Below are 56971 nucleotides of genomic sequence, written 5' to 3'. Positions count from 1 at the left end.
GGCTTCACCTCCTCGATGGCCTGCACCAGCGAAACGGGCAGGTGCTCGAATTCGTAGGTAACCAGGGCGACCTTGGCCAGGAAGGCGTCGAGGTGCTTGCGATCGGTGTCGATCATCACCTCGCCGATACCCGCACTGGGGTGGCCTGTGGTGTCGAGGAAGGTGAAGCGGTTGGCCAGCGGGTAGCCGGCCAGCGCCAGCATGCGGCCGAGCTGGCCGGCACCGAGCACGCCGATATTCATGTCAGGCACCTCATTCGTCGCTCAATCAGGACTGGGGACGGGGGTCGGGGTTGTCGAGCACGGCTTGCGTCTGCTCGGCGCGGAAGGCCTCGACGGCGGCACGCACCTTGTCGTCCTGTAGGCCGACGATCTGCGCCGCCAGCAGGCCGGCGTTGGTGGCGCCGGCCTTGCCGATGGCAAGCGTCCCCACGGCGATGCCGCCCGGCATCTGCACGATCGAGAGCAGCGAGTCGAGCCCCTTGAGCGCCTTGGACTCCACCGGTACGCCGAGTACCGGCAGCGCCGTCTGGGACGCCACCATGCCCGGCAGGTGGGCGGCACCGCCGGCACCGGCGACGATCACTTGCAGGCCGCGCCCGGCGGCGGACCTGGCGTAGTCGAACAGCAGGTCCGGCGTGCGGTGGGCCGACACCACGCGCGTCTCGTAAGACACCCCCAAACGTTCGAGCATTGCTACTGCATGCTCCATGACCGGCCAGTCGGATTTCGATCCCATGATCACGCCGACGCGCGGCTGCTGGTTGGAGGACTGCATGTACGGCTCCCGTAGTGACGCTGAAAGGCGGCGCGACAGACACGACGCGAAATCGAAGGGCAAGTATTCTAACGGCGCCCGCAGGCGCCGTCATCTTGACCAACCGGACAGCCAGCCACACCCCAAGTGGCCGACCCTCGGCTCAGGCCGGGCCGGTACCGGTGGCGCCGACCTCGCGCCGGCTGGCCAGCCAGTTGCCGCCGATGGCCACGATCATCACGACCACGCCGGCCGCCTCCACCATCAGGTTGGGATAGAACACCGCCACGATGGCGGCGGAAATGGCGATGCGCGGCAACCACGACATGCGCGTGAACAGGTAGCCTTCCAGCGCTGCGGCGAAGGCGCACAGCGCCAGGATTGCGATGACCGCGTTCCAGGCCACGACCAGCACCGGGCCGCCCATGATGATCTCGGGGTTGTAGACCATGAATACGGGAATCAGGTAGAGCCCCTTGGCGAACTTCCACGCCTGTATGCCCGTTTCCATCGGCTTGCTGCCGGCGATCGCCGCACCGGCGAAGCCGGCCAGGGCGATCGGTGGCGTGACGTTGGAATCTTGCGAGTACCAGAACACCACCAGGTGGGCGATCAGCAGCGGCACGCCGAACTCGTTGGACAGCGCCGGCCCCACCAGTACGATCAGCACGATGTAGCTGGCGGTGACCGGCAGGCCCATGCCCAGCACCAGGCTGGCGAGCAGGACCAGCAGCAGCGCCAGCAGCAGGTTACCGCCCGAGAACGCCATCATCATCGAGGAGAACTTGAGCCCCAGCCCGGTCAGGCCGACCACACCGACGATGATACCGGCCACGGCGCAGGCCATGGAAACGGCCACGGCGTTGCGCGCACCGAGTTCGAGCCCCTCGACCAGCTTGACCAGGCCGGCCCAGATCACACCGCGAATGCTCGCCAGCGTCACTTTCTGCCCCTGGCGCGGCGCGATGAACAGGAACCAGAACGCATAGCGCAGCACCGCCACTGCCACCATGGTCACCACCGCGTAGAAGCCCACGCGCATCGGCGACATGCTCATCACCAGCAGCCACACCAGCACCGCCAGCGGCAGCAGGAAATGCCAGCCCTCGCGCATCACGTCGCGCATCTGCGGCAATTCGCTCTTCGCCATGCCCTGCATGCCCTGCTTGAGCGCGATGATATGCACGAACAAATAGACGGTAGCGAAGTACATGATCGCCGGCAGGATGCTGACCTTGACCACATCCAGATAGGGTGTGTTGGTGTATTCGGCGATCAGGAAGGCGCCGGCCCCCATCAGCGGGGGCATAATCTGGCCGCCGGTGGAAGCGGCGGCCTCGATGCCACCGGCCTGGTGCGGCTTGTAGCCCAGGCGCTTCATCAGCGGGATGGTGAAGGCGCCGGTAGTCACCACGTTGGCAATAGCGCTACCGGAGATCGACCCCATGCCCGCCGAGGCGAGCACTGCCGCCTTGGCCGGGCCGCCGCGCTGGCGACCGGTGGCGGCGTAAGCCATGTCGATGAAGAACTTGCCGGCACCGGTGCTCTCGAGAAAGGCCCCGAACAGCACGAAGATGAAGATATAGGTGGCCGCCACGCCCAGCGGCAGGCCGAAGATGCCCTCCTGCCCCAAGTAGAGCTGGCCGGCCACGCGGTCCAGGCCGTAGCCGCGATGGCCCATGATGCCTGGCAGCCATTCGCCCAGCCAGGGCAGCTCGCCGCGGGGCCCGGCGAAGGCGTAGACGATGGCCAGCGCGCCGATCACCGTCATGCCCAGGCCCACCGCGCGCCGACTCGCCTCCAGCACGGTGACGGTGGCGATGATGGCGACACGGATGTCGGTCTCGCTCCAGAAACCGGCGCGACTGACGATCTCGTCCAGATAGAGGACCAGGTAGCCGCCGGTAATGACGGCACCGCTGAAGAAGGCAATATCGATCGCCCAGCCAAGCACGCCGCGTTTGCGGCTAGGGCCGAACACCGGAAACATCAGGAAGGCCAGCATCATGACCAGCGCCAGGTGAATGCCGCGCTGATAGAACAGACCCAGCGGCTGGATGCCCGCCGAATAGAGCTGGAACAGCGACAGCCCCACCGCCACGATGGTGATCAGCCATAGCACGAAGCGCGGCTGAATGGCATTACCCCCGGGCATCGTCACGGGCGGGCTGGTGGATTCGTTCATCGGATTCCTCGTCAGACGTCGTCAGGCTTGCCTGGATCTTCAGGCTTGCTCAGGTCTTCAGGCTTGCGTAGTTGTAGGATGACGCGCTCGCCGGCGGCCAACTCGCTCAGGCTGACCCTGTGCTCGTCCCCTTCCGACTGCCATAGCAGACGATGGTCGACGGTTGGCGAACCGACCCGCAGCGTATAACGGTCACCGGGTACGGGCTCATCAATATTTTCGATCCAGTAGCCACCCCGCCCGTCGGAAACCTGTTCGCCACGCCCCAGGGTATGCCCCAGGCCAGCGGCGAAATCGGGCTGATGGCTGCGCTCCAGCACCATCCGTCCCTGTTGGTAGCGATAGCAGTCGAGCACCGGGAATTTCTTGACCGAGTGATTCCAGCCCAGGCACCAGCGCATGCCGGGCTTGAGAGGAATCTCGACCATGGTCTCGCCCGACGCATCGAGCACGGCCAGCGTCGCCCCCTCGATGGAGCCGTCCGCCATGGCGGCCAGGCTGAGCCAGCCGGCGATACCGCCTGCCAGCAGGCGTTGCAGCCAAGCATTATACGGCCGGCAACACGACGACAGGGCGGACGTCATCGCCCACCCTGCCATGCGCTTCCTTGCCAAGCTCGACAGCGATGCGACGCTCATGCGTCACACCCCTTGCCGCGGCTGCGTGTCACGGACGCAGCTTGTCGGGGATCTCGGCATCGACCTCTTCGTAGTAGCGGATCGCACCCGGATGCAGCGGCACCGGCGTCGACTCCATGGTGAACTCGACGGTAGTGTCGTTGGCCGCCGGATGCACCGCGATCAGGTCGTCGATACGCTCATAAAGCAGCTTGGTCAGGTTGTAGGCCAGCTCCTCGTCCATGTCGGCATTCACGACCAGCACGTTGGGAATGCTGATGGTCTGCACCGGCTCGTCCATACCGTCGTACATCCCTTCGCTCAGCTCGTAGGCAGCGAAGACCGGCTCCTCTTCCTGGGCGTTGGCGATCTCCTCGTCGGAGAGACCGATCAGGCGGATGTCGCGGGTGGCGGCCAGGTTGAGGATCGAGCTGGTGGGCGGTCCCACGCTCCAGAAGCCGGCGTCGATGTCGCCGTCACGAATGGCGTCGGCAGTCTCGTTGAAATTGAGGCGCTGCGGCGTGATGTCGTCGTAGGTGATGCCGTTGGCTTCCAGCAGCGCGCGGGCGTTGAGCTCGGTGCCACTGCCCGGTGCGCCGACGGAGACGCGCTTGCCCTTCAGGTCTTCCAGGGACTCGATGTCGGAATCCGCCAGCACTACCAGCTGCACGGCATTGGGATAGACGGACGCCAGCGCGCGGGTGTTCTCGATCTGGCGGCCTTCGAAATCGCCGCTGCCCTCGTAGGCCTGCATCGCGGTATCGGCCAGTACCAGGGCCAGGTCGGCGTCGCCGCGCATGATCAGGCCCATGTTCTCGACCGAGGCGCCGGTCACCTCGGCAGTTGCTTCGTAACCTTCGAGATGATCGTTGATGATCTCGGCGAAACCGCCACCGATCGGATAGTAGACACCACCAGTACCGCCGGTAGCGATGGAGAGCTGTTGGGCGCTCGCCAGCGGGGCCACGGCCAACAGCGAAGCGGCTGCAGCGTATTTGAGAGCTCGCATGGATTTCCTCCGTCCTGAAACCGGATTGCTTGTGGTTGTAGAAGTCGCATGGCGCACGGGGCGAAGCCCGCGCACTTATCAAAAACTAGCACGCCCCTGCGTCGAGGGGCTAATCGATACTTTCTACGTTATTGGAAATATTAGCAATTCCACAAAGGTCGGCGGTCCTCATCTGACCGACCAGCCCGCAAGCGGCAAGTTGCGGGCACCTGGAGGGGCGTGATCGCCACACTGCGCGGCCGCTTCAGGCTGCTCTTGCCGCGGCTCGACGCAACCGGCCACGGCTCTCGAGGCAACGCGAAAAAGTCGCCAAACGACACTGGCAAAAATGCCGAAATGCCCCCATAGTGTGTGTGTCGCAATCGCCCACTGGAGCATCATGAGTACGGCACGTCATACCACCAGCGCGGAACTCCTCGACCCCCCGCGAAGATGCCCTGACCTCGATGTCAGGGACCTGGAAAAACGTACACGCCTCATGCGTATCGTCACACGGCTGATCGCCGTATCCGACCTAGGCTGCCGCGAGATTGCTCGCCGCGCCGGGCTACCGGCGCAAAAGATCAGCGATCTGTTGGCAGGACGCCTAGAGCACCTCTCTATCGATGAGCTACGCCTCGTCTATCGCAGCATCGATCCGGATGGCGCCGTGAATTACTGAACGCGCCTCGGCATGCATGAATCCCGACCGCAGACGCCTCGTCAATGGACGAGGCGTCTGTTTGTGTCCGGTCGATAGCCGCCCTCTTCACTCCTCGCGCTGTTCGTACTCTTCCGCCGCCTTGAGGGCCTCGACCTCCGTCTCGTGCTCGGAGACGACGATCTCGTTGTCGGGGTCCGTCTCGTCGATCACATGCCAGCCGGTGACCGGCAGGTTGATGTCCTCGGCATCACGGATCGGCTCGATTCGGGCTTGCTTGGGTCCGCTCTTGGGCATGTTGCCTCCTTGCCGTTGCCTTCAGCTATCGGAATGACGCGCTCACGTTGCGCACCCTCAACCTAGCCAAGACCCCGGGCATTGCCAAACGCGCCGTGCCACCATCATTCGAGGAGATCGGTGACGGCGCCGGTACTGGCCGAACTCACCGTGCGGGCGTACTTCGCCAGCACGCCGCGCGCATAGCGCGGCGGTGGGCGGCGCCAGGCGGCGCGCCGGCGCATCAACTCCTCGTCCGTGAGTTCGACCTCGAGGGTGTCGGCCTCGGCGTCGATGGTGATTAGGTCGCCATCCTGCACCAGGGCCAGCGGGCCGCCGTCGTAGGCCTCGGGCGAGACATGCCCCACCACGAAGCCATGGCTGCCGCCGGAGAAACGGCCGTCGGTGATCAACGCCACGTCGCTGCCGAGCCCGCGTCCCATGATGGCGGAGGTGGGCGTGAGCATCTCGCGCATGCCGGGTCCGCCCCGCGGCCCCTCGTAGCGGATCACCACCACGTCGCCGGCCACCACGCTGCCGTCGTTGATGCGTGCCTGCGCCTCCTCCTCGGAGCCGAACACCCGTGCGGTGCCGGAGAAGCGCGTGCCCTCCTTGCCGGTGATCTTGGCCACCGCCCCCTCCGGCGCCAGGTTACCGTAGAGGATGCGCAGGTGGCTCTCGGCCTTGAGGGGCCGGTCCAGCGGCACCACGATGTCCTGGTCCAAGGGGTAGTCGTCGACCCCGGTCAGGTTCACGGCCAACGTCCGGCCGGTGACCGTGAGACAGTCGCCGTGCAGCAGCCCCGCATCGAGCAGCCGCTTCATCAACGGCTGGATGCCGCCGATCGCCACCAGCTCGCTCATCATGTAGCGCCCGCTGGGACGCAGGTCGGCCACCACCGGCACGTGCCGGCCAATTTCGGTGAAATCGGCAAGCGTGAGCGGCACGCCCACGGTGCTGGCCATGGCAATGAGATGCAGCACCGCGTTGGTGGAACCGCCCAGAGCGATCGTCACGGTGATGGCGTTCTCGAACGCCTCGCGGGTCATGATGTCGCTGGGCTTGATGTCGCGCTCGAGCAGCTCGAGCACTGCAGCCCCCGCTGCCTCGCAGTCGGCGCGCTTGGCCTGCGACACAGCCTCCTGGGCCGAGCTGCCCGGCAGGCTCATGCCCAGCGCCTCGATGGCCGAGGCCATGGTGTTGGCGGTGTACATCCCGCCGCAGGAGCCGGGACCGGGAATCGCCGTCTCCTCGATCTGCTTCAGCTCGATCAGGTCCATGTCGCCGCGCGAGTGGGCGCCCATGGCCTCGAATACCGAGACGATGTCGGTGTGGTTGCGTCCCGGCTGGATGGTGCCGCCATAGACGAACACGCTCGGCCGGTTCAGCCGCGCCAGTCCCATCACGCAGCCCGGCATGTTCTTGTCGCAGCCGCCGATGGCCACCAGGCCGTCGAAGCCCTCGCAGCCGGCCACCGTCTCGATGGAGTCGGCGATCACCTCCCGCGAGACCAGCGAGTACTTCATCCCTTCGGTGCCGTTGGCGATGCCGTCGGAAATGGTGACGGTATTGAATACCACTCCCTTGCCGCCGGCCTCGTCGGCACCGTCGCGCGCCCGCTCGGCGAGTTCGTGAATATGGCTGTTGCAGGGCGTGACCATGCTCCAGGTGGAGGCGATCCCCACCTGGGGCTTGGTGAAATCCTCGTCGGTGAAGCCCACCGCGCGCAGCATGGCGCGGCTGGCCGACTTGCCGACACCATCCACCACCGGGGCGGAGTGGCGGCGGCGCGGGTCAGGGTGATCGCTCATGGAACGGCCTCCGTTTCGATCGGGTGATCTACTGAGGGTGGCCGTCCGCAGGCGCACTGGCAAATGCTCGAGTTACTGCAAGGCACAGTCGAGGTCGACGAGGGCCATGCCGGGTCAACAGCGTCAGCGTCCCGAGCAGGGGTCCGCGCCGGCCAGCTCGCGCATCATCATTCGGTCGCTGTAGGCGGTGCCGTAGCGCTTTCTCGACCAGGCGTAGAGCACCAGGCCGATCAGCATCCAGCCGGCGAACATCAACCACTCCACCGGCGCCAGGGCGGAGGGGCTGCCGGGCATGTACAGGGCGATGAGACCCAGCGAGAGCAGAATCGACAGGCTGCCCACCAGCTTGCCGTGGCGCACCCGGAACGGGCGCGGCATTTCCGGCGCGCGACGACGCAGCATCACGAACGAGATCGCCACGAACAGGTAGGCGATGACGATGCCGAGGCCGCCGGCTACCACCAGCCAGACCAGGGCCGGACGACCGAAGAACGGCGCGATGGAGGAGAGAACGCCCATCACCAGGATGGCGTTGGTGGGAGTGCGATGCTTGGGATGCAGCTTGCCCAGCCAGGCCGGCAGCATGCCGGAGTGCGCCAGCGCGTAGATCGCCCGCGAGCCACCCACGTAGAAGGCGTTCCAACTGGTGACGATGCCTGCGATGCCGGCCAGGATCATCAAGTTGCCCGCCCATGGGGCCTGAAAGACGGCCTGCATCGCATCCGGCACGGCCAGGGAACTGGCAGCCAGCTGGTCGGGATTCAGCATCAGGGCCGTGCCGAGGATGATGAGCGAGTACCAGAACACCGCCATGATCACCGAGACCATCAACACGCGGCCTATCTCGCGAAACGGCAGGTTGATCTCTTCGGCCGCCTGGGGAATCACGTCGAACCCCACGAACATGAAGGGAACCATGATGATCACCATCATGATGCCGCCCACGACACCCTGCTCGACAGAAAACAGCGGCTCCATGGTCGCGGTATTGCCCTGGAAGAGCGCCCCGGTGATGAACATGACGCCCACCACCAGGATCAGCAGGGTCACCAGCTTCTGCAGCAGCGCCGCCGTGCGGATGCCCACGTAGTTCACCCACATCATCAGCACCGAGCCGGCCACGCCGACGGCCACCCAGGTCGCCTGCACGTCCCAGTCGGCGATGGTCCACAAGTGTCCCACGGCATAGCCGGGGAAGAGATGCTCGACGACGGTGGGCAACGCCACGGCCTCGAAGGCCACCACGCTGACGTAGCCCAGGGTGATCGCCCAGGTGCACAGGAAGGAGGCGAAGTGGCCCAAGGCGCGATAGCTGTAGACGTGCTCTCCGCCTACCTGGGGCATGGCGGAAGCGAGTTCGGCATAGGTGAGGCCCACCAGCACGATGATCAGTCCGCCGATCAGAAAGGCGGTGATCGCCCCCAGGCTTCCGGCGGACTGGATCCAGCTGCCGGTCAGCACGATCCACCCCCAGCCGATCATGGCGCCGAAGGCAAGCGCCAGCACGTCCTTGCGTGCCAGCACGCGCGCCAGTTGGCCCGGTTCTGTCGCGGTTTCCTGTGTCATATCGTCCTCACGATTGTCGTTGTTGAGTGTTAAATATTTACCTCATGACTATTAAAATAATCAACGCAAATATCCACAAGCCGCGACGATTTTTAGAAGAATAGACCTTGGTCGGGGTAATGGTTGACGAAGGTTGCGAGACTGGCATACCCAACTAGGTGCGCCAGCCGGAGCTGGCGCGCGGCGGATCGGCCCCGAAGATCTCGCCTGTCGTGTGCGGCGGGTAGGTCGGGACTTAGCAGCAGTCAGGCGAGCCGACCAGAAGCCGGCTCACACCGTGCGAGCGCGCTTGCTCGGCGCCGCGCCGGCCACGGCCAGGCTCACCAGCGTCGAGGCGACGAGCGCGCCAAGGAAAGGCGGCAGCGTGGGGATGCTGCCCGGGAAGCTTGCCGCCAGCACACCGGCTGCCAGGCTGCCCTGAGCGACCCAGCCCGGCAGCACGGCGCCAAGCATGCCGGCCAGTCCCCCCACCACCGCGGCCACTGGCGTCATGCGCCGCCACAGCCCCAGCAATACCGGCACCACGATGGCGGCGCACAGCAGATCGGCGATCAGGAATAGTCGCAGCACCGAGAGCCCCTGCAGGGCCACGATCACCACCGGCACCATCAAGGCCACGGTCACCAGGCGTGCCGCTCCGATGGAGAATCCGCGACGCCCTGCACCCGCCACCACCAGCGACGCGATGCCGTTCTGCAGGGTATCGACGCTGGATGCCACCAGCGTCACCGCCAGCACCAATGCCGGCAGCGCCAGCCAGCCGGGCGCCTCGGCCAGCAGGGCGAAGAACGGAATGGGCGGCTCGCCCAGCGCCAATCCGCTCATGGCCGCCAGGATGCCGAGCCCGCCCACCGCGGCAATCACCCCTACCGTGGCGATACCACCCAGCCAGGCGCCACGGTGAAGGGCCTGGTCGTCGCGCGCCGCCCATACCCGCTGCCAGTACCCTTGGTGGAAGAGGTTGGCGGCGGTGACCGCGATCACCAGAGTCAGCGCCACGCCGAGCGCGCTGCCGACGGGCAGCGACGGGATGGCGGCCTGGGTCGGCATGGCCGGCAGGCGCGTTAGCGCCACCCCGCCAACCAACAGCAGCAGCGCGATCAACAGCCAGGCCTGCCAGCGATCGGTGGCGAGGCTAGCACGCAGGCCACCGACGGCCGTGTAGAGCAGCGTGGTCACGGCCACGCCGACCACCACCAGCGCCGGCGGCACCTCGGAGAGCATGGCGGTGATGGCGCCGATGGCGGTCAGCTCCGCGGCCAGGAAACAGGCCATGTAGAGCACCGAGACCAGCGCCACCCAGCGGCGCACGCCGGTGCCGTAGCAGGCTTCCGCGAATTCGCCGATGCTGCGCCCTTCCGGCAGGTGGCGGCGAATCGCGGGGCCATACAGCCCCAGCACGATGAACGGCAGCGCCGAGCCGATGGCGTAGCCGGCCAGCGCCACGGGACCGACGAAGGCGCCGATCTCGGGCGGCGCGAAGAGAATCCACGCGCCCATGCCCGAGGCCAGGAACGACAGACCCAGGGTCGTCGCCGTCTGGGAGTTGCGGGCGGTCACGTAATCATCGAGAGGGCCATCGGTCCGGCGGGCACTCAGGCCCAGCAGAGCGAAACAGAGCAGCGCCGCGCCGAGCACGGCTGACGTCAGGTAGGGCATGTCGCACTTCCTCCGCCGGTATGAACCGGATCAGGTCCAGGGTCGGCGCCTTGCGCCCTCTCAGCCTCGCCGCAGCGAGACTCCCCTGGCGACAGTGAGTGAATGGCAGTCGATCGAGCTCGAGAGAAAAAACGGTCAAGCCGATATGACCTCGAGTCCCCGAGAATGATATAACAGCGACATAACCAGAACGACTACCCTCGCAGGGAACCATCATGCCGTTTACCGAAGCCAAGGAACATGCCCCCGGGCGGCTGCACGCCATCTTCGCCGACCCCTACTCCGCCTTCGACAACCTGACCACCGAACGTCAATTGCATCTACGCATCGCGCTGCAGGCGCTGGTATGCGAGCCCATGGCGAACGAACGCCTCACGCTCCGGGTGATACACGGCTGGGAGAACGGCGGCTTCGAGCCCGCCGACTTGGCGCACCGGGATCATCGCATCGCCTCGCTGGCCGATCTCGATCGGGCTCGCGACAGCTATCGCCAAGCGCTGGAGCAGGCCGCCCCGATCCCCCGAGACGATGCCTCACTGCTCGCTCGCCCCCTGGCCGAGGCCATCGATGCCGCCGAGGACGCAGGCCAGGAGCTCGACGAGCCAACCCGCACCATCCCCGCACGCTGGCCGGCTTTCAGTGGCGGTCTCACGCTCTACACATTCTTCAAGGTCTACCACCGCCTCACCTACGGCGAGGACGACGCCTACCGCTCCATTCATTGCCAGACGCCGGCAGGCCCCCGCGAGATCCATGAGTTTCATCTCGAAGAGGGCGAGTTCGCCGTGGTCCGCCCCGCCGGCGACGAACCCGGCAATAGCGTCCTGGTCCTGCACGTCAGCCAGCTCGAGCCGGTGCTGATGCTGCTCGAGGAGTGCCGGGACTAGTTCGCGGATCTCTCCCGCGGCACCCGCCCCATCAGGTAGAACTCCGGGTTAGGCGGCGTGCCCGTCAGGGTGACCAGGCGGTTGGAGAGACCGAAGAAGGCGGTGATGGCACCGATATCCCAGATATCGTCAAGAGTGAAGCCAACCTCGGTCAGGCGGGCCTGCCATTCGTCCGTGAGCTCGCCCACCTCCAGGCCGCAGTGAAGAGCGAAGTCGAGCATGACCCGATGGCGCTCGCTGATCGGTGCAGTGCGGTGATTGATGGCGACCTGATCGGCCAACAGCGGGTCCTTGCTATAGATGCGCACCAGCGCGCCGTGGGCCACCACGCAGTAAAGGCAGTGGTTGCGCGCGCTGGTAGCCACCACGATCATCTCCTTCTCGGCCTTGGTCAGGGTGTCGGATTCCCGTTCCATCAGCGCATCGTGATAGGCAAAGAAGGCGCGGAACTCGTCGGGGCGATGCGCCAGCATCAGGAACACGTTGGGCACGAAGCCCGCCTTCTCCTGCACGGCAAGGATCGCCTCGCGAATATCGTCGTGCAGGTCGTGGATCGACTCGGGCACGGGGAAGCGGCTGATCGGAGCTGACATGGCGTTCTCCTGGGACGTTGTCGTTATTTCCTTTTCTCAGTTAACGTCAACGTCAACCTGCTGTCCATGCGACCTCCGTCACGCCTCCAGCAGCAGCGAGCGAGTGACCACGCGGTTGCGACTCTCCTCCTTGGCCTGATACATCGCCTGGTCGGCCTGCTCGTATAGCGCCATGGCGTTGGGGACTTGGCCGTAGTCGTCGCAGCAAACCAGACCGAAGGAGCCGGTAATGACCCCATGGCGGGAGCGCTCGTGGGGAATCTTCAACTGCTGCAGGTCGTGCCGGAAGCGCTCCATGGCGAAGCGTCCCGCCTCGAACGAATCGGCTTCCAGCAAGATACCGAACTCCTCCCCGCCCAGGCGGAACAGCCGATCCCCGGCGCGGCGAAAGTGCGACGAGAGCAGCCTGGCCACCTCGACCAGCACTTCGTCGCCGGCCTGGTGGCCATAGGTGTCGTTGTAGAGCTTGAAGTCGTCGATATCCATCATGGCGAACAGCAGCGGCTTGGCATCGCGCTGGCGCCGATGGATCTCCTCGTTGACCAGCGATTCGAACTGGCGCCGGTTGAGCAGACCGGTCAGCGGATCGGTGCGCACCATGGCCTCCAGCTTGCGGTTGGCTCGCTCGAGTTCGCGGGTGCGCTGCTGCACTTCGTCCTCCAGTTTGCGGTTGAGCGAGCGCTGAAGCTTGTAGGTCTCGCGTTCGGCGGCCAGCTTGTCCCGCTTCAGGCGATTGATCCTGACGGCCAGGCCAAAGGCCAGCAGCAGGAAACCGAGGGCGGCGCCGCTTTCCAGCGCATATTGCGAGACTTCATAGGCCATGACGCCGCTCTCCCCCAGCAGAAACAGCCCGCTTCCGCTCAGCAGGCTGGTCCAGGCCGCCAGGTAGATCAGCGCCAGTCGGTCGCGCCGTACGCCGAGCCAGGCGGCTACACCCAGTAGCAGCGCCGCGTAGGCAATACCCAGAGGTATCAATGCGCGCAGCACCCAGGCGAAATGATTGGCCAGCGCGGGCAATACGCATGCCACGATCAACCCAGTCAGGACGACGATGCCCCTCGCCATGCGCGGCGCATGGCGCCTCAGGCCAAGGCACTCAACACTGAACAGGGTCAGGGCAACGGTCAGCAGGCCGCCGCTGAGCAACAGCAGCTGGCCGTTGAGATGCGGCCTCTCCGGCCACATGAACTGATAGGCGAAACCGCGCAGGCCGAAATTGAACAGGAAGAAGGCGCCCAGGTAGAACACCGAGTAGAGAAAAGCGCGCTCCCGGGTGGCGAGAAAGGTCAGCAGGTTGTAGATCAGTAGCGCCAGCAAGCCACCGTAGAAGAGGCTGTAGCCCATCAGCTCGCGCTGGGTCCTGTCGAGAAACTCGGCGTCATTCATCAGGTAGAGCGGCGCGGCGGGCAGCAGTCCGTCGTGGCTATCCAAGCGTAGGTAGAGCTCACGCGTCTCGTTCGGCCCCAGATAGAGCGGCAGCACGAAGGTACGATGCCGGATAGGTCGGGACATGAAGGGTCGACGGCTGCCGGTGTGCCACTGCTGGACCACGCGCCCCTGCCCGTCGATGGCATAGACGTCGACATAGTCGGGAAGCGGCGAAGCCAGCTCGAGCATCCGGCGCACCGGCACGGGGGCATCGTTCTCGATCCCGAACCGCAGCCACCAGGCCGAAGAGGAAAAGCCGATATCGATAACCTGCTGACCGGAAGGCGCCCAGGACAACGTCTCGCTGCGCGCCAGGACGTCCGCGAGCTCGAGCTCACCGGTAGCGTCCTCGAACAGCTCGGCATGTGGCCCGAGCGGCGTTGCCCCCGTCGCGGTGACATCGATGGCGGCCTGGGCCGGCCACGCTATTAGCCAGAGAAATATGGCCATCCAACTGGCCATGCCGGCTGGCATCCCGGCGAGCGCACCACGTTTGAGCACACCGCCTCCATGATCGTGTCCTTACGATGCCACCACTGTAGCAGGAATGCGTGCCGCTGCGCTTCGCTTGTAACGCAAGCGGCCCCGCTGAGCACAGCGGGGCCGCCAGATGCCGACGTAGCGGCGTCAGCTCAGCGAGATGGTGCTGTTGATGCCGCTGGAGACGTTCTCGGGCTCGAACCAGCGCGCCGTCACGGTCTTGGTCTGGGTCCAGAACTGGATCGCCTGCTTGCCGTTGGGGCCCAGGTCGCCCAGCTTGGAGCCGCGCGAGCCGGTGAAGCTGAAGTAGGCCACCGGCACCGGGATCGGCACGTTGATGCCCACCTGGCCCACGTCAATGTCGCTCTCGAAGCGGCGCGCCACCCAGCCGGAGTTGGTGAAGATCGAGGTGCCGTTGCCGTTGGGGTTGGCGTTGATGAATTCGATCGCCTCGTCCAGCGTGTCGACGCTGACCACGCACAGCACCGGACCGAAGATCTCCTCGCGGTAGACGGTCATCTCCGGCTTGACGTCGGCAAACACGGTGGCGCCGACGAAGTTGCCGTCCGGGTAGCCATCCACCTGGTAGCCGCGGCCATCGACCAGCAGCCTGGCACCTTCCTGCTCGCCGATGCCGATCAGGCGCTCCACGCGCTCCTTCGCGGCCGGTGAGACCAGCGGGCCGAGGTCGGCGTCGCGCTGCGTGCCCGGGCCCACCTTCATGTTGCGCGCGCCCTCGACAATATCCTCGAGCCACTGATTGGCTTCACCCACCAGCACCACCACCGAGTTGGCCATGCAGCGCTGGCCGGCGGCGCCGAAGGCAGAGCCCAGCAGGTTGTTGATGGCCTGGCTGCGGTTGGCGTCGGGCATCACCACGCAATGGTTCTTGGCGCCCATCATCGATTGCACCCGCTTGCCGGCCTCGGAAGCGCGACGGTAGAGGTGGGTCCCCACGTTGGTGGAACCGATGAAGGAGAGCGCCTTGATGTCGGGATGATCGCAGATTTGATTGGCCACATCGGGGCCGCCGTGTACCACGTTGAGCACACCGGCCGGCACGCCCGCTTCGTGGGCCAGCTCGACCAGGCGCATGGTGGAGCTCGGGTCCTGCTCGGAGGGCTTGAGCACGAAGGTGTTGCCGCTGGCGATGGCCAGCGGGAACATGAAGCACGGCAGCATGATCGGGAAGTTGAAGGCGGTGATACCCGCGCCCACGCCCAGCGGCTGGTTGAGGGTGTAGACGTCGACCTCGTTGGCGGCGTTCTCGGCCAGCTCGCCGAGCTGCAGCGAGGTGATCGAACAGGCGTGCTCCACCACCTCCAGACCGCGACCCACTTCGCCGGCGGCGTCGGGCAGGGTCTTGCCGTGCTCCTCGGTGATCAAAGCGGCGAGCTCCTCGGTGTGCTCGCGGATCAGCGCCTGCAGCGTGAGCATGATGCGCATGCGCTTGGCCAGCGGCGTCTTGCGCCAGGTCTTGAACGCCGCCTTGGCGCTGGCTACGGCGCGGTCGACCTCCTCGGCGGTGCAGAACGGCACCCGCGCCACCACTTCCTGGGTGGCGGGGTTGACTACGTCGCGCCACTCCTGGCTCTGGGACGGGACGGCCTGGCCGTCGATGTACATGGAAATTTCACGAATGGACATGGCTGGCTCCTCTCGGGAGGCGCTGGAAAAGGACTGCGCGACGGGATCGCTCGTCCGTTTGCCAACGTCCTTTTGTCGTCATTGTAGTGGATCGGTTGACGTTAGACTTTCTGTGTAGAAATACACGAAGCTTGATGAATTCGAGTCTATCCAGTCCTTTGCCAGACTGACAACGGGCACTTCTTCACATGGTTTGTGCAACAATGCACAACAGCTTCGTTTGAGGGTAGGCCCATGCTCGACTGGCAGGACATCCAGATCTTTCTCGAAGTGGCACGCAGCGAGCGGTTGACCGACGCCGCCCGACGGCTGGGACTGGACCACTCAACCCTGTCACGGCGCACCCGGCGCTTCGAGCAAAAACTCAATACCCAGCTCTTCGAGCGTAGCACTCACGGCTACCATCTGACCGAGGCCGGCCAGCAGTTGCTCGCCCACGCCGAGGAAATGGCCCGCCACGCCTTCGAAGCGGGTGAGAGCCTCTCCGACCAGAACCGCCAGCTCGGCGGCCAGATCCGCCTGGGCGTGACCGAGGGCTTCGGCACTTGGGTCATCGCCCCACTGCTCTCCGCCTTCTGTGAACGTCATCCCGGGATCACCCTGGACTTGCTGGCCCTGCCCCGGGTGGTCAACTTGAGTCGCCACGAGGCGGACCTGGCGATCACCGTGGAGCGTCCGGCGAGCCAGGGGCTGGTCATCTCGCGGCTGTGCGACTATCGCCTGCGGCTCTATGCCAGCGAGGCCTACTTGGCGCGCCACGGCCGCCCGGTGCGGCTCGCCGAGCTGGGCGGCCATCGGTTAATCGGCTACGTCGACGACCTGATCTTCAGCGAGCAGCTCAGCTACCTCGACCCGCTGCTCGACCCAGCGGTGGTCGGCACGCCGCCGCACTTCTCGATCCGCAGCACCAGTGTCACTACTCAGCACGCCGCCGCCCTGCAGGGGGCCGGGCTCGCCGTGCTGCCCTGCTTCATGGCGGAAACCAGCGACACGCTATCGAGCGTGCTCGACACGGAAATCGATATCGTGCGCCAGTTCTGGATCACTGCCCGCCAGGAGCAGCGCCGCCTGGCGCGGGTACGCCTGCTGTGGGACTTCCTGCGCGAAGCGCTGGAGGCCAACCAGGCACTGCTGATGGGCGAGGCGCGGGAGTTGGTGCTTCCCGATACCCCGCACTAGGCCTGCGCTCAGGCGGCCGAGTCGCAGCCAAGCTGGCGGGCGGCCTCTCGCCCCGCAATGGCCCCCAGCACCACGGCACTCAGCAAGCCGTTGCCTGAGAGATAGCCGCTGTCACCCGAGCCGGAAACGCCCCGGGCCGCGCCGCCGGCGGCAAACAGGTTCGGGAATATAGAGCCATCACGCCGCAGTACCCGCGCCTGGGTGTCCACCTCGAGCCCGCCCTGGGTATGAAACAGCGCGCCGGTGACCCTGATCGCATGAAAGGGCGCCTCCAGCATATCCGAGGCCTTGAAACGCCGCCCGAAGGCGTCGGCCTCACCGCTCTCGGCCAGGACATGCATCTCGGCGAAAGTCGCCCTCAGGGCCTCCAACGGCAATGCCAGCGTTACAGCCATGGATTCGAGGCTGTCGAAGGTGCGCACCGCACCCGCGATATGGGCGTTGCGGTAGTCCTCGAATTCCAGCGCAGCCTGGTGGATGCGCCGGTCGAACAGGTTCCAGGCGATACCGTCCGGCTGGGCCAGCACCTTGGCCGCCTGCTCCGAGTACCCGCCGTGCTCGTTGGAGAAGCGTCGCCCCTCAATGTTGACCTGTACGCCGCCGCGCATCATCACCGCCCAGGTGATCAGGGTCTGGTGCGGCATCGCCAGCGAGCCGTGGCCCTGGCAGGCGCCCAGGTCCTTCATGCTGGCGCCTATGGCCTCGCCCCAGAGCAAGGCGTCCCCCTGGTTGCCTTCGTGGCCGAAGTAGAGGGCATTCTTCAGGGTCGGCAAGTAACGCGCCACCAACTCGGGATTTCCGCCGTAGCCGTTGCAGGCGAGTATCAGGGCGTCGCAACCGATGGACTCCCGGCTGCCGTCGGGACGCTCGAGCGTCACGCCCCCCACCCGGCCGGCATCATCGACGTGCAGGTCGATCACGCGGGCCTCGGTGAGCAGGTCGATGCCCGCCGCCTCCATGGCATTCATCAGGCTGCCCATCAGTTCTTCCCCGGTGCGCCGCGGCGTGGCGTGCATGCGCATGCGACTGTGCCCCGGGTAGAGAAAGCCCTCCACCAGATCGAAGGGCACGCCGTGGGCGTCGGCCAGCCACTCCACCACGCCGGCGGAGGCCTCGGTCAGCGCGCGCACGATGGCCGGGTCGGCCTGGTGGCCGTTCTTGCGCTGTATGTCCTCGGCCATCAGTTCGGGGCTGTCCTCGACACTCGCCTCTTTCTGGAAGCGCGTCCCCGCCGCCGGGATGAAGCCCTGGGACATGGAGGTGCTGCCCCGTGGCAGCGCATCGCGCTCCAGCACTACCGAGTCCATGCCGGCCCCCTTGGCAGCAAGCGCCGCCACCAGGCCGCAGGCGCCCGCCCCGACGATCACCAGCGGCACATGCGCCTCGAACGCCTCACCGCTACCAAAGGCCACGATAGGCATGACGTCTCTCCTCAGTCGTTAACGGTCTGGGCCCGGTAGGCGTCGAGAATCTCACCCGCCGGGGCCTGCCACACTTCGGCATGCCCCACGATATGGTCGAGCACCGCCTCCAGGCAGCCGATGCGATGGGGCTGGCCCACGAGCCAGGGGTGCAGGTTGAGCGCCAGCAGCCGGCCGCCCTGCTCCCGCCCCTCCTGCAGCAGGTAGTCGAAGGCGTCCCTCACCTGGGTCGCCCAGCTCTCCTCCGAGTGCAGGTTCTGGCACATCACGAATTGATCCTCGATCTCGGTGGAAAGCGGCATCATGGTCAGCGCGCCCTGCTCGGTGGAGAAGGGGTAGGGCAGATCGTCGTTGACCCAGTCGCAGCAGTACTCGATGCCGTTCTCGGCCAGCAGCTCCGGGGTGTTCCAGCTCTGGTGCTTGGCCGGGCTCAGCCAGCCGCGCACGGGCTGGCCGGTCAGCTCGCGCAGGGTGCTCACCGAGCGGCGCACGATCTCCGCCTCCTCGTCGCGGTCCTGGCCGCCGTAGTGCAGGTGATCCATGTTCCAGCCGTGGCACAGGAACTCGCCGCCGTAGGCCTTGAGGCGCTGCAGCAGGTAGGGGGTCTGCTCGGCGAGCTGGGCGCTGATCGCCCAGGTGGGTCGAACGCCGCGCTGCGCGAAGGCCGCGAGCATGCGATAGATACCCACCCGATTGCCGTAGTCGCGCAGTGAGTAGTGGCGCAGGTCCGGGTATGGCATGGTCATACCGTTGGGCACCTTGAAGGGCACGCCGCGCTGATTGAGCGGGTAGAACTGCAGCGACACGTTGATCCACACCGCCAACGGCTTGTCGCCGGGCCAGCGGAGCGGCGGGCGGTCGCCGAGCATCGACCAGGCGTAACGCTCGTGGTCGTAGCCGTGGCGCCGCAAGGGGTAGGTCAGGTACTCCGGTTCGAGGGACATGCTCAGCTCCTCCCTGCCATGGCGGCCTTGGCGTCGATGTCATGCAGGGCGTCATCGTAGTGGTGAGAAAGATAGTGCTGGGCGATCTCGCGGCCGGTGGCGACCCATACGTCGCTGTGGCCGGTGATGTATTCCAGCGCCTCCTCGAAGGCCTTGATGCGGTGCGGGCAGCTGATCTGGTAGTTGTGGGTAGGAATGCACATCACCGTGCCCGACTCGGCGCCCTCGGCGTAGAGCCGGTCGAAGTGGCGCTTGAGCATGGTCAGGTAGTGGCGCGGCTCCACCTTGTTCACCGCATAGACGATGGTGTCATTCATCTCCAGGGAATAGGGCATGGAGATGAAGCGGCGCCCCGAACGCAGGCGGATCGGCGTGGGCTGGTCGTCGTGGAACAGGTCGCAGGTGTAGATGCCGCCCTCCTCGCCGAACAAGTCCTGGCCCACTTCGGCGAAGAGGTCGAGCGTGCGCTCCGAGTGGGACAGCGCCGGCGCAAGGTAGCCAGCGCACTTCTGCCAGGTATGGCGATGGATCGTCTCGATGCCGTCGCGGATCATCTCCCGTTCCTGGGCTTCGCTCAGGCCGTAGGTGTAGCGGGTGTTGTAGATGCCGTGGCTGAAGAACTCCCAGTCACGCTCACGGCACATCGCGATGATGTCGGGGTGGTGCTCGCACAGTGCCACCGAGAGCGATACCGAACCGCGGATGCCATACTTGTCGAGCAGCGCCATCTGGCGCTGGTGTCCGACCCGGTTGCCGTAGTCGCGAATGCTGAAGCCCGGCACCGAGGGATGTGGCGTGGGCCACGGCTTGCGCTGCGGATTGGCCGGCGGGTCGAGCTCGTAGTACTCGATGTTGGGGGCCACCCAGAAGGCCACCCGGGCCCCGTTCGGCCAGGTGATCTTCGGCCGGTTCTCGTAGGGCCAGTAGTCGTAGGCGTCCAGTCGTTCTTTCATATCGGCCTCCTCGCCGCTCAGGCCTGCTCGGCCGCGCGCGTCTCGAGCCAGGCCAGCACATCGGCCACGTTCAGCACGTCGGCGTACTTCAGGTGCAGGTCGGTGAGGTTGGCGTAATGGTAGCTCTCGTGCTTGTCGGCCACGCACTCCATCGGCACGATGGTGCGATAGCCCCGCGACAGGCTGTCCACTGCGGTGGCGCGGATGCAGCCGGAGGTGGAACCGCCGGTAACGATCACGGTATCGACCTGGTGCCATACCAGCAGCGACTGCAGCGGGGTCTCGAAGAAGGCCGAGGGCATGCGCTTGGTGTAGACGACGTCGCGCGGGTCAATCTCCACCCGCTCGTCGAAGGCGGCGCGATCGGAGCCGTACTTGATGTTCTGCAGCGAGTCGGGGGTGTCGGTGCGCGTGCCCCATATACCGGCATCCTCGGCGGAGTCGAGGAAGGCCACATGGGTCCATACCACCGGCCAGCCGAGCCGGCGGAAGCCGCGTGCCAGCTGGTTGACGTACTCGAGCTGGTTGGGGTCGGTCTCGTAGGCGGTCTTGTAGAGATCGGTGCGGGTGTAGGCCTTCTGCGGATCGACGTTGACCAGCACCGCCTTGCGGCCGAAGCCGAACGGCACACGCTGGGGGTTGGCCATCACCTCGTGGAAGATCTCCTTGGCGGTCTTGTCGGTCGTGATCATGCGCTCTCTCCTTGTCGTTGTGCCTGTCGTTGTCCTGAGCGTCAGCGGCCGTCGTACTTCTCGCCCAGCTCGAGCATCTTGCGGGTACCCAGCACCTCGTTGAGCTGACCGAAGTCGAGCATGCGCTCGCGGAAGGCGTCGGTAGAGCCGTCGCGACGCAGGATGTCGAAGAATTGGCCCGCCATGTGCGTGAAGGCGCGCACCAGGGCGCCGGGGAAGATCACCAGCGAGAAACCCAGTTCCTGCAGCGCCCGGGCGTTCTGCAGCGGCGTGTCGCCTCCCTCCACCATGTTGGCCATGATCGGGATCTCGCCGCGGAATTCGGCCATGATGCGGGAAATGTCAGCGTCGCTGCGAATGCCCTCGATGAACAGCATGTCGACGCCGGCCTCGCGGTAGGCGCGGGCGCGCTCGATGGCCCGCTCGGTGCCCTCCACCGCCACCGCGTCGGTGCGGCCGATAATCAGGGTCGAGTCGCTCTCGCGGGCATCAAGGGCGGCCTTGAGCTTTCCCACCATCTCGCCTTCGGGTACCAGGGTCTTGCCGCGCAAGTGGCCACAGCGCTTGGGATAGGTCTGGTCCTCCAGCTGGATGGCGTTGGCCCCCGCGCGCTCCAGCATGCGTACGCTGCGCATCACATTCATGGCGTTGCCGAAGCCGGTGTCACCGTCGACCACCACCGATAGCTCGGTACGCTCGCGGATGTGCGACATCACGTCGTTGACCTCGCTCACGCTGACCAGGCCGATGTCAGGGCGGCCGAGCTGGGTATAGGCGATGCTGGCCCCGGAGAGATAGACGGTATCGAAGCCGGCATCGGCGGCGAGCGAGGCGCTCAGGGCGTCGTAGACGCCCGGCGCCACGACGATCTCGGGGGCGTGCAGCCTGGCCTTCAGATCGATGGCAGGAAGAGTCATGGCGTTAAAGGTCCTCGGTAGAAAGTGAAATCAGGAAAAGCGGCGTGACGCACGGTTCAGCGCCGAGCCAGCGCCAGGTCGTTCCAGACCTGCTGCCGAACGATCCTGTCGCAGTGCAGCTCGAAGCGATCGATGAAACGCACGCCGGCGAAGGGCGTCCCGTCGGGCCACTCGCCGTCGAGTTCGCCATGGCACACCACCGTCGCCCGCTCGCCCTCGGCGAAGCTGTCGAATCCGGCGATGCGCTTGCGCACGAAGCGGTAGCGTTCGCCGGTCCAGGCCACCAGATCGACCAGCCGGGTCATCTCGCCGCTGCCGGGGAAAACCATGGAAAAACTGTCGTCGAGCAGGCGTTCGGCGCGTGGAAGGTCACGCCCCTCCATGGCGTCGAGGAAGTCGCGCACCACCTCCTCGGGAGCCGTGCCCGGCGCCTCGTCGGTAGCGGCCTTCCCCGGCGTTCGCGGTTGGCCGCCGCGCATGTAGGCGTCGGGCTCCACTTCGTGCAGCAGTACGGTGATGCCATCCGGATCCGCGGCGATGCTGCGACGCACGGCATCGGTGAGGCGCGCGCAGAGACGCTGTTTGAGTTCGGCGGAGTAGCCGCGGATCAGGCTGACCTGAATGACAGGCATGAAAGCGTTCTCCAAGGAAGCCTTTGTCGTTGTATGGCGCTATTCTTCGAATTGCATGGCACACAAAGCTGTCCTATGCATAATACATTTCTATGTCTACTTCATGCATCGCGTCAAGCGCTTCACCATGATTAGCAACAAGACCAAGGACAGCACGATGAACGATACGCATGCGAATTCCGTGGGCGGCACCAAGTCCCACCGCATCTACCTGCTGCTCAAGGATGCAATCCTCAGCGGCCGGCTGGCGCCAGGACGCAAGCTACCCGGCGAGCTGAAGCTGGCGGAGCAGTATGGCGTGTCGCGGGTCACGGTCAGGCGCGCCATGCAGGCGCTCGACGAGGCGGGCCTGGTGGCGCGCAAGCCGGGGCTCGGCACCGTGGTGCTGGAGCAGCCGCTGGACGCCACGGTGATGACCGCCAGCGTCGCCAACCTGCTGCCCAACATGGTCAAGATGAGCAAGGCCTCGCGGGTGCGGCTGCTGGAGTTCTGCTACGTCAAGCCGCCGGAGCCGGTGCGCGAGAGCCTGGGGCTGCGCGACGGCGAGCGCGTGCAGCGCTCGATTCGCGTGCGCATGGCCGACGACAAGCCGTTCTCCTACCTGGTGACCCACGTGCCGGAATATATCGCCCTGCACTACAACGAGGCGGACCTTTCGCAGACCCCGCTGTTCGCCCTGCTCGAGCGCAGCGGCGTGAAGGTCGATCATGCGGCCCAGACCATCTCGGCCACTCTGGCCACCCACGAGGTGGCCGAGGCGCTCGACGTCTCGGTAGGCTCGCCGCTGATCGCCCTGACCCGCGTGGTGTACGACGAGGAGGGACGCGGCGTGGAACACCTCGATGCGCTCTACCGTCCCGACCGCTACCGCATCCAGATCGACCTCAACCGCACCGGCGACGAGGCGGCCCGCTACTGGGAGCCGATGGCGCCGGAGCCGCACCATAGGGAAAGGGAAAGCCAGGAGGCATGAGTCGGCGGGGAAAAGGGTGAAAGAGAAGAACAGTTGTCCTATTTTTATAACATTTAAAAAAGTCAATAAAATACATTTGACCTGTTCACCACTCTGCGATAGTTGTATCAAGACGATACGAGGAACGCTCCGGCGTTCTCGGGTGATGCAGCCTCGGTAAGCGACCGACATGACAATGCCAACGACCCTGTTCGACAAGGTATGGGATGCCCACGAGATCCTTCGCGGCGAGAGCGGCCAGAGCCTGCTGTGGATCGACCGGCACTTCGTGCACGAAGGTTCCTTTCACGCCTTTAACAAACTGCGCGAACGCTCGCTGTCGGTGGCCCGCCCCGACCTGACCTTCGGCATCGCCGACCACTATGTGCCGACCCTGACCCGCCGCCTCGACGCCATCGGCGACGCCAAGGTGCGCGGCATGATCGAACAGCTCGAAGGCAACACGCACGAGCACGGCATCACCCTGTTCGGCCTCGACGACCCGCGCCAGGGCATCGTCCATGTGCTCGGCCCCGAGCAGGGGCTGACCCAGCCCGGGCTGCTGATGGTTTGCGGCGACAGCCACACCTCGACCCACGGCGCCTTCGGCAGCATCGCCTTCGGCATCGGCGCCTCGGAGGTCGCCCACGTGCTGGCCACCCAGACGCTGTGGCAGAGCCGTCCGAAGAGAATGCGCCTGAGCGTGGAGGGTGAGCTGCCCCCGGGCATCGGTGCCAAGGACATCGCCCTGACCTGGATCGCGCGACTGGGTGCCGACGGCGCTCGTGGCTATGCCATCGAGTACGCCGGCAGCGCCATCCGCGGCCTCTCCATGGAGGCACGCCTGACGCTGTGCAACCTCTCCATCGAAGGCGGCGCCCGCTGCGGCATGGTCGCTCCCGACGAAACCACCTTCGCCTACCTGCGCAGTCGCCCCTTCGCCCCCCGGGGTGAACGCTGGGAGCAGGCGCTGGCCTACTGGAAGACGCTGCAGAGCGACGCCGACGCCCGGTTCGACAGCGAAGTGACGCTGGACGCTGCGGAGATCGCCCCCACCGTGACCTGGGGCGTCTCGCCCGAGGAGGCGCTGCCCATCGACGGCCAGGTGCCCGATCCGGCGCAGGTCCAGGACGCCGCCCGCGCCCGTCAGGTACGCGACAGCCTCGACTACATGGGCCTCGCCCCCGGCCAGAAGCTGACCGACATCGTCATCGACCGCATCTTCATCGGCTCCTGTACCAACGCCCGCCTGGAGGATCTTCGCGCCGCCGCCGCGGTGCTGCGCGGTCGTCGCAGCCAGGTGCCGGGCATCGTCTCGCCGGGTTCCACCCAGGTGAAGCGACAGGCGGAAGCCGAAGGGCTCGACGTCGTCTTTCGCGAGGCGGGGCTGGAGTGGCGCGAATCCGGCTGCTCCATGTGCGTAGGCATGAACGGCGACCTGGTGGCGGCCGGCGAACGCTGCGCCTCCACCACCAACCGCAACTTCAAGGGCCGCCAGGGACCTGGCGCCAGGACCCACCTGATGTCGCCGGTCATGGTGGCCGCGGCGGCCGTGGCCGGTCGCCTGGCCGACGTGCGCGAGCTGTGACAGGAGCCGTGTGATGGAACCGATCAAGATTCTCGACGCCCTCGCCTGTCCGCTGCCGCTGGCCAACGTGGATACCGATCAGTTGATCCCGGCCCGCTTCATGAAGGAACCGCGCAGCGTCGGCTACGGCCAGTTCCTGCTCCATGACCTTCGCCACGACGCGAGCGGCCGGCCTGTCGAGGGCTTCATCCTCAACCGCCCCCAGGCCGATCAGGCGAAAGTCCTGGTGGCGCGACGCAACTTCGGCGGCGGCTCGTCGCGGGAGGCGGCGGTCTACGCCCTGGTGGATTACGGCTTTCGCTGCGTGATCGCGCCGAGCTTCGGCGACATCTTCGCCTCCAATGCGGTCAATAACGGCCTGCTGCCTGCCACGGTCAGCGAGGAGGATGCCGAAGCCCTGCTAACGGCCCTGAGCGATACTCCCGGCCCGCTGCGCGTCGACCTGGAAGCCCAGCGCATCGAAGCCGGCGAGCTGAGCGTGGCCTTCTCCATCGCCCCGACCTGGCGCACCAAGCTGCTCAACGGCTGGGACGACATCGACATGACCCGGCAGCACGCGGAGAGAATCCGCCGCTTCGCCGCCGACTATGCCGAACGGCGCCCTTGGCTGGACACGACGCCACCGGAGGTCATCTCGCGGGGCTGAAGCCCGATAACCGCCCTAAGGGGTTCATAACAAGCCACAACACGACTACCCGCTGTCACAAGGAGAACAATCATGAACAAACCTCTCATCGCCTCTCTCGGCCTGGCCGCCCTCATGGTCTCCGGCCAGGCATTGGCCGTCGACCGCATCAGTGCCGTTCACGCCTTTCCGCCGTCGCTGATCTATACCCAGAGCTTTCTCGAGTTCGTCGACAAGGTGAACGAGCGCGGCGAAGGCGTGGTGCAGATCGACGTGCGCGGCGGCCCCGAGGTCATCGGCCTTTCCGAACAGCCGGACGCCGTACGCAATGGCGTTGTCGACATGGCCTACACCGCGGCGAGCTTCTACGCCGGTACCGTGCCCGAGCGCGACGCCATGGTGGCATCCAACACCAACGCCATCTTCGCCCGCGAGAACGGTGGCATCGATCTGCTCAACCAGATCCATCAGGACAAGATGGGCGTCTACTATCTGGGCTGGTTCGACAGCGGCGTCAGTTACAACCTCTACACCATCGACGAACCCCAGCTGGACGGCGAAGGCAACCTCAGCGTCTCGGGCCTGACCCTGCGCAGCAACCCGGTCTACGACGCCTTCTTCCAGGACTACCTCGGCGCCCAGCCGATCAGCCTGCCGACGACCGACGTCTATTCAGCGCTTGAGCGCAACGTGGTCAACGCCACTGGCTGGACCCAGATCGGCCTGAAGGACCTCAACTGGGATCGCTTCCTCAACTACCGCATCGACCCCGCCTTCTTCTCCACCGACATGGGCGTGATCGTCAACCTGGACAGCTGGAACGGCCTCAGCGAGGAGGCACGCGAGCTCCTGCAGGAAGTTGCCATCGAGCACGAGCGCGAAAGTGCCGAGCGCTTCGAGGTACTGGCCGAGGAGCAGCAGGCCGAACTCGAGGCCGACGGCATGCAGGTCTTCCGCCTGGAGGGCGAGGCCGGCGAGCGCTTCTCCGAAGCCGCCCGCGAAGCCACCTGGGAGCGCATGCGCAGCCAGATGGAGCGGCATCCCACGGGCCTGGAGCATTACGACGAGCTGATCGAGAAGTTCAACGATCTGTAAGTGTCGCGGGGCCGACCCGAGCGGCCGGTCCCTGATTTCGCCGCGTGCAACCATTCCCTCCGCGTCCGGGTACTCCTATGCATTTCGCGAGTCGTGCTTATCGGCTGTTGCTCAACGGCATGGCCCTGATGGCCGCCATCATGCTGGTGTGGCTGATGGTCGCCATCGTGGTTTCCGTGGTGATCCGCAACCTGGGCCTGCAGCCCTCGGCGTGGTTCTTCCTCTCCACCGAGTACGCCATGTTCTACCTGACCCTGCTCGGCGCGCCCTGGCTGGTCAGGCACAAGGGCCACGTGCATATCGAACTGCTCACCTCGCTGTTGCCGCCGCCGGCCCTGCAGGTGCTGAGCCGCCTGGTCGCCCTGCTGTGCGTGGCGGTGTGCGCGGTACTGGCGTGGAAGGGTTATGACCTGGTGTCGATGAACCTGGCGCGCAGCGATTACGACGTGCGCGCCTTCTTCGTGCCGAAGTGGATCCTCACCGTCGCCTATCCGGTGTGCTTCTCCATGATGGCCATCGAATTCGCCCGCTTCGTGGTCGGGCGGGACATCCTTCACAGCGGCGAAGCGGGGATCAAGGAATAATGGAATGGTATCTGGCCCTGGCCTTTCTGCTGGCCCTGATCCTTGGCTTCATGGCCATCGGCACGCCGATCGCCCTGGCCTTCCTCGCCGCCAACGTCATCGGTGCCTGGCACTTCATGGGCGGCCAGAACGGGCTCATCCAGCTGCTCAACAACGGCTTCGGCGCGCTCTCCAGCTTCAACCTGGTGCCGATCCCGCTTTTCCTGCTGATGGGTGAGCTGTTCTTCCGCACCGGCCTGGGCATGCGCATGTTCAACGCCATCGACCAGCTCATGGGCAAGGTGCCCGGGCGGCTCTCCTACGTCACCGTGGTGGGCGGCACCGGCTTCTCCACCCTGAGCGGCTCGTCAATGGGATCGACCGCGCTGATGGGTTCGCTGCTGGTCCCCGAGATGGAGCGCCGCGGTTATCACAAGCGCATGGCCATCGGCCCGATCCTGGGCACCGGGGGGCTCGCCATTATCATCCCGCCCTCCGCGCTGGCCGTGCTACTGGCCACCCTGGCCAAGGTCGATATCGGCGCCCTGCTGATCGCCGGCATCATGCCGGGCCTGGTGCTGGCGGGGCTCTACATGGCCACGATCTGGATCCAGACTCGGCTCGACCCGAGTGCGGCGCCCAACTACGAACTCGAGCCGGTACCGCTCGGCCAGAAGCTGCTGCTGGTCGTCACCGACATCCTGCCGATGATCAGCGTGATGGTATTCATCGTGGCGTTGATGCTGATGGGCTTCGCCACGCCTTCCGAGGCGGCGGCGTTCGGCGCCCTGGGGGCTATCGTATTGGCGGTGATCTTTCGCTGCATGACCTGGGAAGCGTTCAAGCTCTCGGTGATCGGTGCGCTCAAGGTCACCCTGATGGCCTACCTGATCGTGTTCGGCTCGGCCACCTTCAGTCAGCTGCTGGCCTTCTCCGGCGCCTCGAGCGGGCTGATCCAGTGGGCCACCGGCTTCGACCTGGCACCGATCCTGATGCTGCTGGCCATGTTCGCGGTACTGCTGGTACTCGGCACTTTCATGGAGCAGATTTCGATCATGATGCTGACGGTGCCGTTTTTCTTCCCGCTGGCACAGGTGCTCGGCTTCGATCCCATCTGGTTCGGCATCATCATGCTGCTGGCGCTGGAGATCAGCTTCTCCACCCCGCCGCTGGGGCTGCTGCTGTTCGTGATGAAGGGCGTGGCGCCCCAGGGCACCACCATGCGCGAGATCTACGCAGCCGCCATTCCCTATATCCTCTGCTCGATGCTGCTGGTGGCCATCCTGATCGTGTTCCCCGGCATCGCTACCTGGCTGCCCGGCATGATCAACTAGACCTGCCAGATAGCTGCAGGAGAAGCCTGGACCCCGGCTCAGGTCACGGTGCCGCGACGCTGGAAGCGCGGCGCCAGGTACTCACCCCCGGCCAGCACCTCGCGCAGGTGCTGTGCCGCCTGCCAGACATCCTCATGGCTCAGGTAGAGCGGCGCAAAGCCGAAGCGCATCAGCCCCGGCTCGCGGTAATCGCCGATCACGCCCCGCTCGATCAACGCCTGGACGATGGCGTAGCCATGGTCCGGGGCGGTGGAAGAGCCATGGTCCGGCGCCACCAGCCCGACCTGGCTGCCCCGCTCCGCCTCGGACGGCGTGATGTCCGTTATGCCGTGCTCATCCAGGCAGATGGCCAGCGACTCGCGAAAGAGCGCAATCAACCGCTGGCTCTTGCTGCGCAGCTGCGCGAGGTCCACCTCCTCCCATAGCGCCAGCGACGCTTCCAGCGCCGCATAGGCGAGAGGCGAGTGCGTGCCGGTGCGAAACCGCGAGATGCCCGAAGCCGGGGCGTAGTCGGCCTCGAAGGCGAACGGCGACGCATGCCCCAGCCAACCCGAGAGCGGCTGCCAGCCCCGATCCTGGCAGTCGCGCCGCACATAGAGAAAGGCCGGCGCGCCGGGGCCACCGTTGAGGTACTTGTAGGTGCAGCCCACGGCGTAGCGCACACCGCAGGTCGCCAGATCGACGGGCAGGGCGCCGGCCGAGTGAGCCAGGTCCCAGATGACCTCGGCGCCGCCGGCGTGCACCTGGCGCGTGATCGCCGCCATGTCGCGCAACCGCCCGGTGCGATAGTGCACGTGGCTGAGCACCACTACCGCCACCTGCGGGTCCAGGTGCTCGCTCACCTCCTCGCCCTCGGGCAGCACCCGGTGTTCGAAACCGCCGAAGCGACTGAAGCCCTGGGCGATGTAACCGTCGGTGGGGAAATTGCCCCCTTCGCTGAGGATCACCGGCCGCGCCCTTCCCTGCCCCTCGGTGATATAGCCCAGCAGCTTGAAGAGGTTATGAGTGATGGTGTCGGTGACCAGCACCTCCCCAGGCTCGGCCCCGAGCAGCGGCGCCAACCGCTTGCCGAGCCGCTCGGGGGCATCGAACCAGCCCTGGTTCCAGCCTTGGATCAGCGCGTCGCGCCACTGCGCCATCAGGGCCTCCACGGCCTCGCTGGCCGCTGCGGGCTGGGCGCCCAGGGAGTTGCCGTCGAGGTAGATCACCCTTTGGGGCAGAGCGAAGCGGGACTTGAAAGAGGCCAGCGGATCCTGGCGATCCAGCTCGCGGACGTCATCGAGAGTCAGGGGCATGGTCGGCTCCGGTGAAGATCGGGAAAGGTGATCAATCCAGCTCGCGCGGCTATTGTTCCAGCTCACGCAGCAGGGCACGCACCGGCGCGGCATCGCCGCCGGCGAGCTTCAGCGGCGGCGCGATCAATTCGTAATGGCCCGGCGGCACCGCGTCCAGCACCAGCCCCTCGAGGATCGCCATGCCGTGGTGGTGCACTCGCCGATGCGCCAGCAGCGCACTGTCCACCTCGGGGTCGAGCGAGGGAGCGTCCACGCCGATCAGTCGAGCACCGCGTTCGGCCAGCAGGTCGATGCTCTCAGCCGCCATCGTGGTGAAATCGCTGCGCCATTCATCGTGAGGGAAGCGCACCCAGGTGCGCAGCAACACCCGTTCGACCCGTGAAGGCAGCGCGGGAAACAGGTGTTCGGGCTTGACCACCGGCCCGGCGTGGGTCATGTCGAGCAGCACACAGGGACCTATGTAGCAGGCCAAGTCCACCGCATCGATGGCCCGCCCCTCGGCGTCGAAGTGGCTCGGCGCGTCGGCGTGGCTACCGGTGTGGGTGGAGAGCGTAAGGCGCGAGACGTTGACCGGACAGCTGTCGCCGAGCACCCAGGTAGGCTCGTTCGAGAAGGAGGTATCGCCGGGCCATACCGGCATGCCCGCCCGCAGCGGCTGGGAGATATCGTAGAGCCGACTCATGAGGCGCCCTCCTCGAGGGTGGTGCGCACCGACCACAGTTCGGGAAAGAACTGCAGGTCCAATGCCTTGGCCAGGAAGGAGACGCCACCGGTCCCGCCGGTTCCGGGCTTTTGGCCGATGATGCGCTCCACGGTCTTGAGGTGACTGAAGCGCCATTGATGAAAGTGGTACTCAGTGTCGACGAGCTTCTCGGCCAGCTCGTAGAGCTCCCAGTGATGCTCGGTGTCGCGATAGATCGCCGCCCAGGCCTGCTCCACCTCGGCGCTTGGACGGTAGGGCTCCGACCAGTCCCGCTCGACCACCGACTCGGGAAGCTCGAAGCCGCGCCGGGCCAGCAGCTGCAGGCTGACGTCGTAGAGGCTCGGCGCATGCAGCACCTCGCTGAGGCGGCGATGGTGCGCCGGATGGCGGCGGTGCACCTCAACCATGGCCGCGTTCTTGTTGCCGAGCAGGAACTCCAGCTCACGATACTGGAAGGACTGAAACCCCGAGCTCTGGCCCAGGCTGTCGCGGAAGCGCGCGTAGTCCGCCGGCGTCATGGTCACCAGCACTTCCCAGGCGTTGATCATCTGCGCCTGGATCCGCGCCACCCGCGACAGCATCTTGAACGCCGGGCGCAGCCGATCGGTGGCGATGCTGGCCGCCGCGGCGTGGGCCTCGTGCAGGCACTGCTTGAGCCATAGCTCCGAGACCTGATGAATGACGATGAACAGCATCTCGTCATGCTCATCGGTTCCCGGCTGCTGCGCCGACAGCAGCGGCCCCAGTTGCAGGTACTCGCCGTAGCTCATCGGCTGGTCCCAATGCACCGCCTCCTGCGTCAGGTCCACCGTGGCGCCGCGTGCCGGCTTGCCTTCGTGCCTAGCCATGGCTGCCCTCCTGTCTTGTCATTGTATTTACGAACCGTATCTACGAGTTGTGCCTACGAACAGTTTACGAGGGGCCACCAGACGTTTAAATTTGATTTAAATACGCCATTTCATGAAATAAATTAATATGCCAACACGGCTCAGCACTCGTCAGATACAGATGATGGTGGCCATCGCCGACGCCGGCAGTGTGTCCGACGCCGCCGTTCAGCTCGGCCTGACCCAGTCGGCCTTGAGCCATCGGCTCAAGGAGGCAGAGCGACTGCTGGGAGCCGAGTTGTTCGCCCGCGGGCAGCGCCGGCTGACCCCCACACAGGCGGGCCGACGGCTGTTGCATGCCGCCCGCGGCGTGCTGGCCGAGCTGGAGCGTGCCGAACGCGATATCCATCGTTTGTCGGTGGGCATCGAAGAGGTGGTGCGCCTGGGTGTCGAGGCGTGCGGCGGCTATCACTGGCTGCCCGATAGCCTGGCCGCCTTCACCGCAAGCCATCCAAGTATCGGCGTAGAGATCGTGCCGGATGTCTCGCTGGAACCCTGCCGGGCACTGCGTCAGGGACACGTGGACCTGGCCCTGATCGCCGGCAGCCATCCGCCCACCGGGTTCGAGGCCGTCTCGCTGCGCCGCGACGAACTGCGCCTGGTGGTGCCGCAAGCACACACCCTGGCACAGCAAGAGTGGGCCAGCGCCGAGGAGGTTGCCGCCGAACCCTACGTCGCCTACCACACCACGCCGGAAAAGGGGCGCGAGTACGAGCAGCTGTTCAGCCCCGCGGGCGTGCTGCCGGCCCGGGTGATCAGTGCCGGGGTGACCGATGCCGTGCTGGCCCTGGTGCGCGGCGGCCTGGGCGTCAGCATCCTGCCAGCCTGGACGCTTGCGCCCCACCTGAAGCTGGGCGACCTGGCCTCGGTTGCGCTGACCGCTAAGGGGCTCCACCTGCACTGGTTTCTGGTCATGCGCCAGGGCGAGGCAGAGGATTCGGCCGCCAGGCAACTGACCCGTACGCTGTGCGATCGCCTCAGCGGGAGCTGAACCATCAAGTCCCGCAGAAGGTGCGGAAGACCCGCTCGCTGGGCGCTGCCGGAAGCTGATAGGCCTCGCGGCCGGGCTGGTCGTCGAAGGGCCGGGTGACGACATCGAGCAGAGTCTCGAAGGGGCCGTAGTCGTCTTCATTCATGGCCGCGGTCAGCGCCTGCTGCACGCGGTGGTTGCGGGGAATAAAGGCCGGGTTGGCCAGGCGCATCCGCCGCGTCCGCTCGCCTTCGGGCAACGGCTCCTGGGCGAGCCGCTCGCGCCAGCTCGCCAACCAGCCTTCGGCCACTTCAGGCCGCTCGAACAGCTCGCCGAAGGCAGCGTCACCCTGCCGGGAATCAGCGGCATCCGCCAGGCGGCGAAAGGCCAGGGTGAAATCGGCGCGTCCCTTGTGCATGGCATCGAGCAGGGACTCGACCAGCGTCCTGTCGCCCGTCTCCTCTCGCTCCAGGCCGAGCTTGGCGCGCATTACCGCGAGCCACTCGGCCTCGTAGCGGTCGGGGAAGCGCTCGAGCAGCTCGGTGGCGACGCCCACAGCCCGCTCCGAATCGGCGTCGATCAGCGGTAGCAGGATCTCGGCCAGCCGCGCCAGGTTCCACTGGGCGATCCACGGCTGGTTGGAATAAGCGTAGCGCCCGCCCTCGTCGATGGAGCTGAACACCATCTTCGGGTCGTACTGCTCCATGAAGGCGCAGGGACCGAAGTCGATGGTCTCCCCGGATACGCTGGTATTGTCGGTATTCATGACACCATGAATGAAGCCCACCCCCATCCACTTGGCGATCAGCGCCGCCTGGCGCGCCTGTACCGCTTCCAGCAACCCCAGGTAGCGCTCGCCATCCTGCAGCGTCTCGAGCTCCGGGTAATGGCGGCCAATGACGTGATCGGCCAGTTCGCGCACGCCGTCGATATCACCCCGGGCGGCGAAGTACTGGAAGGTGCCCACCCGGATATGGCTGGCGGCCACGCGGGTGAGGATGGCGCCGGGTTCCGGTACGCCACGCACCACGTGCTCGCCGGTGGTCACCGCGGCAAGGGCGCGGGTGGAGGGAATGCCCAGCGCATGCATCGCCTCGCTGACCACGTACTCGCGCAACACCGGCCCCAGCGGGGAGCGGCCGTCGCCGCCACGGGAGAAAGGTGTACGCCCGGCCCCCTTGAGCTGGATGTCGCGCAGCCGACCCTCACGGTCGGTCACCTCGCCCAGCAGCACGGCGCGACCGTCGCCCAGCCGCGGCACGAAGCCACCGAACTGGTGCCCGGCGTAGGCCTGGGCCAGCGGCTCGGCGCCAGGCGGCACGGCATTGCCCGAGAACCACTGCGTGGCCTGCTCGCGATCGAAGTCCGCCAGGTCGAAGCCCAGCGCCTCGGCCAACGGCCGGTTGAAAGCCACCAGCCGCGGTTCACGCACGGGCACCGGATCGAAGCGCTCGTAGAAGCGCTCCGGCAAGCGGGAGTAGCGAAGGGTAAAGCGGGGAAACATGGCGACTCCACTTTTTCGTACGACACTTCTTTTCGTACGGCATTTCGAGAGGCAACCGGCCGCGCTGCGACAGGCATAGCCAAGGGTCTTGACCGGTCACTTTAGGCCTCGGCAGGGGGAAAATCGAGGCCGTTTACCGGTCTTTACCCAGCGTGCTCAACCGGTGACGGTGAGCGGTTTCTCGAACTCGCGGATGCTGGCGACGAAATCGCTGAAGCGCTCGCCCTGGATCAGCACATGGTCGCGCAATGCGCACTCGGCCGCGACCGGATCGCCGGTCTCGATCGCCGCCACGATCGCCTGATGCTCGTGCAGCGAACTGCGCATGCGCTGGCGCACCTGGAGTTGCAGGCGCCGATAGGGTTTTAGCCGCTGCTTGAGCTGGCGCGCCTCCCCCGCCAGGAAGGCATTGTGGCTCGCCGCGTAGATACAGTCGTGGAACGCCTCGTTCTCGTAGTAGTACTCGTCGGTGTCGCCAGCCTGGGCAGCGGCCTCGCAGCGCTCCAGCGTTCCACGCAATGCGGCAAGCTCGGCCTCGGTGATGCGGCGCGCCGCTAGCCTGCCGCACATACCCTCCAGTTCGGCCATGACCTCGAACATCTCGATCAGTTGGTCGATGCCCACCTTGGCCACGAAGGTTCCCTTCTTCGGGGTGACCGTGACCAGCCCGCTGGCCACGAGCTGCTGGATCGCCTCGCGTACCGGCGTGCGCGACACGCTGAACTCGCGGCCCAGCGCCTCGGGATCGAGCCGTTCGCCGGGCGCCAGGCGTCCGTTGATGATGGCGTTTTCCAGCGAGTCTCGCAGTCGTTGCGCATTGGAGCGCTTGGCGTTGGCCATGGGCCTACCTCCTCGATATCGACCGCTACCGTCGGCCTTCCATTCACTGTAACGAATTTGACATCAGTATACGCAACGGCTATTGAAGTATACATCAGCGTCGCTGATAAACATCACAAGCATGACAGCACACAACAACAACCTCGTGGAGACGCCAAATGCAACGCCACACACTACCCCTCGCTGCCCTGGGCCTGGCCCTCGTCGTCAGTAGCACCGCTTCCGCCAATACCGTGCTGCGCGCCTCGCACCAATTTCCCGGCGGACAGGGAGACGTCCGCGACGAGATGGTGCAGATGATGGCCCGTCAGGTGGCCGAGGCCGATGTGGGCCTAGAGATCCAGGTCCACCCGGGCCAGTCCCTGTTCAAGGCCGACGAGCAATGGAGCGCCCTGGTTCGCGGTCGCCTCGATATCACCTCCTTGCCGCTCGACTACGCCAGCGGCCGCCACCCCGAGTTCTCCGCCACGCTGATGCCGGGGCTGGTGCGCAATCACGAGCACGCCCAGCGCCTCAACGATTCCGAATTCATGGAGATGATCAAGGAAGTGATACAAGAGGGCGGTGCCCGAGTACTGGCCGACGCCTGGCTCTCGGGCGGTTTCGCCTCCAGCGAGCAGTGCATTACCTCGCCCGATACCGTGGAGGGGCAGAACCTGCGCGCCGCCGGCCCGGCCTTCGAGCAGATGCTGGAAGCGGCCGGCGCGTCGATCGCCTCGATGCCCTCCTCGGAGGTCTACACCGCCATGCAGACCGGCGTGCTGGACGCGGCCAACACCTCGTCGATGTCGTTCATCTCCTTCCGCCTCTACGAGCAGGTCGAATGCCTGACCGAACCCGGCGACTATGCACTGTGGTTCATGTACGAGCCGATCCTGATCTCTGAGCAGACCTGGCAGGAGCTTAACGAGGAGCAGCAGCAGGCACTGACCGAAGCCGGCCAGGCCGCAGAGGAGTTCTTTGCCGCCGAAGCCGCCGCCATCGACCAGGAGATGGTGGAGGTCTACGAGGAGAACGGCGTCGAGGTGGTACGCATGAGCGAGGAGGACTACAACGCCTGGCTCGAGATCGCCCGCGAGACCTCCTACAAGAACTTTGCCGAGAACGTGCCCAACGGCCAAGCCATCATCGACGCCGCCCTGGCCGTCGAGTGACGCCCAGCCCTTCCCAGCGTGAGCCGGGCCACCCGCAACGGGTGGCCCCCGTTTCGAACCCCGGGAGGACTGCATGGCCATGGCCCACTCTCAACCCCTTGCGCAACGCTTTGGCGTCGTCGGCGCCTACATCGGCCTGATGGATCGACTCTCGCGCCTGCTGGCCTATGTAGCTGGCATTCTGTTCATTGCCGGGGTCACCGTCATCTGCCAGATGGTCTTCGTACGCTACGTGCTCGGCATGAGCACCAGCTGGCAGACCGAGTTCACCGTGCTCGCGGTCACCGCCGCCATGCTGCTGGGCAGCCCCTACGTGCTGATGACCGGCGGCCACGTGGCCATCACCATTCTGCCGGATGCGCTGGGCGGCATCGCACGTCGGCTGATGCGACTGACTGCCGCCCTGTGCGGCCTCGCCTTCTGCGCCGCCCTGGCCTACGCCTCCTGGCTTTATGTATGGGAAGCCTGGGAGGGCGGCTGGACCACCGGCACGGTCTGGAACCCGCCGCTCTGGCCCGGCCTGGTGCCGATGGCCGTCGGCGCCACGCAGCTGTCGCTGCAGTACGTGGCCGAAATCCTGCGTGGGGAGGGCTGAGCATGGATCCGACTACGTTGGGCATTATTGTCGCCGTCGCCCTGATCGTACTGATGGCGATCGGCACGCCCATCGCCTTCGCCCTGGGCGGCGTCTCGCTGCTGGCACTGATTTACGACCGCGGCCTGCCCGAGCTCATCTATTTCGGCGAGACCTTCTTCGATCGCATCGCCGAGTTCGGCTTCGTCGCCATCCCTATGTTCATCCTGATGGGCGCCGCCGTGGCATCGTCGCCCACCGGTCGCGATCTCTACCGCTCGCTGGACTTGTGGATGGGCCGGCTGCCGGGCGGCCTGGCTGTATCCAACATCGGCGCCTGCACCATCTTCTCCGCACTCTCCGGTTCGTCGCCGGCCACCTGCGCGGCCATCGGCAAGATGGGCATCCCCGAAATGCGCACCCGCGGCTACCCCGACGGCGTGGCGGCGGGCTGCATCGCCGCCGGCGGCACCCTGGGCATCCTTATCCCGCCGTCGGTGACCATGATTATCTATGGCATCTCCACCGAAACCTCGATCGGGCGGCTGTTCATCGCCGGCGTGGTGCCGGGCTTCATGCTCGCCGGGCTGTTCATGGCCTGGACGATGATCGCCTGCAGGCTGGCCGGGGGCTACGCCAATCCACTGGCGCAGGCCGCCGGCCAGATGAAGGAAACCATCAAGGCCAATGTCGATACCAACATGCGAGCACTGGTTCGCGTGCTGCCCTTCCTGGCAGTGGTCGGCGGCATCCTGTTCGCGCTCTACGGCGGCGTGGCCACGCCCTCGGAGGCCGCCGGTGTCGGCGCCTTCCTGTGCCTGGCGCTGGCCGTGATCATCTACCGCATGTGGCAGGTGGGGCCCATCAAGCTGATCATGCGCGACTCGCTGCGCGAGAGCGTGATGATCATGCTGGTGATCGCCTGCGCCGAGGTGTTCGCCTATGCGCTCTCCTCGCTGTTCATCACCCAGACCGTGGCCGGCGCCATCGCCGAGCTGGAGGTCAACCGCTGGGTGCTGATGGGCGTGATCAACGTCTTCCTGCTGGTCGCCGGCTTCTTCCTGCCGCCGGTGGCGGTAATCGTGATGACCGCCCCGATCCTGCTGCCGATCATCCTCGCCGCCGACTTCGACCCCTACTGGTTCGCGGTGATCCTGACGATCAACCTGGAGATCGGCCTGATCACCCCGCCGGTGGGTCTCAACCTGTTCATCATCAAGGGCATCGCACCGGACATCTCGCTGCGCGACATCTTGATGGGCAGCCTGCCCTATGCCCTGTGCATGGTGCTCGGGATCGTCCTGCTGTGTTTCTTCCCGGGCATCGCCTTGTGGCTACCCAACCTGATCATGGGCTGACGGAGCGCGACATGAACATGACCTTCCTGCAGGAGCTGTTCAACAGCATCACCCAGCGCGACGCCAGGCTCTGGCGGCGCCAGGGCGATACGGCCACTCCCAATCACAGCCGAATGCTCGACGCTTGTCGGGCACTGCTCGAAAGCGACGGTGAGGCCTCGAGCATCAGCCTGGCGAGCCGCGCGCTCGCCATGTATCAGCGCCTGGACGAAGAGGAGCGCACGCGCTTCTTCGAGCGGCTGGCCAGCGACTTCGCCGCCGACCCCGCGCATATCGACGAAACCTATGCGATCTATCGCGAGCAGCGCGACAACGCCAGTCTGCAGATGCTGTTCGACGCTTGCGAGCCGCGTCGCCAGGAGCTGTTTCGCCGCCTCAACCTGGCCAGCAACGGCACCCACGCCTTGGTACGCATGCGCGAAGGGCTGCTTGAACGAATACGCGAACGGCCCCGCTCCGACACCCGCGAGCTCGGTGCCATCGACGCCGACTTCGCGCATCTGTTCGGCTCCTGGTTCAACCGCGGCTTCCTGGTGCTCAAGCGCATCGACTGGAACACACCGGCCTCGATCCTGGAGAAGATCATCCGCTACGAGGCGGTCCACGAGATCCGCGATTGGGATGACCTGCGCCGGCGGCTGGACGCCGTGGATCGACGCTGCTTCGCCTTCTTCCATCCGGCGATCGGCGACGAGCCGCTGATCTTCGTCGAGGTGGCCCTGCACAGGGGACTGCCGCAGCGCATCCAGCCTATCCTGGCCGGCGAGCACCGCGATATCGACGATCCCGAGTCCGCCGACGCCGCCGCCTTCTTCGGCATCAGCAACTGCCAGACCGGCCTGCGCGGCATCTCCTTCGGTAACTTCCTGATCAAGCAGGTGGTGCAGGAGCTCAAGCAGGAGCTGCCGCAGCTCAAGCACTTCGTCACGCTCTCGCCGGTCCCCGGGTTCGCCCACTGGCTCGCCGAGCGTCGCAACGACGAGGCGCTGCCCGACGAACTGCGCCAGATGTTGCACGAACTCGACGCGCCCGACTGGCACCTCGACCCGGCCCACAGCGAGCGCCTCAAGGCCGTGATCAAACCGCTGGCCGCGCGCTATCTGGTCGAGGAAAAGAACGCCGCCGGCCTGCCGCTCAACCCGGTGGCGCGCTTCCACCTGGGCAACGGCGCCGAGCTGCATCGCATCAACTGGTTGGGCGACACCTCGCCCAAGGGCTTGAAGCAGGCCGCCGGGCTCATGGTCAATTACCTCTATGTGCTCGACGACATCGAGCGCAACCACGAGAACTACACCGCCAATGCCACCGTGGTCTGCTCCGGCGAGGTCCGCGACCTCAATCGCCGCGCCAGGAAAATGGCCAAGGGAGAATTCGCCAAATGAACCTGTACGAAACCTTCACCGCGCGCATGCGCGATCGCGGCGATGCCGACTTCATCACCACCCGCGAGGGGCGTCGCTACCGCTACAGCGACGCCCGATCGGCCACCGCCCGCCTCGCCGGGGCGCTTATCGAGCTGGGCGTGGCTCCCGGCGACCGGGTTGCCGTGCAGGTCGAAAAGAGCCCCGAGGCGATTCTGCTCTATCTCGCCTGCCTGCGCGTGGGCGGGATTTATCTGCCTCTGAACACCGGCTACACCGCCGACGAGATCCGCTACTTCCTGTCCGACGCCGAGCCGGCGCTATTCGTCTGCCGCCCCACCGCCCTCGATGAAGCGCGCGAGGTGGCCCGTGAGACCGGTTGCCCGGCGGTGGAGACGCTGGGCACCGACGCCGACGGCAGCCTGATGGACACCGCCGAACGGGCCACCCCGCACGAGGCCATCGAACCGCGCGAAGACGACGACCTGGCGGCGATTCTTTATACCTCGGGCACCACCGGGCGCTCCAAGGGCGCCATGCTGACCCACCGCAACCTGGGCTCCAACGCAGAGACGCTGAAGGAGGCCTGGCGCTTCACCGCCGAGGATCGCTTGATCCACGCGCTGCCGATATTCCATACCCACGGGCTATTCGTCGGCTGCAACGTCACCCTGATGGCCGGCTCGAGCATGCTGTTCTTGCCCAGGTTCGATGCCGACGTGATCTTCGAGGAGATGCCGCACGGCACGGTGCTGATGGGCGTGCCCACCTTCTACACGCGCCTGGTCCAGGACGAGCGTCTCACGCCCGAGACCACCGCCAACATGCGCCTGTTCGTCTCCGGCTCGGCGCCGCTGACCGCCGAGACCCACCAGGCCTTCCAGGCCAGGACCGGTCACGCCATCCTCGAGCGCTACGGCATGACCGAGACCAACATGAACCTCTCCAATCCCTACGACGGCGAGCGCCGCGCCGGTACCGTGGGCATGCCGCTGCCGGGAGTGGAGTACCGCATTACCGACCGCGAGACCCACGAGTCGGTGCCCCGGGGAGAGATCGGCATGCTCGAGATCCGCGGCCCCAACGTCTTCATCGGCTACTGGCGCATGCCCGAGAAAACCCGCGAGGAGCTGCTCGACGACGGCTTCTTCGTCACCGGTGACCTGGCAATGGTCGACGAGAAGGGCTACGTGCATATCGTCGGCCGCGACAAGGACCTGGTGATCTCGGGGGGCTACAACGTCTACCCCAAGGAGGTCGAGCAGGTGATCGACGAACTGGAGGGCGTGGTGGAATCGGCGGTGATCGGCGTGCCGCACCCGGACTTCGGCGAGGGCGTCACCGCCGTGGTGGTCCCCGAACCGGACGCGGAACTCAGCGAACGCCAGGTGCTCGGCCATCTCCAGGATCGGCTGGCGAAGTACAAGCAGCCCAAGCGGGTTTTCTTCGCCGACTCCCTGCCGCGTAACACCATGGGTAAAGTGCAGAAGAACGAGCTGCGCAAGCGCTACCAGGACGCTTATCGCTGAACGCCCCCGGGGTGAGGATGCACAGCGGCTCTTGGCAAACCGCCCGGTTCGCCGCACATTGAATGGCCGAATGAGAGGAGTGTGCCATGACTTCGCCCCATGACCGTCTCGATCCGAACGGACTCGCCACGCGCCGCGAGGTGCTCGGCGACGCCTACGTCGACAATGCCCTGGCCCAGGCCGACGAGTTCGGCTGGCCGCTCCAGGAACTGGTGACGCGCAACTGCTGGAACGACATCTGGAACCGGCCGGGACTTGCGCGCCCCACCCGCAGCCTGATCAACGTCGGCATGCTGGTCGCGCTAAACCGCCCCCACGAACTCAAGGTGCACCTGCGCGGCGCGCTCAACAACGGCTGCAGCGAGGAGGAGATACGCGAGGTGCTGCTGCAGTGCGTGCCCTACTGCGGTTTCCCGGCCGCCATGGACGGCATGCGGATCGCCCGAGAGGTGATCGCCGCCTACCGCGAGGAGCAACAGGCCGGCGATTGAACCACTGGACCAGTCGCAACTTGGCGAGTCCGGCATCGTGGCGGACGCAGGGGTTTCCCCTGCGCACACCGTGGACGCAAGCACCACCAGCGAGGAGCAACGCATGCCCAAGCGCATCACCTATTACTGCAGTCTGGTATCGCCCTGGACCTACCTGGGTCACGCCCGGCTCGGCGAGATCGCCGCCCGCCACGGCGCCACGGTCGACTACGTGCCGATCACGGTAAGCGCGATCTTCCCCCGGACCGGCGGGCTGCCGCTCCCCAAGCGCGCACCCGAGCGCCAGGCATACCGCCTGGTGGAGCTGAGGCGCTGGCCGCGCCTGCTCGGTGTTCCGCTCAACGTGGAACCCAAGCACTTCCCCACCGACGACCGACCGGCGGCGCGCCTGGCGCTGACCGCCCAGGCCCGAGGGCACGATATCGCCGAACTGACGCTGGCCATACTGCGGGCCTGCTGGGCCGAGGAGCGAGACATTGCCGACCTCGCCACCCTAGGCGAGATCGCCGACGCCTGCGGCCTGGATGGCCGGGCGCTGCTGCAGGAAGCGGAAGCGGAGCCAGGGCAGCAGCGCCTCGACGCGGCCTGCGAGCAGGCCCTGGCGGCCGGCTGCTTCGGCGTCCCGTGGTACGACGTCGAAGGGGAACCGTTCTGGGGCCAGGACCGCCTCGAGCTGGTGGATAAGCACCTGGCCGGCGAGCTGTAAATCGGCGGAACGAGAACCTAGCGCGTCACCATCAGCAGTCCGGCCAGCAACGCAATGCCACCGGCGATGAAGTTCGTCGTCAACGGTTCGCCGAGCAGGGCGGCGCCGAACAGCACGCCGAATATCGGCGACAGAAACGAGAAGATGCCCAGCTGCGAGGCGAAGTAGCGACGCAGCAGCGAAAACCAGAGCAGCAGCGCGGCAAAGGAGATCACCAGTGTCTGGAAGGCGAGGCTGGCGATGACGGCGCCGGTCGCATGGATGCGACCGAGATCCCCCAGTAGCGTGGCGACGGGCAACAGCAGCAGGCCGGCGATAGCGAGCTGGTAGCACAATGTCTGGACCGGCGGCGCTTCGGAAAGCGACGAGCGTCGAATCACCAGCGTGGTCGCAGCCCAGGAGAGGCCCGCCAGTAGCCCCAGGGCATCGCCCAGCAGAATGGCACCGGCATTCTCGATACCGGTCGCCGGTGCCATTGCCGTGGCCATACCGGCAAAGGCCAGCCCAACCCCCGCCCATTGCCGCCTCGTCAGTTGCTCGCCTGGCACCCAGAGGTGCAACCCCAGTGCGGCGAACACCGGCGCGGTGTAGAGAAACACCGACATGTGCGATGCCAGCGTGTGATTCAGCCCCCACGCCACGAACACGAATTCCGCGGTAAACCCCAATCCCACCAATAACCCCGGCCCGAGACGAGCGCGGAAATCGGATAGCCGCAAGCCATGCCGGTAGGCCAAGGCCGCCACCAGCAGGGCCGCGATGGCCGAACGCAGGGCGATCTGCGCCAACGGCGAGATATCGGCGGCGACCGCCTTGATCGCGACCTGCTGAAGCCCGAGCGCCAGGCAGAACAGCACCATCAGGCCGCTCGCCTGCAAGTCGATGTGGCGGCGCGCGGTAATGCATTCCCCAGCCTCAGTTCGAGTCAATCGCCTGGTGTGCTCCATACCGCCTCCTTGACCGTGAATACCGCCAGTCAAGCAGTTGCCGTCGCACGCTCCAAACGATTACTCTGCCGCCCTAGGCTCAGGAAAACTCATGCTATGAAGATCGAGCGTCTCCCCCTGAACGCACTCCGGGCGTTTGCCGAAGCGGCACGAGAAGGAAGCTTCAAGGTCGCCGCCGTCCGCCTGGGCGTCACCCCCGGCGCGGTCAGCCGACAGATCAAGCAGCTCGAGGATAGGCTGGGGATTCCTCTCTTCGACCGGCACGCCAACGGCGTACGCCTGAACGAGGCCGGACGCCACCTGGCCGCCGACATCGACAGCGGCCTGGAGCGCATCGCCGCAGGGGTCACGGCCGCAAGGGAACGGGCACGCAGCGCCGCCACCCTGTCGCTGAGCGCCCCGCCCTCCTTCCTGCAGTTGTGGCTGCTGCCGCGTCTAGCGGATTTCGAAGCCTCGTCGGAGGGGCTCAGCATCTCCCTCGATGCCAGCCAATCGCTCACCATGCCCGCCTGGCAAGGCGACGGCGCGCGCTTGGCGATTCGCTACGGCCGAGGGCCCTGGTCGGGCGTGACGAGTCACCGCCTGTTCGCCGATGAGCTGTTCCCCGTCTGCGCCCCATCGCTGCTGCAACAGGGCCAGCCCCTGCGCGAACCCGCCGACCTGGCCGACCACACCCTGCTGGACGTCGGCTGGGAATCGCGACAGGGGATCGCCTTTCCCGGCTGGAGGGAATGGCTCGAGGCCGCCGGCGTCGGCGACAGGGTCGCCCCGCCGCAGCGTCGCTATTCGCTGTTCGGCCTGGCCCTGGATCAGGCCATCGCCGGGCGCGGCGTCATGCTCGCCAACCACCCCATCGCGATGGATCGATTGAAGAGCGGTATCCTCGTGCGCCCCTTCGGCGAACGCTACGTTCTCGCCTCGCCCATGACCTACGACCTGCTGGTGCCCGCCACCGGTGACGCGCCGCCCGCGGTCGGCCGCTTCATCGACTGGCTGCTGGCCGAAGCGGCGGCCTTCGACAGGGAGACGCTCGGCGACAGAGCGGACTAAGCCACTTCTCATCGTGAAATTGACGAGTTCGAAGCGAAGGGCTCCTCAATGCGTCAGCGCCAGCCCCGCCACCTGTGTCGGGGGCAGCAGCGCCAGCGTGGCTTTCATTTCACGCACCTCCTCACCGGGAGGCCGTCCGAAGAAGCGCTTGAACTCGCGGCTGAACTGGGAAGGGCTCTCGTAACCCACCCTGGCGGCGGCCGCCGCTGCGGGCAAGCCATCACGGATCATCATGATCCGGGCCTGGTGCAGCCGCGTCGACTTGATGTACTGCAGTGGCGACGTCTGCGTCACCGCCTTGAAGTGCACATGGAAGACCGCGGCACTCATGCCGACTTCGCTGGCCAGGCGCCCCACCTCCAGGGGCTCGGCATAATCCACGTGGATGCGGTGAAGCGCCTTGGCGATCCTGCCGAATTGCCCTTGATGGGCAAGCGCCGCGCGCACGCTTCCGCCCTGCTCGCCGACCAGTACGCGGTAGCAGATCTCCCGCACGATCCCCGGCGCCAGCACCTGCGCCTCCAGGGGCGAGGCCAACGCCTCGAGCAGTCTCAGCGTGGCGTCGGCCATGGGCGCACCGAGCGGAGTGGAAAGCATACCTCTAGGCGGCGCCGCCGAGCGTGCATCCGCCTGGTCCAGCATGAAGACCAGGTCCGCCACCACGGCCATGTCGAGGCGAATGGAAATGGCCAGCATCGGCTCCTCGGGGCTGGCCTCGGTTTCCGACGTAAACGGGAGCGGCACCGACAGCACGAGATAGTGGAGGGCATCGTAGAGATACACTTCACCGCCCAGATAGCCTCGCTTGCGCCCTTGGCACACGATCACGATGCATGGCTCATACAGCACCGGCGTATGTTTCATGGGGCGATTCGAGCGCAGGAAGCGCACCCCATCCAGCAAGGATTGGGTGTAGCCCTCATGCGGCGCGAGCCGATACAGCCGCTCGACCATTCGCTCGTGAGGAAAGCCAGGAGGCGATGCAGACATGCCGAAAGCCCTTTCATTTCATGATGGATTCATCTTTAGGCAACAATATCTAACATAGAACCCTCCAAATAAAGCCCACCAATAGAATTAGGCAATATTTCGATAGGAATGGCTCTGTCGGCATTCCCGGCGCCTCCGTAGGCTTGTTTCAACGACGCTCTTGCTCATGGTCTCGCTCAAGGATCGATCATCCGAGCCCTGCGAGAGGGTCGTCACAAGCCACCCAAACGGAGTCCTTCTCTCATGAGCAAAGTCATTCTTCTCACCGGCGCCAGCAGCGGCATTGGCGAAGCCACCGCCCGGTTGCTGGCAAGTCACGGACATCGACTGGTCATCGGCGCTCGCCGCACCGACAGGCTGGAGACGCTGGCGCAAGCCATTCGCGCCGAGGGCGGCACCGTGGACACCCGTGCGCTGGACGTCACGCAGCGGAAAGACGTGCAGGCCTTCGCCGATGCCGCACTGGAGATCCACGGCCGCATCGACGTCATCATCAACAATGCCGGCGTCATGCCGCTCTCCCCCCTGGCCTCGCTCAAGGTCGACGAATGGGACCGCATGATCGACGTCAACATCCGCGGCGTGCTGCACGGCATCGCCGCCGTACTACCCACCATGCATGCCCAGGGCAGCGGGCAAGTGATCAACATCTCCTCCATCGGCGGCCTCTACGTGGTGCCCACCGGCGCCGTCTACTGCGCGACCAAATACGCCGTGCGCGCCATTTCCGACGGGCTGCGTCAGGAGAACGACAAGCTTCGCGTCACCTGCGTCTATCCCGGTGTCGTGGAGTCGGAACTGGCCGACACCATCACCGATCCCAGCGCCGCTGAAGCGATGCAAGCCTATCGCCAGATCGCGCTCAAGCCCGACGCCATTGCCGCGGCCATCGCCCATGTCATCGCCCAGCCCGACGACGTGGATACCAGCGAGATCGTGGTTCGCCCCACCGCCAGCGCATGAGCCCGGCCGCTGCCGAGGAAACCCGATGACCGTACCTACCACCCAATCCAGATCCACGCTTCTGGGCCTGGCCCTGGCTACCGCCGCAGCGCTTCCCCTGCTGGGGAAGGCGGCAACCGCAACCGGAGACGTCACCATGGCAGACCACCCCTATGTCGGCATGTGGGTCACCGACGATGGCCATATACGTCACGAACTACTGCCGAACAACCGCTATGACGAAGCCCGCGGCGAGCGCGTGAGCGCTTATCAAGGCCGCTACCGAGTGACCGGCAACACCATCGAGTACTGGGACGACACGGGCTTCACCGCCGACGGTGAATTCATCGACGGCGTGCTCCATCACGCCGGCATGGTGCTACGGCGGGAAGAGTAGCGCTCGCCGGCCTGGAGAATTTCCCACCCCTTTCAATGAAGGAAAAGACACGATGAAAACTCTGAAAAGCGCACTGCTCCTTGCACTGGCCCTTGCCTCGGGCGTCACCCTGGCCGAACAGGGCGAAGGCCCCCTGGCTCTGCCGCACCTCGCCTCCTCTAACACAGCCGGCCAGGACAGCTTCGATCGGCTGGATGTGAATGGCGATGGCTATATCTCACTAGAGGAGGACCAGGCGGGGAGACTGCCAGGAATCTTCTTGTTCATGGATCGAAACCATGACGACCTGATCTCCCGTCAGGAGTTCCACTTCCGTCCGCGCTGATAATTCGGCATCGCACAATGCAAATGCAGGCAAGCAATAGCTTTTTCAGCCTGCACATTGATAAGGGGGCCTGGGGCCCCCTTCGTCGTTTCTGGCTCCCAGCAGCGCTGGCCGAAGGTAGAGGAACGGCGCGACCTAGGGCACCATGGGAGTCTGCCGCCGCCGTTCCAAGGACATCCCATGCCGTTTGCCGCCACGCCCCTCACCCCCGGCTTCATGGTCGTTCACGGCAACCGCCTGGAGGACCTGCGCGGCGTGGCGGTGGAGTGGATGAAGCGCCATCCGCTCGCGCCACTCGAGAACGAGACGATCCTGGTGCAGAGCAACGGCATCGGCCAGTGGATGAAGCTGGCGCTGGCCGCCGACGAAGCCGACGGCGGCAGCGGCATCGCTGCCGCGCTGGACGTCACCCTACCGGCGCGCTTTCTGTGGCAGGCCTACCGCGCGGTACTCAACCACGTGGAAGACGACCCCAATGCGGTGCCGGCTACCTCGCCCTTCGACAAGTCGCACCTGATCTGGCGGCTGCTGCGCCTGCTGCCGGAACTGATGCCGCGAGAGGAATTCGCCCCGCTGCGCCGTTTCTTGGAGGGCGACACCGATCTGCGCAAGCACCACCAGCTCGCCGAGCGCCTGGCCGACCTGTTCGACCAGTACCAGGTCTACCGCGCCGACTGGCTCGACGCCTGGGGCCGCGGCGAGGACGTGCTGATCTCCGCCCGCGGCCAGGCCAGCCCGCTTGACGACACCCAGCGCTGGCAGCCCGCCCTCTGGCGGGCGCTGATCGAAGACGTAGGCGACGACGGCGTGACCTCCAGCCGCGCCATGGTGCACCGCCGCTTCCTCGATGCCGCTCGCGAACTCAACTGCGACAACCGCCCCGCCGGCCTGCCGCGCCGGGTAATGGTGTTTGGCATCTCCTCGCTGCCACAGCAGTCGCTGGAAGCGCTCGCCGCCATTGCCCGCTGCAGCCAGGTGGTGCTGTGCGTACACAACCCTTGCCAGCACTACTGGGCCGACATCATCGAGCACAAGGACCTGCTCCGCGCCGAGCGCTACCGGCAGCGGCGCAAGGAGGGCATGCCGGCCCAGCTCGACGTGCTCGGCGTTGGCGACGCCGGTGGGGAAGGAGCGGTGAGCCTTCACCTGCACGCCCAGCCGCTGCTCGCCGCCTGGGGCAAGCAGGGCCGCGACTACCTACGCCTGCTCGACGAGCACGACGACGCGCAGCAATACGAGCGCCTGTTCGCCGCCGACTCGCTGCGCATCGACCTGTTCGAGCCCTTCGTGCGCGAGGGCGACGGCTGCCTGCTGCAGCAGTTGCAGGACGACATTCGCGAGCTGCGCCCGCTGCACGAGACCCGCGAGACCTGGCCGGCGGTGGACCCCAACCACGACGACTCCATCGTCTTCCACGCCGCCCACAGCCCCCAGCGCGAGGTAGAGATACTGCACGACCAGCTGCTCGCCGCCTTCAGTGCCGACCCCGACCTCAGGCCCCGCGACGTGATCGTGATGGTGCCGGACATCGACCACTACGCACCCCACGTGCAAGCGGTTTTCGGACAGCTCGAGCGCGACGACCCGCGCTACATCCCCTTCACGCTCTCCGACCAGGGCAGACGCCACCGCCTGCCGCTGCTGATCGCGCTGGAGAAACTGCTACGCCTGCCGGAGCTGCGCCTCTCGGTGAGCGACCTGCTCGACCTGATCGACGTGCCCGCCCTGCGCGCACGCTTCGGCATCGAGGAAGACGACGTACCCACCCTGCGCCGCTGGATCGAGGGCGCCGGCATCCGCTGGGGGCTCAACGCCAGCCAGCGCGGCAGCCTCGACCTGCCACAGGGCATGGAGCAGAACACCTGGGCCTTCGGCCTGCGCCGGCTGCTGCTGGGCTACGCCGTGGGCGAAGCCGCCAGCGGGCCGTGGCAGTGCATCGAGCCTTTCGACGACATCGGCGGCCTGGAAGCGGCACTGGCCGGGCCATTGGCTGCGCTGCTGGAAACCCTGGAGCAGCAGTGGCGCACCCTGCGCGAGCCCAACGACGTGGCCGGCTGGGTGCAGCGCCTGCGCGCCCTGTTGGAAGCCAGTTTTCTCGCCGACGCCCCCGAAGACAGCCTGATGCTGGCCCAGCTTGAACAGACGCTGCAGGAGTGGCAGGAGAGCGCCGAGGAGGCCGGGCTGACACGTCCGCTGCCGCTCTCCGTGGTGCGCGAACACTGGCTGGGGCAGATCGACGAGTCGAGCCTGTCGCAGCGTTTCATGGCCGGCGCGGTGAACTTCGCCACCCTGATGCCGATGCGCGCCATCCCCTTCAAGCGCGTCTGCCTGCTAGGCATGAACGACGGCGACTACCCGCGCAGCCACCCGCCGATGGACTTCGACCTGATGAACGGCGACTACCGCCCCGGCGACCGCTCGCGCCGCGAGGACGACCGCTACCTGTTTCTGGAAGCGCTACTCTCCGCCCGCGAGCAGCTCTACGTGAGCTGGGTGGGACGCAGCATCGTCGACAACGCCGAGAAGCCGCCCTCGGTGCTGGTCGGCCAGCTGCGCGACCATCTCAAGGCCGGCTGGCACACGACTGACGGCAGCGACCTGCTCGAAGCCCTCACTACCGAGCACCCGCTGCAACCGTTCAGCCGCACTTACTTCCCCACCGCTGCACAGCAGGCCGAGCGAGACGTGGCCGCCCGGCGCCTGTTCACCTATGCGCATGAGTGGCATGAGGTGCATGGCGAAGCGACGGCGGAAGCAGCGCCCCTCGACTTGGAGCCATACACGCAGGACACGCCGCTGACGCTGGCCCAGCTCGGCAATTTTCTGCGCGACCCGGCCAAGGCCTTCTTCACCACCCGCCTCAAGGTCTTCCTCGAGCGCGAGGACATCGTCAGCCTCGATCACGAACCCTTCGACCTGGACGGCCTCGCCAACTGGCAACTGCAGGACCTGCTGATTCGCGAGCAGCGCCGCGCCGTGGACGAAGGCCAAGACCGCATGCCCGCCATGCTCGATTCCCTCGACCGTCTGCAGGGCCAAGGTGTGCTGGCCATGGGCGCCTTCGGTGAGCGCATGCGCGAGCAGCTCACCGAACCGATGGAATCGCTGTTCGAAGCCTACGAAGAAGCCCTGGAAACGTGGCCCCATGCCATCGAAGAGCCCGAGCCGGTGCAGCTCAGCGTGCTCGGCGCGCCCCCCTTGGAAGATTGGCTCGACGAGCTGCGCCTGAGCGAATCAGGCGAGCGCTGCCGCCTGGTGCTCACCAGCAGTAGCCTGGTAAAGAAAGGCAAGTACCGCTGGTCGCATATTCTGCGCCATTGGGTCGCGCACCTGGCCGGGCACCTGAACGACAGGCCCATGACCACACTGCTTCTCTCGAAGGCCGGCCACGTGACGTTGCCGCCCCTCGACCCGGAAGCGGCTCGTGGGCACCTGCGCGAGATCGTCCGCACCTGGCAGGCCGGCATGCAGGTGCCGCTACCGCTGGCCTGCGATACCGCCTTCGTCTGGCTGAGCAAGCTGGGAACGCCGGAGAGTGAGCGCGACAGCGACGCCTGGCGCGCCGCCGCCAGCGCCTACAACGGCGATGACTTCAACGCCGGTGAAGCGGGCCGCAATGCCTACCTCGCCCACCGCTGGCCGAGTTTCACTGCGCTATATGAAGCCCGCCAGGACAAACTCGGCTTCGCCGAACTCACCGATCGCCTGCTCGCCCCGGTGCACCTCGCCGTGAAAGGCGACAAGAAAGAAGAAAAAAACAAAGAGGGAAGAGGGAAGAAGGAAGAGAAAGGGGGAATGCAAAAATGAGCGAGGTCGCGCAGCTAGACCCATTGGCGTTTCCGCTTCACGGCAGTCGCCTGATCGAGGCCAGCGCCGGCACCGGCAAGACCTTCACCATCGCCCTGCTCTACGTGCGCCTTGTGCTAGGCGCCCGCTCGGAATCCGACGACGCCGCCTTCGAACGCCCGCTCACGCCGCCGGAAATTCTCGTCGTCACCTTCACCAACGCCGCCACCCAGGAACTGCGCGAGCGCATCCGCGCGCGGCTCGTCGAGGCGGCTAATGTTTTCCTTCAACCAGCCAGCGGAGATGCTGAGCATGCCGACGGGGCACCGGGGACAGGCCGTAGCGAGGGTCTTTTTCCAGGGAAGGAAAAAGTAGCGCCCAGGGATGGGCTCACAGCGCCCTCGCCGAGGCCTGTCGACGGACCAGCCCCGACGCCACAAGATCCGCTGCTCCTGGCCCTCCGCGACCAATACGACCCCGCCACCTGGCCCGCCTGCGCCCGGCGCCTGCAGCTCGCCGCCGAATGGATGGACGAGGCCGCCGTCTCCACCATCCACAGCTGGTGCTACCGCATGCTGCGCGAGCACGCCTTCGACAGCGGTAGCCTCTTCTCGCTCGACCTGGAAAACGACCAGACCGAGCTGGAACTCGAGGTGGTGCGCGACTACTGGCGCAGCTTCTACTACCCGCTGAACACCGACGAACTGGCCAGCGTGGTACGCCACTGGAGCACGCCCGAGCAGCTGCACCAGGCGGTGCGCGGGCTGATGCCCGAAGCCGAGGCGCTCAACAAGGGCGCCCCGCCCCCGGCCGAGACGGTCGCCAACGCTCAACGGGAAACCGCCGAGCGCCTGGCCCAGCTCAAGGCGCCGTGGTCGGTCTGGATCGACGAGTGCGAGGCGCTGTTCGAAGAGGCCGCCCAGCAGAAAGCTTTCAAGGGCCAGAGCTTCAATGCGAGGAGCCGCGCCACCTGGCTCGGTGCCCTGCGCGAGTGGTGCCAGTGCGACGCCATATGGCCCGGCCTGACCGAGGCCGCCTGGAAGCGCCTCACGCCCCAGGGCATGGCCGAGATCTGGCTCAAGGGCGAGCCACCGAACCACCCCGCCCTGGCCGCATTGGAAGCGCTGCAGGACGAGCTTCACGCCCTGCCCGATCCCTACGCCGACCTGCTCACCCACGCCGTGCATTGGTGCCGCGCGCGGCTCGACCGCGAGCAGGAACGCCGCGCCGAGATGGGCCCCAACGAGCTGCTCACGCACCTCGACCGGGCGCTCACCGGCCCCAATTGCGAGGCGCTGGGCGCGCAGATCCGCCGCCAGTTCCCCGTCGCCCTGGTCGACGAATTCCAGGACACCGACCCGGTGCAGTACCGCATCTTCGACTGCGTGTACCGCATCCGCGAGAACCGCCGCGAGTGTGGAGTCTTCCTGATCGGCGACCCCAAGCAGGCGATCTACGCCTTCCGCGGCGCCGACATCCATACCTACCTGCGCGCCCGCCGCGACACCCAAGGCCGACACGTCACCCTGGGCACCAACTTCCGTTCCAGCAGCGAGATGGTCGAGTCGGTCAACCGCTGCTTCGAATTCGCCGAGGCGCACCCGCCCGGCGCCTTCCTGTTCAAGGAAGCCGACGGCAGCAATCCGGTTCCCTTCCATCGCGTAGGAGCCAAAGGGCGCAAGGACTCACTCACCCGGCAGGGCAAGCCGCTGCCGGCCATGACCCTATGGCAGCTCGAAAGCGACGAGCCGCTCTCCAAGACCGCCTACCACGGCGAGATGGCCGAGCGCTGCGCCTCCGTCATGGTGGAGCTGCTCAACGAGGGCCAGCGCGGAAGTACCGGTTTCCAGAACGAACAGGGCGAATTACAGCCGCTCAAGCCCTCGGATATGGCGGTGCTGGTCAATGGCCTGGGCGAGGCGCGGGCGATCCGCCAGGCGCTGGCCCGGCGCGGCGTGAAGAGCGTCTACCTCTCCGACAAGGACAAGGTGTTCGCCTCGCCGGTCGCCGCCCAGCTCGACGCCTGGCTGCGCGCCTGCGCCGAACCCGAGGACGACAGGCTGCTGCGCACCGCCCTGGCCTCCACGGTGCTGGGGCTCGATATCGCCACGCTGGATCGCTTGAATGAGGACGAACTGGCCTGGGAAAGCCGCGTGCTGCAGTTCCGCGACTACCACCGGCTGTGGCAGCGCCAAGGCGTGTTGCCGCTGGTGCGCAAGATCATCCACGACTTCGAGGTCGCCACGCGGCTCTTAAATAGCGGGCCTGCCCACGAATCGTCGAACGGGATGAAGCGCAAGGCGCTCGGCGCACAGGAAGCGAGACATAACGTGGGGTTAGGCGAGCTTACGAGCACCGAGCAACGCAGCGATTCGCCTGTGCAGACATTCGTAGATGGTGAGAGAGTGCTTACCGACCTGCTGCACCTAGGCGAATTATTGCAACACGCCAGCCAGGAGCTCGACGGCGAACACGCGCTGATCCGCTTTCTCGCCGAATCCATCGCCCACCCCGAAGGCCAGGGCGACACCCACAAGCTGCGCCTGGAGAGCGACGCCGACCTGGTACAGGTCATCACCATTCACAAGTCCAAGGGACTGGAGTACCCGCTGGTGTTCCTGCCCTTCATCTGCAGCCACCGCCCGACGAAGAAGGACGACTCGCCGCTGCGCTGGCATGACGCCGAGGGCCGGCTGCGCATCAGCCTGGAAGCCGACGAGGAGACCCTGGCCACCGTCGACCGCGAGCGCCTGGGCGAAGACCTGCGCAAGCTCTACGTGGCGTTGACCCGCTCGCGCCACGCCACCTGGCTCGGCATGGCGCCGCTCAAGGGCGGCGAAGGCAGCGCCATCGGCCAACTGCTGGCCAACGGCGACTTGCTCGGGCCGACCGGGTTCAGTGAAGCACTCAAGCGCCTGAAGGGCGACTGCGCAGCCATCGAGATCGCCCCGGCGCCACCGGCCCACGCCCAGACCGTCACCCAGACAGAGCGCGACGACGCCCTGGGCGAAGCACGCACACCCACGCGCCCCGCCCGTGAGCACTGGTGGATCGCCAGTTACTCGGCGCTGCGCCTCTCGGGAGACATGGTAAGCGCCCCAGTAAGGGCTGACTTACCACCGAGCCCGCATGAAAGCGAAGCGCAGCGAAACGGTGGCCTGCCGGAACCGGCCACCGCCATGGAGGCCACCGCGCTGGAAGTGATCGAGGAACCCCGCGACAGCGGCCAGAGTGAACCAGTGCCCTCCTTGCACCGTTTTCCGAGAGGCCCAGGTCCCGGTACGTTCCTCCATGGGATTTTAGAGTGGTCCGGCGAGCACGGCTTCGCCCGCGTGGCCCGCGACCCCGCCCTGCGCGAGGAGACCCTGGCCCGGCGCTGCCAGGTGCGCGGCTGGCAGCCGTGGCTGAATACCCTGCATGCCTGGTTCGGCACCCTGCTCGCCGCTCCGCTGCCGCTACCCAATGACGCGGGCAGTCTCACGCTCGAAACGCTGACGAGTTATCAGGTGGAGATGGAGTTCTGGTTCGCCTCACGCCAGGTCGACACCCGCCGGCTAGACGCCCTCGTAAGTGCTTACACACTCCCCAGCCCAGAGAACAACGCAGGTGCCAGCCTTCCGCGCCCCGCGCTGGATGCCGACACCCTCAACGGCATGCTCAAGGGCTTTATCGATCTGGTGTTCGAGCACGAAGGGCGCTACTACGTGGCTGACTGGAAATCGAACCACCTGGGGCCGGACGATAGCGCCTACAGCCCCGAGGCGATGCGCGAGGCGGTGGCCGAGAAACGCTACGACCTGCAGTACGCGCTCTACCTGCTGGCCCTGCACCGGCTGCTCAAGGCGCGCCTGCCGGAGTACGACTACGACCGCCACATCGGCGGCTCGCTCACCGTATTCCTGCGCGGCGCCAATGCCGAGAGCCGCGGCGTCCACGCCGAGCGCCCCCCGCGGGAGCTGATCGAAGCGCTGGATGCCCTGTTCCAGGGCGACACCCAAGCGGCAGGCACCCGCAACATGACGGAGGCGCCGGCATGAGCAAGCGCAGCAAGCACCACGACGACGCCACCCCGGACCTGTTCGCCGATCTTGGTGAGGAAGCAGACGCTAGCAACGAAGCAGGCCTTAGCGACGCACCAGGCAAGAGCGAACCCGCCAGGCCGGAACTGCCCCTGGCCGCGCTTCACGACACCCAAGCGCTTTTCGCCCTGCTCGACCGCTGGGTGGAGCGCGGCTGGTTGCGCGCGCTGGACCGGGCACTGGCCAGCTTCTTCCAGCGCGAGGTGAACGACGCCCCTCCCCTGCTGCTGCTCGCCGCTGCCCTTGCCAGCCATCAGCTCGGCCGCGGCCATGTGTGTCTCGATCTCGCCCAGACCCTGGCCGCCCCCGACCTGGCGCTCTCGCTGCCGCCGGAAGGCGACGACCTCAGCGACCCGCCGCCGCTGCCCAGCGACCTGCTGGCCGAACTCGACCTCGCCACCTGGCAAGCCGCCCTGAACCACCCTGCCCTAGTGGCGGACGGCAACACGCTCCTGGCCGGAAACACCCCGCTGGTGCGCAGCGAACGCGATGGCAACGTGCGGCTCTACCTGCGCCGCTACTGGCAGTACGAGCAGGACATTCGCGGGCTGATCGGCGCCCGGATTGCTTTCGCCACTGAGGCGCCCTCCCAGGCAGAAGCCGATACCGCCACCCTGGCCCGAGCGCTGGCCGCATTGTTTCCCCAAAGCCATGACCTCGACTGGCAGCAGGCCGCCTGTGCACTCGCCAGCCGCTCGCGCTTCGCGGTGATCACCGGCGGCCCCGGCACCGGCAAGACCACCACCGTGGTCAAGCTGCTCGCGCTGCTGCAGGCGCTGGCCCTGGGTGAACCCGCCCAGGCCGGCTCCAGCGCCCCGCGCCCGCTGCGCATTCGCCTAGCCGCTCCCACCGGCAAGGCCGCCGCACGCCTCAACGAATCCATCGCCAAGCAGGTAAAGGGGCTTTCGCTGGTGGAACTGGCCGCCGCCGTGGGCCAACAGGGTGTGGATATCTCAACTTTGCGCGACAGCATTCCCACCGAGGTGACCACGCTGCATAGGCTGCTGGGCTCACGCCCGGATACCCGCCACTTTCGCCACCACGCCGGCAACCCACTGGCGCTGGACGCCCTGGTGATCGACGAAGCCTCGATGGTGGATATCGAAATGATGGCCGCCGTGCTCACCGCCCTGCCGCCCAGGGCGCGGCTGCTCCTGCTCGGCGACAAGGACCAGCTCGCCTCGGTGGAGGCCGGCGCCGTGCTCGGCGACCTGTGCCAGCGCGCCGAAGGCGGCCACTACACCCCGGCCATCTGCGACTGGCTGGAACGGGTGACCGGCACGCCAATTCCCCAACAGTACCGGGACGAAGCGGGCCAGCCGCTGGACCAGGCCATCGCCATGCTGCGAGTAAGCCACCGCTTCGATGCGGCAAGCGGCATCGGCCAGCTCGCCGAGGCGGTAAACCGCCCGCTCGGACCCGATCATGGGCAGAAAGAGAAGAAGCGCGCCGTGCGCGAGATCTTCCAGCAGGGCTTCGCCGACATCGCCCGCCTCGCCCTGGCGGACGCCGACGACCCGGCGCTGGATCGCCTGGTGGTGAACGGCAACCCGGCCGGCTTCGCCAATAGCGGCGAAGACCGCCACGACCGCCGCGGCGAGCCCATCGCCCCGCCGGTTGGCTACGGCCATTACCTGGAAGTGTTGAAGGCAGCGCGCCCCGCACAGCCCTTCTTCGGCGAAGGCGAAGCCCGCCAACCCTATGACGACTGGGCCCGCCAGGTGCTCGCCGCCCACGGCCACTTTCAGTTGCTGTGCGCGCTAAGGAAAGGCCCCTGGGGCATACAAGGCTTGAACCCACGCATCGGCCGCGCGCTGCGCCGCGCCGGCTGGCTCAAGGCCAGCGACCTGGAGCTGGAACAGGGTTGGTTCGAAGGTCGCCCGGTGCTCGTTACCCGCAACGACTACGGCCTGGGGTTGATGAACGGCGATATCGGCATCACCCTCGCCGTGCCCGAGGCCCGCAGCGCAACCGAATCGCCCGACCGCACCCTGCTACGCGTCGCTTTTCCCGCCAGCGACGGCAGCGGCAACATCAAGTGGGTGTTGCCCAGCCGCCTGCAGGCGGTGGAAACCGTATTCGCCATGACGGTACACAAATCCCAGGGCTCGGAATTCACCCACACCGCCCTGCTGCTTCCCGACGCCCCCAACCCCATCCTCACCCGGGAGCTGGTCTACACCGGCATCACCCGCGCGCGGGACTGGCTGACGCTGGTTGAAACTGGCCGCGGGATGCTGGATGAGGCGGTGACAAGGGAGGTAGTGAGGGTGAGTGGGTTGGGGAGGTTGCAATAACGCAGCCACACCAGGGCTGTCTGAAAGGCGTCGCGTGTCGTTATCAAAGCAAGGGAGTTGCAAATGAAGCACTACAGAAAAATCGAACATGTGAGACGCCACGGACTTTCCCTGCTGGCTCGGCTCGGCCGCTACGAGTTGGCAATGCTGCTGTGTGTCTCGGTACTTTCCGGCGGGGTCTGGGGGTTCATCGAGCTGGCCGATGCCGTCATCGAGGGAGAGACCCAGAGCATCGATGAGACCCTGCTGCTCTCCCTGCGCAATCCTGCCGATCACACTGATCCGCTCGGCCCGGGCTGGGTCGAGGAAATGGGGCGAGACTTTACCGCGCTCGGTG

Annotated in this window: 50 protein-coding genes and 1 riboswitch (2 of these 51 cut by a window edge); of the genes, 25 read left to right on the top strand and 25 right to left on the bottom strand. The window is 66.2% G+C overall.

Translation table 11 applies throughout. The annotated features are described in order from the left end of the window. From CYJ07_RS12145 to CYJ07_RS12125, 5 genes are all read right to left on the bottom strand, one after another. A protein-coding gene (locus CYJ07_RS12145; RefSeq protein ID WP_104203962.1) for a 5-(carboxyamino)imidazole ribonucleotide synthase crosses the window boundary here: on the bottom strand, nt 1-242 show its start. It extends 892 nt beyond the left edge of the window; only the first 242 of its 1134 coding nucleotides appear in the window; it begins with the start codon at nt 240-242; the stop codon falls past the left edge of the window. 25 nt (nt 243-267) lie between these two features. Next, complete coding sequence (purE, locus tag CYJ07_RS12140) at nt 268-777, bottom strand: 5-(carboxyamino)imidazole ribonucleotide mutase (RefSeq protein WP_104203961.1); 510 nt, start codon at nt 775-777, stop codon at nt 268-270. Nucleotides 778-919: 142 nt separating this feature from the next. Further along, nucleotides 920-2941 (bottom strand): TRAP transporter permease, encoded by a 2022-nt coding sequence (locus CYJ07_RS12135; RefSeq protein ID WP_104203960.1) that lies wholly within the window; start codon nt 2939-2941, stop codon nt 920-922. An 11-nt stretch (nt 2942-2952) separates the two neighbouring features. Then, nucleotides 2953-3579 (bottom strand): DUF1850 domain-containing protein, encoded by a 627-nt coding sequence (locus CYJ07_RS12130; RefSeq protein ID WP_331280933.1) that lies wholly within the window; start codon nt 3577-3579, stop codon nt 2953-2955. A 28-nt stretch (nt 3580-3607) separates the two neighbouring features. Next, nucleotides 3608-4567 carry a TAXI family TRAP transporter solute-binding subunit gene (locus CYJ07_RS12125; protein WP_104203959.1) on the bottom strand — a complete coding sequence of 320 codons (960 nt, stop codon included), beginning with the start codon at nt 4565-4567 and terminating at the stop codon, nt 3608-3610. A gap of 328 nt (nt 4568-4895) precedes the next feature. On the opposite strand from CYJ07_RS12125, the gene CYJ07_RS20745 reads away from it, so the two are divergent. Then, nucleotides 4896-5228, top strand: coding sequence for an XRE family transcriptional regulator (locus CYJ07_RS20745; protein ID WP_331280932.1), 333 nt, complete (start codon nt 4896-4898; stop codon nt 5226-5228). Nucleotides 5229-5315: 87 nt separating this feature from the next. Here the strand turns inward: CYJ07_RS20745 and CYJ07_RS12115 are convergent, their stop codons facing one another. From CYJ07_RS12115 to CYJ07_RS12100, 4 genes are all read right to left on the bottom strand, one after another. Then, nucleotides 5316-5504 carry a hypothetical protein gene (locus tag CYJ07_RS12115; RefSeq protein ID WP_104203957.1) on the bottom strand — a complete coding sequence of 63 codons (189 nt, stop codon included), beginning with the start codon at nt 5502-5504 and terminating at the stop codon, nt 5316-5318. A 104-nt stretch (nt 5505-5608) separates the two neighbouring features. Next, nucleotides 5609-7294, bottom strand: a complete 1686-nt coding sequence (gene ilvD, locus CYJ07_RS12110; protein WP_104203956.1) for a dihydroxy-acid dehydratase — start codon at nt 7292-7294, stop codon at nt 5609-5611. Between the two features lie 123 nt (nt 7295-7417). After that, nucleotides 7418-8860: an APC family permease gene (locus CYJ07_RS12105; RefSeq protein ID WP_104203955.1), complete on the bottom strand. Its 1443-nt coding sequence runs from the start codon at nt 8858-8860 to the stop codon at nt 7418-7420. Between the two features lie 270 nt (nt 8861-9130). Next, a complete protein-coding gene (locus CYJ07_RS12100; protein ID WP_104203954.1) occupies nt 9131-10519 on the bottom strand; it encodes an SLC5/6 family protein in 1389 nt (462 codons plus the stop codon). After that, nucleotides 10509-10616: riboswitch (TPP riboswitch) on the bottom strand. (Overlaps the previous gene by 11 nt.) A 118-nt stretch (nt 10617-10734) precedes the next feature. On the opposite strand from CYJ07_RS12100, the gene CYJ07_RS12095 reads away from it, so the two are divergent. Beyond that, nucleotides 10735-11406 (top strand): hypothetical protein, encoded by a 672-nt coding sequence (locus CYJ07_RS12095; protein ID WP_104203953.1) that lies wholly within the window; start codon nt 10735-10737, stop codon nt 11404-11406. On the opposite strand, the gene CYJ07_RS12090 is transcribed toward CYJ07_RS12095, so the two are convergent. From CYJ07_RS12090 to CYJ07_RS12080, 3 genes are all read right to left on the bottom strand, one after another. Then, nucleotides 11403-11999, bottom strand: a complete 597-nt coding sequence (locus CYJ07_RS12090; RefSeq protein ID WP_104203952.1) for a peroxidase-related enzyme — start codon at nt 11997-11999, stop codon at nt 11403-11405. The two genes, CYJ07_RS12095 and CYJ07_RS12090, sit on opposite strands and share 4 nt — an antisense overlap. A gap of 78 nt (nt 12000-12077) precedes the next feature. Continuing rightward, nucleotides 12078-13928, bottom strand: a complete 1851-nt coding sequence (locus tag CYJ07_RS12085) for a diguanylate cyclase (protein WP_156085497.1) — start codon at nt 13926-13928, stop codon at nt 12078-12080. A gap of 126 nt (nt 13929-14054) precedes the next feature. Further along, a complete protein-coding gene (locus tag CYJ07_RS12080) occupies nt 14055-15554 on the bottom strand; it encodes a CoA-acylating methylmalonate-semialdehyde dehydrogenase (RefSeq protein ID WP_104203950.1) in 1500 nt (499 codons plus the stop codon). Nucleotides 15555-15788: 234 nt separating this feature from the next. Between CYJ07_RS12080 and CYJ07_RS12075 the strand changes: the two genes are divergently transcribed. Further along, a complete protein-coding gene (locus CYJ07_RS12075) occupies nt 15789-16733 on the top strand; it encodes a LysR family transcriptional regulator (protein WP_104203949.1) in 945 nt (314 codons plus the stop codon). 8 nt (nt 16734-16741) lie between these two features. Here CYJ07_RS12075 and CYJ07_RS12070 read toward each other — a convergent pair whose 3' ends face one another. The 6 genes from CYJ07_RS12070 to CYJ07_RS12045 are packed head-to-tail and all read right to left on the bottom strand — an operon-like array spanning nt 16742 to nt 22292. Beyond that, entirely contained in the window at nt 16742-18154 is a 1413-nt protein-coding gene (locus tag CYJ07_RS12070; RefSeq protein ID WP_104203948.1) for an FAD-dependent oxidoreductase, read from the bottom strand. 11 nt (nt 18155-18165) lie between these two features. Beyond that, on the bottom strand, nt 18166-19098 hold the full coding sequence (locus CYJ07_RS12065) for a polysaccharide deacetylase family protein (protein ID WP_104203947.1): 933 nt from the start codon (nt 19096-19098) through the stop codon (nt 18166-18168). A 2-nt stretch (nt 19099-19100) separates the two neighbouring features. Continuing rightward, entirely contained in the window at nt 19101-20051 is a 951-nt protein-coding gene (locus CYJ07_RS12060) for a polysaccharide deacetylase family protein (protein ID WP_104203946.1), read from the bottom strand. A gap of 17 nt (nt 20052-20068) precedes the next feature. Beyond that, nucleotides 20069-20743, bottom strand: a complete 675-nt coding sequence (locus CYJ07_RS12055) for an isochorismatase family protein (protein ID WP_104203945.1) — start codon at nt 20741-20743, stop codon at nt 20069-20071. Nucleotides 20744-20784: 41 nt separating this feature from the next. Beyond that, nucleotides 20785-21660, bottom strand: coding sequence for an isocitrate lyase/PEP mutase family protein (locus CYJ07_RS12050; RefSeq protein WP_104203944.1), 876 nt, complete (start codon nt 21658-21660; stop codon nt 20785-20787). A 56-nt stretch (nt 21661-21716) separates the two neighbouring features. Next, entirely contained in the window at nt 21717-22292 is a 576-nt protein-coding gene (locus CYJ07_RS12045; protein WP_104203943.1) for a tautomerase family protein, read from the bottom strand. 157 nt (nt 22293-22449) lie between these two features. Here CYJ07_RS12045 and CYJ07_RS12040 point away from each other — a divergent pair, with 157 nt between their 5' ends. The 6 genes from CYJ07_RS12040 (at nt 22450) to CYJ07_RS12015 (ending at nt 28449) form a co-directional block, all read left to right on the top strand. After that, nucleotides 22450-23265 carry a GntR family transcriptional regulator gene (locus tag CYJ07_RS12040; RefSeq protein ID WP_104203991.1) on the top strand — a complete coding sequence of 272 codons (816 nt, stop codon included), beginning with the start codon at nt 22450-22452 and terminating at the stop codon, nt 23263-23265. 169 nt (nt 23266-23434) lie between these two features. Then, the gene (leuC, locus tag CYJ07_RS12035) at nt 23435-24832 is read left to right on the top strand and encodes a 3-isopropylmalate dehydratase large subunit (protein WP_104203942.1); all 1398 of its coding nucleotides are present in this window, start codon (nt 23435-23437) and stop codon (nt 24830-24832) included. Nucleotides 24833-24845: 13 nt separating this feature from the next. Next, the gene (leuD, locus tag CYJ07_RS12030; protein ID WP_104203941.1) at nt 24846-25478 is read left to right on the top strand and encodes a 3-isopropylmalate dehydratase small subunit; all 633 of its coding nucleotides are present in this window, start codon (nt 24846-24848) and stop codon (nt 25476-25478) included. A 72-nt stretch (nt 25479-25550) separates the two neighbouring features. Continuing rightward, entirely contained in the window at nt 25551-26552 is a 1002-nt protein-coding gene (gene dctP / locus CYJ07_RS12025; RefSeq protein ID WP_104203940.1) for a TRAP transporter substrate-binding protein DctP, read from the top strand. Between the two features lie 77 nt (nt 26553-26629). Then, the gene (locus CYJ07_RS12020) at nt 26630-27136 is read left to right on the top strand and encodes a TRAP transporter small permease (protein WP_104203939.1); all 507 of its coding nucleotides are present in this window, start codon (nt 26630-26632) and stop codon (nt 27134-27136) included. Next, complete coding sequence (locus tag CYJ07_RS12015) at nt 27136-28449, top strand: TRAP transporter large permease (protein WP_104203938.1); 1314 nt, start codon at nt 27136-27138, stop codon at nt 28447-28449. The genes CYJ07_RS12020 and CYJ07_RS12015 overlap by 1 nt, the downstream gene beginning before the upstream one ends. A 38-nt stretch (nt 28450-28487) precedes the next feature. Here CYJ07_RS12015 and kynU read toward each other — a convergent pair whose 3' ends face one another. Genes kynU through kynA form a run of 3 tightly spaced genes read right to left on the bottom strand, consistent with a single transcriptional unit; the run spans nt 28488 to nt 31295 of the window. After that, nucleotides 28488-29744, bottom strand: coding sequence for a kynureninase (kynU, locus tag CYJ07_RS12010; RefSeq protein WP_104203937.1), 1257 nt, complete (start codon nt 29742-29744; stop codon nt 28488-28490). A 49-nt stretch (nt 29745-29793) separates the two neighbouring features. Next, entirely contained in the window at nt 29794-30426 is a 633-nt protein-coding gene (gene kynB, locus CYJ07_RS12005; protein WP_104203936.1) for an arylformamidase, read from the bottom strand. Further along, nucleotides 30423-31295 carry a tryptophan 2,3-dioxygenase gene (kynA, locus tag CYJ07_RS12000; protein WP_104203935.1) on the bottom strand — a complete coding sequence of 291 codons (873 nt, stop codon included), beginning with the start codon at nt 31293-31295 and terminating at the stop codon, nt 30423-30425. Before kynA ends, kynB begins: the two co-directional genes overlap by 4 nt. 127 nt (nt 31296-31422) lie before the next feature. On the opposite strand from kynA, the gene CYJ07_RS11995 reads away from it, so the two are divergent. Beyond that, nucleotides 31423-32325, top strand: coding sequence for a LysR family transcriptional regulator (locus CYJ07_RS11995; protein ID WP_104203934.1), 903 nt, complete (start codon nt 31423-31425; stop codon nt 32323-32325). A 4-nt stretch (nt 32326-32329) separates the two neighbouring features. On the opposite strand, the gene CYJ07_RS11990 is transcribed toward CYJ07_RS11995, so the two are convergent. Together CYJ07_RS11990 and CYJ07_RS11985 are read right to left on the bottom strand one after the other, a co-directional pair. After that, complete coding sequence (locus CYJ07_RS11990; protein ID WP_104203933.1) at nt 32330-33808, bottom strand: protein adenylyltransferase SelO; 1479 nt, start codon at nt 33806-33808, stop codon at nt 32330-32332. Nucleotides 33809-33964: 156 nt separating this feature from the next. Further along, nucleotides 33965-34648, bottom strand: coding sequence for a GntR family transcriptional regulator (locus tag CYJ07_RS11985; RefSeq protein WP_104203932.1), 684 nt, complete (start codon nt 34646-34648; stop codon nt 33965-33967). Nucleotides 34649-34806: 158 nt separating this feature from the next. Here CYJ07_RS11985 and dctP (CYJ07_RS11980) point away from each other — a divergent pair, with 158 nt between their 5' ends. The 7 genes from dctP (CYJ07_RS11980) to CYJ07_RS11950 all read left to right on the top strand — a co-directional run bounded on the left by dctP (CYJ07_RS11980) (nt 34807) and on the right by CYJ07_RS11950 (nt 41821). After that, nucleotides 34807-35802 carry a TRAP transporter substrate-binding protein DctP gene (gene dctP / locus CYJ07_RS11980; protein ID WP_104203931.1) on the top strand — a complete coding sequence of 332 codons (996 nt, stop codon included), beginning with the start codon at nt 34807-34809 and terminating at the stop codon, nt 35800-35802. Nucleotides 35803-35875: 73 nt separating this feature from the next. Further along, nucleotides 35876-36397, top strand: a complete 522-nt coding sequence (locus tag CYJ07_RS11975; protein WP_104203930.1) for a TRAP transporter small permease subunit — start codon at nt 35876-35878, stop codon at nt 36395-36397. A gap of 2 nt (nt 36398-36399) precedes the next feature. Then, nucleotides 36400-37734, top strand: a complete 1335-nt coding sequence (locus CYJ07_RS11970; protein WP_104203929.1) for a TRAP transporter large permease — start codon at nt 36400-36402, stop codon at nt 37732-37734. An 11-nt stretch (nt 37735-37745) separates the two neighbouring features. Then, entirely contained in the window at nt 37746-39116 is a 1371-nt protein-coding gene (locus CYJ07_RS11965; RefSeq protein WP_104203928.1) for a malonyl-CoA decarboxylase, read from the top strand. Beyond that, on the top strand, nt 39113-40624 hold the full coding sequence (locus tag CYJ07_RS11960) for a malonate--CoA ligase (RefSeq protein WP_104203927.1): 1512 nt from the start codon (nt 39113-39115) through the stop codon (nt 40622-40624). The genes CYJ07_RS11965 and CYJ07_RS11960 overlap by 4 nt, the downstream gene beginning before the upstream one ends. An 86-nt stretch (nt 40625-40710) precedes the next feature. Then, nucleotides 40711-41115, top strand: coding sequence for a carboxymuconolactone decarboxylase family protein (locus CYJ07_RS11955; RefSeq protein ID WP_104203926.1), 405 nt, complete (start codon nt 40711-40713; stop codon nt 41113-41115). A 103-nt stretch (nt 41116-41218) separates the two neighbouring features. Beyond that, nucleotides 41219-41821, top strand: coding sequence for a 2-hydroxychromene-2-carboxylate isomerase (locus CYJ07_RS11950; RefSeq protein ID WP_104203925.1), 603 nt, complete (start codon nt 41219-41221; stop codon nt 41819-41821). A gap of 17 nt (nt 41822-41838) precedes the next feature. Here the strand turns inward: CYJ07_RS11950 and CYJ07_RS11945 are convergent, their stop codons facing one another. Next, nucleotides 41839-42768 (bottom strand): DMT family transporter, encoded by a 930-nt coding sequence (locus tag CYJ07_RS11945; protein ID WP_104203924.1) that lies wholly within the window; start codon nt 42766-42768, stop codon nt 41839-41841. 96 nt (nt 42769-42864) lie between these two features. Here CYJ07_RS11945 and CYJ07_RS11940 point away from each other — a divergent pair, with 96 nt between their 5' ends. Further along, nucleotides 42865-43818 (top strand): LysR substrate-binding domain-containing protein, encoded by a 954-nt coding sequence (locus tag CYJ07_RS11940; protein WP_104203923.1) that lies wholly within the window; start codon nt 42865-42867, stop codon nt 43816-43818. 45 nt (nt 43819-43863) lie between these two features. Here the strand turns inward: CYJ07_RS11940 and CYJ07_RS11935 are convergent, their stop codons facing one another. Beyond that, nucleotides 43864-44808, bottom strand: a complete 945-nt coding sequence (locus tag CYJ07_RS11935; RefSeq protein WP_231489622.1) for an AraC family transcriptional regulator — start codon at nt 44806-44808, stop codon at nt 43864-43866. A 243-nt stretch (nt 44809-45051) separates the two neighbouring features. Between CYJ07_RS11935 and CYJ07_RS11930 the strand changes: the two genes are divergently transcribed. From CYJ07_RS11930 to CYJ07_RS11900, 7 genes are all read left to right on the top strand, one after another. Beyond that, the gene (locus CYJ07_RS11930; protein ID WP_104203921.1) at nt 45052-45771 is read left to right on the top strand and encodes an SDR family oxidoreductase; all 720 of its coding nucleotides are present in this window, start codon (nt 45052-45054) and stop codon (nt 45769-45771) included. 25 nt (nt 45772-45796) lie between these two features. Further along, nucleotides 45797-46147, top strand: a complete 351-nt coding sequence (locus CYJ07_RS11925) for an Atu4866 domain-containing protein (RefSeq protein WP_104203920.1) — start codon at nt 45797-45799, stop codon at nt 46145-46147. 52 nt (nt 46148-46199) lie between these two features. Continuing rightward, entirely contained in the window at nt 46200-46472 is a 273-nt protein-coding gene (locus tag CYJ07_RS11920) for an EF-hand domain-containing protein (protein WP_197038345.1), read from the top strand. Nucleotides 46473-46652: 180 nt separating this feature from the next. After that, the gene (recC, locus tag CYJ07_RS11915; protein ID WP_104203919.1) at nt 46653-50279 is read left to right on the top strand and encodes an exodeoxyribonuclease V subunit gamma; all 3627 of its coding nucleotides are present in this window, start codon (nt 46653-46655) and stop codon (nt 50277-50279) included. Beyond that, nucleotides 50276-54295 carry a UvrD-helicase domain-containing protein gene (locus CYJ07_RS11910; RefSeq protein ID WP_104203918.1) on the top strand — a complete coding sequence of 1340 codons (4020 nt, stop codon included), beginning with the start codon at nt 50276-50278 and terminating at the stop codon, nt 54293-54295. The genes recC and CYJ07_RS11910 overlap by 4 nt, the downstream gene beginning before the upstream one ends. After that, entirely contained in the window at nt 54292-56634 is a 2343-nt protein-coding gene (gene recD / locus CYJ07_RS11905; protein ID WP_104203917.1) for an exodeoxyribonuclease V subunit alpha, read from the top strand. The genes CYJ07_RS11910 and recD overlap by 4 nt, the downstream gene beginning before the upstream one ends. Before the next feature lie 63 nt (nt 56635-56697). Further along, a protein-coding gene (locus CYJ07_RS11900) for a phosphatase PAP2 family protein (protein WP_104203916.1) crosses the window boundary here: on the top strand, nt 56698-56971 show its 5' portion. The gene runs 482 nt beyond the window's last position; 274 of the gene's 756 nt are visible here — the first part of the coding sequence; its start codon is at nt 56698-56700; the stop codon falls past the right edge of the window.

It is taken from the genome of Billgrantia saliphila (assembly GCF_002930105.1).
Classification (GTDB): domain Bacteria; phylum Pseudomonadota; class Gammaproteobacteria; order Pseudomonadales; family Halomonadaceae; genus Halomonas; species Halomonas saliphila.
The sequence above is the reverse complement of the archived record's forward strand: the minus strand, read 5'-3'. Positions and strand labels throughout refer to the sequence as shown.

Bases quoted from the DNA above. Each gene is read 5' to 3' on its own strand.
- CYJ07_RS11940 (WP_104203923.1), top strand. From the start codon at position 42,865: ATGAAGATCGAGCGTCTCCCCCTGAACGCACTCCGGGCGTTTGCCGAA.
- CYJ07_RS12050 (WP_104203944.1), bottom strand. From the start codon at position 21,660: ATGACTCTTCCTGCCATCGATCTGAAGGCCAGGCTGCACGCCCCCGAG.
- kynB (WP_104203936.1), bottom strand. From the start codon at position 30,426: ATGAGTCGGCTCTACGATATCTCCCAGCCGCTGCGGGCGGGCATGCCG.
- CYJ07_RS12135 (WP_104203960.1), bottom strand. From the start codon at position 2,941: ATGAACGAATCCACCAGCCCGCCCGTGACGATGCCCGGGGGTAATGCC.
- CYJ07_RS11975 (WP_104203930.1), top strand. From the start codon at position 35,876: ATGGCCATGGCCCACTCTCAACCCCTTGCGCAACGCTTTGGCGTCGTC.
- CYJ07_RS11945 (WP_104203924.1), bottom strand. From the start codon at position 42,768: ATGGAGCACACCAGGCGATTGACTCGAACTGAGGCTGGGGAATGCATT.
- CYJ07_RS11920 (WP_197038345.1), top strand. From the start codon at position 46,200: ATGAAAACTCTGAAAAGCGCACTGCTCCTTGCACTGGCCCTTGCCTCG.
- CYJ07_RS12045 (WP_104203943.1), bottom strand. From the start codon at position 22,292: ATGCCTGTCATTCAGGTCAGCCTGATCCGCGGCTACTCCGCCGAACTC.
- CYJ07_RS12060 (WP_104203946.1), bottom strand. From the start codon at position 20,051: ATGAAAGAACGACTGGACGCCTACGACTACTGGCCCTACGAGAACCGG.
- CYJ07_RS12095 (WP_104203953.1), top strand. From the start codon at position 10,735: ATGCCGTTTACCGAAGCCAAGGAACATGCCCCCGGGCGGCTGCACGCC.
- CYJ07_RS12100 (WP_104203954.1), bottom strand. From the start codon at position 10,519: ATGCCCTACCTGACGTCAGCCGTGCTCGGCGCGGCGCTGCTCTGTTTC.
- CYJ07_RS11935 (WP_231489622.1), bottom strand. From the start codon at position 44,808: ATGTCTGCATCGCCTCCTGGCTTTCCTCACGAGCGAATGGTCGAGCGG.
- kynU (WP_104203937.1), bottom strand. From the start codon at position 29,744: ATGCCCCTGACTCTCGATGACGTCCGCGAGCTGGATCGCCAGGATCCG.
- CYJ07_RS11910 (WP_104203918.1), top strand. From the start codon at position 50,276: ATGAGCGAGGTCGCGCAGCTAGACCCATTGGCGTTTCCGCTTCACGGC.
- CYJ07_RS11930 (WP_104203921.1), top strand. From the start codon at position 45,052: ATGAGCAAAGTCATTCTTCTCACCGGCGCCAGCAGCGGCATTGGCGAA.
- kynA (WP_104203935.1), bottom strand. From the start codon at position 31,295: ATGGCTAGGCACGAAGGCAAGCCGGCACGCGGCGCCACGGTGGACCTG.
- CYJ07_RS12015 (WP_104203938.1), top strand. From the start codon at position 27,136: ATGGAATGGTATCTGGCCCTGGCCTTTCTGCTGGCCCTGATCCTTGGC.
- CYJ07_RS11950 (WP_104203925.1), top strand. From the start codon at position 41,219: ATGCCCAAGCGCATCACCTATTACTGCAGTCTGGTATCGCCCTGGACC.
- CYJ07_RS12020 (WP_104203939.1), top strand. From the start codon at position 26,630: ATGCATTTCGCGAGTCGTGCTTATCGGCTGTTGCTCAACGGCATGGCC.
- CYJ07_RS12040 (WP_104203991.1), top strand. From the start codon at position 22,450: ATGAACGATACGCATGCGAATTCCGTGGGCGGCACCAAGTCCCACCGC.
- CYJ07_RS12055 (WP_104203945.1), bottom strand. From the start codon at position 20,743: ATGATCACGACCGACAAGACCGCCAAGGAGATCTTCCACGAGGTGATG.
- leuD (WP_104203941.1), top strand. From the start codon at position 24,846: ATGGAACCGATCAAGATTCTCGACGCCCTCGCCTGTCCGCTGCCGCTG.
- recC (WP_104203919.1), top strand. From the start codon at position 46,653: ATGCCGTTTGCCGCCACGCCCCTCACCCCCGGCTTCATGGTCGTTCAC.
- CYJ07_RS12090 (WP_104203952.1), bottom strand. From the start codon at position 11,999: ATGTCAGCTCCGATCAGCCGCTTCCCCGTGCCCGAGTCGATCCACGAC.
- CYJ07_RS12070 (WP_104203948.1), bottom strand. From the start codon at position 18,154: ATGCCTATCGTGGCCTTTGGTAGCGGTGAGGCGTTCGAGGCGCATGTG.
- CYJ07_RS11985 (WP_104203932.1), bottom strand. From the start codon at position 34,648: ATGGCCAACGCCAAGCGCTCCAATGCGCAACGACTGCGAGACTCGCTG.
- leuC (WP_104203942.1), top strand. From the start codon at position 23,435: ATGACAATGCCAACGACCCTGTTCGACAAGGTATGGGATGCCCACGAG.
- CYJ07_RS11955 (WP_104203926.1), top strand. From the start codon at position 40,711: ATGACTTCGCCCCATGACCGTCTCGATCCGAACGGACTCGCCACGCGC.
- CYJ07_RS12115 (WP_104203957.1), bottom strand. From the start codon at position 5,504: ATGCCCAAGAGCGGACCCAAGCAAGCCCGAATCGAGCCGATCCGTGAT.
- CYJ07_RS20745 (WP_331280932.1), top strand. From the start codon at position 4,896: ATGCCGAAATGCCCCCATAGTGTGTGTGTCGCAATCGCCCACTGGAGC.
- CYJ07_RS11925 (WP_104203920.1), top strand. From the start codon at position 45,797: ATGACCGTACCTACCACCCAATCCAGATCCACGCTTCTGGGCCTGGCC.
- CYJ07_RS11995 (WP_104203934.1), top strand. From the start codon at position 31,423: ATGCCAACACGGCTCAGCACTCGTCAGATACAGATGATGGTGGCCATC.
- CYJ07_RS12130 (WP_331280933.1), bottom strand. From the start codon at position 3,579: ATGAGCGTCGCATCGCTGTCGAGCTTGGCAAGGAAGCGCATGGCAGGG.
- CYJ07_RS11965 (WP_104203928.1), top strand. From the start codon at position 37,746: ATGAACATGACCTTCCTGCAGGAGCTGTTCAACAGCATCACCCAGCGC.
- dctP (WP_104203940.1), top strand. From the start codon at position 25,551: ATGAACAAACCTCTCATCGCCTCTCTCGGCCTGGCCGCCCTCATGGTC.
- CYJ07_RS12065 (WP_104203947.1), bottom strand. From the start codon at position 19,098: ATGTCCCTCGAACCGGAGTACCTGACCTACCCCTTGCGGCGCCACGGC.
- CYJ07_RS11990 (WP_104203933.1), bottom strand. From the start codon at position 33,808: ATGTTTCCCCGCTTTACCCTTCGCTACTCCCGCTTGCCGGAGCGCTTC.
- CYJ07_RS12080 (WP_104203950.1), bottom strand. From the start codon at position 15,554: ATGTCCATTCGTGAAATTTCCATGTACATCGACGGCCAGGCCGTCCCG.
- CYJ07_RS12125 (WP_104203959.1), bottom strand. From the start codon at position 4,567: ATGCGAGCTCTCAAATACGCTGCAGCCGCTTCGCTGTTGGCCGTGGCC.
- CYJ07_RS12075 (WP_104203949.1), top strand. From the start codon at position 15,789: ATGCTCGACTGGCAGGACATCCAGATCTTTCTCGAAGTGGCACGCAGC.
- purE (WP_104203961.1), bottom strand. From the start codon at position 777: ATGCAGTCCTCCAACCAGCAGCCGCGCGTCGGCGTGATCATGGGATCG.
- CYJ07_RS12105 (WP_104203955.1), bottom strand. From the start codon at position 8,860: ATGACACAGGAAACCGCGACAGAACCGGGCCAACTGGCGCGCGTGCTG.
- recD (WP_104203917.1), top strand. From the start codon at position 54,292: ATGAGCAAGCGCAGCAAGCACCACGACGACGCCACCCCGGACCTGTTC.
- CYJ07_RS11960 (WP_104203927.1), top strand. From the start codon at position 39,113: ATGAACCTGTACGAAACCTTCACCGCGCGCATGCGCGATCGCGGCGAT.
- CYJ07_RS11970 (WP_104203929.1), top strand. From the start codon at position 36,400: ATGGATCCGACTACGTTGGGCATTATTGTCGCCGTCGCCCTGATCGTA.
- dctP (WP_104203931.1), top strand. From the start codon at position 34,807: ATGCAACGCCACACACTACCCCTCGCTGCCCTGGGCCTGGCCCTCGTC.
- ilvD (WP_104203956.1), bottom strand. From the start codon at position 7,294: ATGAGCGATCACCCTGACCCGCGCCGCCGCCACTCCGCCCCGGTGGTG.